Here is a 47,176-nt window from a genome sequence, read left to right as displayed (position 1 = left end):
TCCTCGCCCTCCTCGCGCAGATCGTCGAACACGGGCGTCGGATCGGACACGGTGCGCTCCCCTCGGGGCACGGCGGTGTGCGGGGTGGTGCGGCCAGGTGGTGCGGCGGATACGGCTGCCGGACGTGCGGGTCGTGAGGCGGCTGCCCACCCGGATTCCAGTTGCTCATCCGATGTCTCCCCCGATGTGTGATCGATCCATGCGCGTGATCGATCCATGTGTGTGATCGATGCGTTGCTGAAGCAACAGACGCGACGGACGAGTGTATTGAGCGCACGCCACAGGGACACCCTTCCCACCGTGAACACTTCCCAAGTGGTGTGCGCAGATATGGCGTGCTGGTCCCCCTCCTCGCCCAATTAATGCAAGCACGCTTGCTTGTTTTCGTTCCCGCTGCCATGCTCCTCACCACGCCGCACCACCTGGCCGCACCACCCCGCACACCGCCGTGCCCCGAGGGGAGCGCACCGTGTCCGATCCGACGCCCGTGTTCGACGATCTGCGCGAGGAGGGCGAGGAACTCGACCGGCTCGTGGCCGAGTCGAGTCCCGAGCAGTGGGCGCTCGCCACTCCGGCGCCCGGCTGGAGCGTCGCCCACCAGATCGCGCACCTCGCCTGGACGGACCACTCGGCACTGCTGGCGGTGACCGACGTGAAGGCGTTCCACGAGCTGGTGGAGGAGGCGCTGAAGTCGCCGGGTTCCTTCGTCGACGAGGGTGCCGAGGAGGGGGCCGCGCTGCCGCCCGCCGAACTGCTGGCGCGGTGGCGGGAGGGGAGGGCCGCCCTCGACACGGCGTTGCGCGAGTCCCCGCCCGGCGCCAGGTTCCCGTGGTACGGCCCGCCCATGTCCGCCGCTTCCATGGGGACGGCCCGGCTCATGGAGACCTGGGCCCACGGTCTGGACATCGCCGACGCGCTCGGTGTGGTGCGCACACCCACCGACCGGCTCAGGAATGTGGTGTGGATCGGGGTGCGCACCCGTGACTTCGCCTTCGGCGTGCACGGGCTCCCGGCACCGCTCGACGACTTCCGCATCGAACTCGTCGCACCCTCCGGCGAGTTGTGGACCTACGGCCCCGAGGACGCCCCGCAGCGCGTCACCGGCCCGGCGCTCGACTTCTGCCTCCTGGTCACCCAGCGCGCCCACCGCGCCGACCTCGCGCTGCGCGCCGAAGGCCCCGACGCCGACCGCTGGTTCGACATCGCCCAGGTCTTCGCGGGCCCACCCGGTGAGGGCCGCGGGCCGAAGGGGGCGGCGTGATGACGCCCGCTCCCCGCGCGCTGCGGATCGGCAACGCCTCCGGCTTCTACGGCGACCGCTTCGACGCCATGCGCGAGATGCTCACCGGCGGCGAACTGGACGTCCTCACCGGCGACTACCTCGCCGAGCTGACCATGCTGATCCTTGCCCGGGACCGGCTGAAGGACCCGGGTGCGGGATACGCCCGCACCTTTCTGCGGCAACTGGAGGAGTGCCTCGGGCTGGCCCACGAGCGAGGCGTCAGGATCGTCGCCAACGCGGGCGGGCTCAATCCGGCCGGACTCGCCGAAGCCGTACGGAAGTTGGCGGACCGGCTCGGCATCCCCGTACGCGTCGCCCATGTCGAGGGCGACGATCTCAAGGACCGGTATCCGGGCAGCCTCGCCACGCACGCCTACCTCGGCGGCTTCGGGATCGCCGCCTGTCTGTGGGAGGGCGCCGACGTCGTCGTCACCGGGCGGGTGACCGACGCGGCGCTGGTCACCGGCCCCGCCGCCGCCCACTTCGGCTGGGCGCCCGGCGACCACGACCGGCTCGCGGGCGCCGTGGTCGCCGGACATGTGCTGGAGTGCGGGGCGCAGGCGACCGGCGGCAACTACGCCTTCTTCCACGAGGCTTCCAAGGGCGGCCGCGACCTGCGCCGTCCCGGCTTCCCGCTCGCCGAGCTGCACGAGGACGGCAGCTGCGTCCTCACCAAGCACCCCGGCACCGGCGGCTTCGTCGACGTCGGCACGGTCACGGCACAGCTGCTGTACGAGACGGCGGGCGCGCGCTACGCCGGGCCGGACGTCACCGCCCGCCTGGACACCGTGCGGCTCACCCAGGACGGACCGGATCGCGTCCGTATCGAGGGCGTCCGGGGCGAGGCACCGCCCCCCACCCTCAAGGTCGGCGTCAACCGTCTCGGCGGCTTCCGGAACGAGGTCGCCTTCGTGCTCACCGGCCTCGACATCGAGGCCAAGGCCGCCCTGGTGCGCGAGCAGATGACCGACGCGCTCGCCAAGTCGCCGCCCGCCGAGGTCCGCTGGGACCTGGTGCGCACCGACCGGCCCGACGCCCCGAGCGAGGAGACGGCGAGCGCCCTGCTGCGGCTCGTCGTGCGCGACCCGTCCCAGGAGGCCGTCGGCCGGGCCCTGAGCGGGGCCGCGGTGGAGCTGGCGCTCGCCAGCTACCCCGGCTTCCATGTGCTCGCGCCACCCGGAAAGGGCTCGCCCTATGGGGTCTTCGAGGATGTGTACGTCCCCCATGGTGCCGTCGACCATGTGGCCGTCCTCCACGACGGACGCCGGGTTGCTGTGCCGCCGGCCCAGGACACCGTCGTACTCGACGACGTACCGGAGCCGCCGCTGCCGCAGCCGCTGTCGTCCGGGCCCACGAAGCGGGCCCCTCTCGGCCTCGTCGCGGGTGCCCGCAGCGGGGACAAGGGCGGCAATGCCAACGTCGGCGTCTGGGCGCGGTCGGACGACGCCTGGCGCTGGCTCGCGCACGAGCTCACGGCCGACCGGTTCCGGCAGCTGATCCCCGAGAGCCGCGAGCTGAAGGTCACCCGGCACGCCCTGCCCAGCCTCCGCGCCCTCAACTTCGTCGTCGAAGGCATCCTCGGCGAGGGCGTCGCCGCCCAGCACCGCTTCGACCCGCAGGCCAAGGCCCTCGGCGAATGGCTGCGCTCCCGCCACCTGGACATCCCGGAGATCCTGCTGTGACCGTCCTGCCGTCCGCCCTGGACACCACCGGCACCGACTACCGGGCCTGCCGCGACACCATGCTCGCCAAGCTCGCCGACCTCGACACCGAGCACGCCAAGGCCCTCGCGGGCGGCGGGGAGAAGTACGTCGCACGGCACCGGGGGCGCGGCAAGCTGCTCGCCCGCGAGCGCATCGAGCTGCTCCTCGACCCCGACACACCGTTCCTGGAACTGTCCCCGCTGGCCGCATGGGGCAGCGACTACACGGTCGGCGCGTCCCTCGTCACCGGCATCGGGGTCGTCGAGGGCGTGGAGTGCCTGATCACCGCCAACGACCCGACCGTGCGCGGCGGAGCGAGCAACCCCTGGTCGCTGAAGAAGGCCCTGCGCGCCAACGACATCGCGCTCGCCAACCGGCTGCCGGTCATCAACCTCGTCGAGTCGGGCGGCGCCGACCTGCCGTCCCAGAAGGAGATCTTCATCCCCGGCGGCGCGATCTTCCGGGACCTGACGCGGCTGTCGGCGGCCGGAATCCCCACCGTCGCGGTCGTCTTCGGCAACTCGACGGCCGGAGGCGCCTACGTCCCCGGCATGTCCGACCACGTGATCATGGTCAAGGAGCGCGCCAAGGTGTTCCTCGGCGGTCCGCCCCTGGTGAAGATGGCGACCGGCGAGGAGAGCGACGACGAGTCGCTGGGCGGCGCCGAGATGCACGCGCGCGTGTCGGGCCTCGCCGACTACTTCGCCGTCGACGAACCGGACGCGCTGCGGCAGGCGCGCCGTGTGGTGGCCCGCCTCAACCACCGCAAGGCGTACGGCGATCCGGGCCCGGCAGCGCCGCCCAAGTACGACGCGGACGAGCTGCTGGGGATCGTGCCGGGCGACCTGCGCACCCCCTTCGACCCGCGCGAGGTCATCGCCCGCATTGTCGACGCCTCCGACTTCGACGAGTTCAAGCCGATGTACGGCACCAGCCTGACCACCGGCTGGGCGGCCCTGCACGGCTATCCGATCGGCGTGCTGGCGAACGCCCAGGGGGTCCTGTTCAGCGAGGAGTCCCAGAAGGCGGCCCAGTTCATCCAGCTGGCCAACCAGCGCGACATCCCCCTGCTCTTCCTGCACAACACCACCGGCTACATGGTGGGCAGCCAGTACGAGCAGGGCGGCATCATCAAGCACGGCGCGATGATGATCAACGCGGTCAGCAACAGTCGCGTGCCCCATCTCTCCGTCCTCCTGGGCGCCTCCTACGGCGCCGGCCACTACGGCATGTGCGGCCGCGCCTACGACCCCCGCTTCCTGTTCGCCTGGCCCAGCGCCAAGTCGGCCGTCATGGGCCCCCAGCAACTCGCCGGCGTGCTCTCGATCGTGGCCCGGCAGTCGGCGGCGGCAAAGGGACAGCCCTACGACGAGGAGGGGGACGCCGCGCTGCGCGCCATGGTGGAGCAGCAGATCGAGTCGGAGTCGCTGCCCATGTTCCTGTCCGGGCGGCTGTACGACGACGGCGTCATAGATCCACGCGACACCCGAACCGTCCTCGGTATGTGTCTGTCCGCCATCCACACGGCGCCCTACGAGGGTGTGCGCGGTGGCTTCGGCGTCTTCCGGATGTGAGGCGAATGATTACTTCTGTTCTGGTGGCGAACCGGGGCGAGATCGCCTGCCGGATCTTCCGCACCTGTGGCGAGTTGGGAATCCGGACGGTCGCCGTGTACTCGGACGCCGACGCGAACGCCCTGCACACGCGCGTGGCCGACGCGGCGGTACGACTGCCCGGAGCGGCGCCCTCCGCCACGTATCTCGACGGCGACCTGATCGTGAAGGCCGCCATCGCCTCCGGCGCGGACGCCGTGCACCCCGGCTACGGCTTCCTCTCCGAGAACGCCGACTTCGCGCGCGCCGTCCTCGACGCGGGCCTGGTCTGGATCGGCCCGCCGCCGGAGGCCATCGAGGCGATGGCGTCCAAGACGCGCGCGAAGGAACTGATGGGGCTTGCGCCCCTGGGCGAGGTCACCGAGGCCGACCTTCCCGTCCTGGTGAAGGCGGCCGCGGGCGGCGGAGGGCGCGGCATGCGGATCGTGCGCCGTCTTCAGGACCTGAGCGCCGCCCTGGAGAGCGCCCGCTCCGAGGCCGCGAGCGCCTTCGGCGACGGCGAGGTCTTCGTCGAGCCGTACGTCGAGAACGGCCGCCATGTCGAGGTCCAGATCCTCGCCGACACCCACGGCACCGTCTGGCCCCTCGGCACCCGCGACTGCTCCCTGCAGCGCCGCCACCAGAAGGTGATCGAGGAGTCCCCCGCTCCCGGACTCTCCGAGCAGCTCACCGACGAACTGCTCACGCTGGCCGTACGGGCCGCCCGCGCCGTCGACTACGTCGGCGCCGGCACCGTCGAGTTCCTGGTGGCCGGCGACAAGGCGCACTTCCTGGAGATGAACACCCGCCTCCAGGTGGAACACCCGGTCACGGAGAAGGTCTTCGGTATCGACCTCGTCGCCGAACAACTCCGCGTCGCCGAGGGCCACGCCCTCCCCGACGACCCGCCACACGCGCGTGGCCACGCCGTCGAGGCCCGCCTCTACGCCGAGGACCCGGCGCACGACTGGGCCCCGCAGACCGGCACCCTGCACCGCTTCGCCGTACCCGACAGCGTCCGCCTGGACACCGGCTTCACCGACGGCGACGAGATCGGCGTCCACTACGACCCGATGCTCGCCAAGCTCGTCGCCCACGCGCCCACCCGCGCGGCGGCGATCCGCACACTCGCCGGCGCCCTGGAGCGCTCGACGATCCACGGCCCCCTCACCAACCGGGACCTCCTCGTCCGCTCCCTGCGCCACGAGGAGTTCACGACCGCCCGCATGGACACGGGCTTCTACGACCGTCACCTCACCGACCTCACCGAGCCCGCTCCGGACCCGTACGCCCCCCTGGCCGCGGCCCTCGCCGACGCACACGGCCGCTCCCGTTTCGGCGGCTTCCGCAACGTGCCGTCTCAGCCGCAGGTCAAGCGGTACGAGGTGGGGGACGAGGAGATCGAGGTCCGATACCGCCACACGCGCGCGGGCCTGGAGGCCGACGGCGTGCGGCTCGTGCACGCCGACGCGGGCGCCGTCGTACTCGAAGTGGACGGCGTACGCAGGAACTTCGCCGTCGCGAGGTACGACGACGAGATCCACGTGAACACCACCCGCATCACCGCGCTCCCGCGCTTCCCGGACCCGACGGCTCAGCATGTGCCGGGTTCCCTGCTCGCGCCCATGCCGGGGACGGTCGTCCGGGTGGCCGAAGGCCTGGCCGTAGGAGCCGCCGTGGAGGCCGGACAGCCCCTGCTGTGGCTGGAGGCGATGAAGATGGAACACAAGATCGCGGCGCCGGTCTCGGGGACGCTGAGCGCTTTGCATGCCGTACCTGGTCAGCAGGTGACGGTCGGCGCCTTGCTGGCGGTAGTGCAAGAGGCCTAGGGGCGCGAGGAACTGCGCGACCAGCCACGACGAAGGAGTCACATGGCCACGATCGAAACCGAGGAACACAAGGCCCTACGATCCGCGGTAGCCGCCCTCGGCAAACGCCACGGCCGCACCTACGACCGTGAGGCCCTCTGGTCCGAGGCCGCGAAACTCGGTTACCTGGGCGTCAATCTCCCCGAGGAGTACGGAGGCGGAGGCGGCGGTATCGCCGAACTCTCCATCGTCCTCGAAGAACTCGGCGCCGCAGGCTGCCCGTTGCTGATGATGGTCGTCTCCCCGGCGATCTGCGGCACGGTCATCGCCCGCTTCGGCACCGACGAACAGAAACGTGAGTGGCTCCCGGGCCTCGCCGACGGCTCCCGCACGATGGCCTTCGGCATCACCGAGCCGGACGCCGGCTCCAACAGCCACCGCATCACCACCACGGCCCGCCGCGACCCGGACACCGGAGACTGGCTCCTCACCGGCCGCAAGGTCTTCATCTCCGGCGTCGACATCGCGGACGCGACCCTCATCGTCGGCCGCGCCGAAGACGCCCGCACCGGCAACCTCAAACCCTGCCTGTTCATGGTCCCGCGCGATGCCGAAGGCTTCACGCGCCGCCAGATCGACATGGAACTGAGCGCCGCGGAGAAGCAGTTCGAGCTGACCCTCGACGACGTACGCCTCCCCGCCGACGCGCTCGTCGGCCACGAGGACGCAGGCCTGCTCCAGCTCTTCGCCGGCCTCAACCCCGAACGCATCATGACGGCCGCCTTCGCGATCGGCATGGGCCGCTACGCCCTCGCCCGGGCCGTCGAGTACGCCCGCGACCGCACCGTCTGGAAGGCCCCCATCGGCGCCCACCAGGCCATCGCGCACCCCCTCGCCCAGGCGCACATCGACCTCGAACTGGCCCGTCTGATGATGCAGAAGGCGGCCTGCCTGTACGACGCAGGGGACGACGTGGGCGCGGGCGAGGCCGCCAACATGGCCAAGTACGCGGCCGGGGAGGCCTGCGTGAAGGCGGTCGACCAGGCCGTGCACACCCTCGGCGGCAACGGCCTCACGCGCGAATTCGGGCTCGCCTCGTTGATAACCGCGGCACGCGTGTCTCGTATTGCTCCGGTGAGCCGGGAGATGATTCTCAACTACGTCTCCCACCAGACCCTGGGCCTGCCCAAGTCGTACTGACCGGCGGCCTGTCGGCACCGTGTCGCGAGGAGGAACCGTGTTCCGCAGCGAGTACGCAGACGTCCCGGCCGTAGAACTCCCCATCCACGAGGCAGTGCTGGGCCGGGCCGCCGAGTTCGGGGACGCACCCGCGCTCGTCGACGGCACGGACGGCACCACCCTCACCTACGAACAGCTCGACCGCTTCCACCGGCGCATAGCCGCCGGCCTCGCCGAGGCGGGCGTGCGCAAGGGCGACATCCTCGCCCTGCACAGCCCCAACACGGTCGCCTTCCCCACGGCGTTCTACGCCGCCACGCGCGCGGGTGCCTCCGTCACCACCGTGCACCCGCTCGCCACGCCCGAGGAGTTCGCCAAGCAGCTGAAGGACTCGGGGGCGCGCTGGATCGTCACCGTCTCGCCGCTGCTGCAGAGCGCACGCCGGGCCGCGGAACTCGCGGGCGGCGTGCGGGAGATCTTCGTGTGCGACAGCGCGCCGGGGCACCGCTCGCTCATCGACATGCTGGCCTCCGCGGCCCCCGAGCCACAGGTCGCCATCGACCCCGTGACGGACGTCGCGGCGCTGCCGTACTCCTCCGGCACCACCGGCATTCCCAAAGGCGTGATGCTCACCCACCGCCAGATCGCCACCAACCTCGCCCAGCTCGAACCCGCGGTGTCGGCGGGCCCCGGCGACCGCATCCTCGCCGTGCTGCCGTTCTTCCACATCTACGGCCTGACCGCCCTGATGAACGCGCCCCTGAGGGTGGGCGCCACGGTCGTCGTCCTGCCCCGCTTCGACCTGGAGACCTTCCTCGCCGCCATCCAGAACCACCGCATCACCGGCCTGTACGTGGCCCCGCCGATCGTGCTGGCCCTCGCCAAGCACCCGCTGGTCGCGCAGTACGACCTGTCGTCGCTGAAGTACATCATCAGCGCCGCGGCGCCCCTGGACGCACAGCTCGCGGCCGCCTGCTCGCAGCGCCTGGGCCTGCCGCCGGTCGGCCAGGCGTACGGCATGACGGAACTGTCCCCCGGCACCCATGTCGTCCCGCTCGCCGCGATGGACGACGCGCCCGCCGGAACCGTCGGCAGGCTCATAGCCGGCACCGAGATGCGCATCGTCTCCCTCGACGACCCCGACAAGGACCTCGGCGTCGGCGAGTCCGGCGAGATCCTCATCCGCGGCCCCCAGGTCATGAAGGGCTACCTCGGCCGCCCCGACGCCACCGCCGCGATGATCGACACCGAAGGCTGGCTGCACACCGGTGACGTGGGACATGTGGACGCCGCCGGCTGGCTGTTCGTCGTGGACCGCGTCAAGGAGCTCATCAAGTACAAGGGCTTCCAGGTGGCCCCCGCCGAACTGGAGGCACTCCTGCTCACCCACCCCGGAATCGCGGACGCGGCTGTGGTCGGCGCCTACAACGACGACGGAAACGAGGTGCCGCACGCCTATGTGGTCCGCCAACAGTCCGCGACCGACCTCTCCGAAGGAGAGGTCATGATGTACGTCGCCGAACGCGTCGCCCCCTACAAGCGGGTCCGCCAGGTCACTTTCATCGACGGCGTCCCCCGGGCCGCCTCCGGCAAGATCCTGCGCCGCGAACTGCGCGCGCCCAAGGAGAGCACATGACGCTGATCGGCCGCACGCGCACGCGTGCCGTCCAAACCCTCAGCCTCGACTCCCCGGACACCCGCAACGCGCTCTCCGCGTCGCTGGTGGGCGAGCTGGCCGACGCGCTGACGGACTGCGCCAAGGACGCCGACGTACGCGCCGTCGTCCTCACCCACACCGGCAACACCTTCTGCGCGGGCGCCGACCTGCGCGACCCGCCGCACCCGGACGGCCTGGTGGCGCTGCTCCGGCAGATCGTGGAGCTCCCCAAACCCGTCGTCGCCCGTGTCACCGGCCACGTACGCGCGGGCGGCCTCGGCCTGCTCACGGCCTGCGACATCGCGGCGGCCTCCCATGAGGCGACCTTCGCCTTCACGGAGGTCCGCATCGGGGTGGCCCCCGCGGTGATCTCCCTGCCGATCATCCCCCGCACCGACCCCCGCGCCCTCGCCCGCTACTACCTCACCGGCGAACGCTTCACCGCGCCCGAGGCGGCCCGCATCGGCCTGCTGACGGCGCAGGGCGAGGACGTGGACGCCGTACTGGAACCCGTCCTGGACGGCCTGCGCAGGGCGGCCCCCGCCGCCCTGGCCGAGACGAAGGCGCTGCTCACGGCTAAGGTGCTGGAAACCTTCGACCAGGACGCGGCCGACCTGACCGCGCTCTCGGCCCGGCTGTTCTCCTGCGCCGACGCTCGCGAGGGGATGACAGCCTTCCTCGAACGACGGGATGCGGAATGGGTGGTGTGAGCACAGTCGGCGACCGTGCGGACCGAGTGGACCGCGTGCCCAAGCAGGACCGCAGCCGCGCCACCCGCCAGCGCCTCCTGGAAGCCGCCGTGGCCTGCCTCGCCGAACACGGCTGGGCGGGCTCCACGGTCTCCGTCGTCGCCGAACGCGCCGGCGTCTCCCGAGGCGCGGCCCAGCACCACTTCCCGACCCGCGAGGATCTCTTCACCGCGGCGGTCGAGTACGTCGCCGAGGAACGCTCGACGGCCCTGCGCGCCCTGTTCCCCGAGGGCGCGGCGGGCGACCGCCGGGCCGTCGTGTCCGCCCTGGTCGACCTGTACACCGGCCCGCTGTTCCGCGCGGCCCTGCACCTGTGGGTGGCCGCCTCGAACGAGGACCAGCTCGGCCCCCGGGTCACGGAACTGGAGGCCCGGGTCGGCCGGGAGACGCACCGGATAGCCGTCGACCTGCTGGGCGTCGACGAGTCCCGCCCCGGCGCCCGCGAAACCGTCCAGGGTGTGCTGGACATGGCCCGTGGCCTGGGCCTCGCCAACCTCCTCACCGACGACGCGGGCCGCCGGGAACGCGTCGTGGCGCAGTGGGGGCGGCTGCTGGACGAGGCGCTGGGCTGACGGCTCCGTCAGTCGCTCTCGTCTCAGTCGTCATCGTCACTCCCGTCGTCGTCGCCGTCGTCCTGCCGCGTCTCGCGCTGCTGCTTCTGCCGCTCCCGCTGCGCCTGCTCGCGCCTCTCGCGTTCCCGCTCCCCGTCGTCCCGCGCCGTGCGATCGGCGGTCGTCTCCGTCGCCGGGCCCGGCGAGGTGATCGGCGACGGAGACGAGTCCAGGGAGGACACGGAGGCGGAGGCGGTCGGGCTGGGCGCGGTGTCGGACTTCGTCCTCTCCGCGGACGCGTTGTCGGGGGAGAACCACAGCATGCCGAGCAGCATCGCGGCCACGAAGAGCGCCGCCGCGGCGACCGTGACCAGCACCTGCCGTGTGCCGGCCCGGGGACGAGAGCGGGGCCGGGACCTGGAGCGGGACCCGGAGCTCGGCGAGCGGGTGTGGGACCGCGAGCCCGGCGAGTGAGTGCGGGACCGTGAGCCCGATGAGTGGGTGCGGGCCCGGGAGTGGGCGCGGCCCGGTCCGCCCAGGGGCGACGGGGAGCCCTGGGCCGACGGCAGCGCGTAGGTGGTCGGGTTGCTGGTCCCGCCCGTCCGGTCGGGGCCGGCGGCGGCCGTCGACGGGCGGGACGGCGTCGTCGCGTCGGGGAGCGGTTCTGCCCGGCCCTGCCAGGCGCCCTCGGCGAACCAGTCGGCGGCCTGCTGGGCGGCGGGCCGGTGCTCGGGCTCCTTAGCGAGCAGGCCGAGGAGGTAGTTCTCGAAGGCCGGCGGCAGGCCGGCCACGCCCAGGTCGCGGGGCGGTACGGGGGCGGCGTCCAGGTGCTGGTGGAGGATCGCGACGGCGGTGTCGGCGTGGAACGGCGGGCGCCCGGTGAGGAGCTGGTAGAGCACGCAGCCCAGTGCGTAGACGTCGGAGGGCGGGCCGGCCGGCTGACCCAGGGCCCGCTCGGGCGCGAGGTAGAGGCTCGTGCCGACGATCTGCCCGGTGGCCGTGAGCGCCGCGCCGGGGTCGTCCATGAAGCGGGCGATCCCGAAGTCACCGATCTTGAGGGTGCCGTCGGCGTCCAGCAGCAGGTTGCCGGGCTTGATGTCGCGGTGGACGATGCCCTGCCGGTGTGCGGCGGCGAGTCCCGCGGCTGCCTGGGCGGCCATCCGGGCCACGCGCTCGGCGGGCTGCGCGCCGGAGTGGGTCAGGAGCCGGGCGAGGCTGTCGCCCTCGACGAGCTCCATGACCAGGAAGAGCCGGTTCTCGTACGCGCCGAAGTCCCGTACCCCCACCACGTTCGGATGGTCGATCCGCGCGGCGGTCTGCGCCTCCAGACGGAACCGGGACGTGGCGGTGGGGTCGGAGTCCTGGGGCAGCAGGAGCTTGACGGCCACGTGCCGGGCGAGGCTCTCGTCGTAGGCCCGCCAGACCTCCCCCATCCCACCGCGCCCGATCGACTCGCCCAGCCGGTAGCGGCCCGCTATCAGCACCTGTTCCCCATCCCCATGCCGTAAGAGGTCTTGATCGCCGCAGGCCGTAACTCACCACGTAGGGACGGGTGATGGTGGGATGCCGCAGCCGCCCCAGCATACTGGCGGAGCGGATCAGTGACGGTCCGTATGCGATCTTGAGAGGCATGGTTCGCGCGGGCCCGTGGGCCGCCGGCGCGTGGCGCCGGGCGGCATCACGCGGGGCGGAATCGGCCCCGCGTGACGTCCGGCCCGCCGGAGGGGTGCGGGCGCCTGCGGGGGCTCAGCGCGCGATGTCGGCGTAGCCCTCGATCTCGCGCGGGTCGCGCGTGCCCGGGCCCACATAGCGTGCGGAGGGGCGCACGAGGCGGCCGGTGCGCTTCTGCTCCAGGATGTGCGCCGACCAGCCCGCCGTACGGGCACACGTGAACATCGACGTGAACATGTGCGCCGGGACCTCCGCGAAGTCCAGGACGATGGCGGCCCAGAACTCCACGTTCGTGGCCAGGACCCGGTCGGGACGGCGGGCGTGCAGCTCCGCCAGGGCCGCCTTCTCCAGAGCCTCGGCGACCTCGAAGCGGGGCGCGCCGAGCTCCCGGGCGGTGCGGCGCAGGACGCGGGCGCGCGGGTCCTCGGCGCGGTAGACGCGGTGGCCGAAGCCCATGAGGCGTTCGCCGTTGTCGAGGGTCTGCTTCACATACGCCTCGGCGTCGCCGGTGCGCTCGATCTCCTCGATCATGTGCAGCACGCGGGAGGGCGCGCCGCCGTGCAGCGGACCGGACATGGCCCCTACGGCGCCGGAGAGCGCCGCGGCCACATCGGCGCCGGTGGAGGCGATGACGCGGGCCGTGAAGGTGGACGCGTTCATGCCGTGCTCGGCGGCGGACGTCCAGTAGGCGTCCACGGCGGCCACGTGCTTGGGGTCGGGCTCGCCGCGCCAGCGGATCATGAAGCGCTCGACGACGGACTGGGCCTTGTCGATCTCGCCCTGCGGGACCATCGGCAGGCCCTGCCCGCGCGCGGACTGAGCGACGTAGGACAGGGCCATGACGGCGGCCCGGGCCAGGTCCTCGCGGGCCTGCTCCTCGTCGARGTCCAGGAGGGGTTTCAGGCCCCACACGGGGGCGAGCATGGCGAGCGCGGACTGGACGTCGACGCGGATGTCGCCGGAGTGCACGGGAATCGGGAAGGGCTCGGCGGCCGGCAGTCCGGGCCGGAAGGCACCGTCGACGAGCAGCCCCCAGACGTTGCCGAACGAGACGTGGCCGACCAGGTCCTCGATGTCGACGCCTCGGTATCGGAGGGCGCCGCCCTCCTTGTCCGGTTCGGCGATCTCCGTCTCGAACGCGACGACTCCTTCGAGCCCGGGTACGAAGTCGGACATCAGGCGGCTCCTCGTGATGTGTGCGACGGATGGGGTTGTGGGTGGAACGACCACATGACAGTCGGCGGAGACGGCGCACACCCGGGTGGATCCACGGTCACGGGCTCGGATTCCGGGCGTGCGGGACTCCGGGCCTCTGCGGACTCGCGGTCCGGGGCGTACCCCTGTGATGCCCCGTGCGGCTGGCGGTCATCCAACCGGAACGGCATCGAAACGATAACCCTGAGTGCCACCATTGGGGAGCCCTTGCGGCACTGAGTGCCATGTAGTGACGAAGGACACCGTGCCCGACAGTGCTCGTTCGGATACGGCAAGATGACCGCGTGACCGACCCAGACGCCGTCGCCTTCGATCCCGCCGAGCCCGTCCCCGATCCCGCCGCGATGCGCAAGCACTACCGGGCCGAGGGGCTCGCCGAGGCCGGTCTGGCCGCCACTCCGGTGGCCCAGTTCGCGCGCTGGTTCAAGCAGGCCGCGGCCGAGGCCCACCTCTTCGAGCCGAACGCGATGATCGTCTCCACCGCGGACGCCGAGGGGCGGCCCAGCTCACGCACGGTGCTGCTGAAGCAGTTCGACGAGCAGGGCTTCGTCTTCTTCACCAACTACGGCTCCCACAAGGGCCGCGACCTCGCCGGGAACCCGTACGTCTGCCTGCTCTTCCCCTGGCACCCGATGGCCCGCCAGGTCATCGTCACGGGGGTGGCGCGGCGCACCGGGCGCGACGAGACGGCCGCCTACTTCCGGACCCGCCCGCACGGCTCCCAGCTCGGCGCCTGGGCCAGCGCCCAGTCGTCGGTCATCGCCTCGCGCGCGGAGCTGGACGCCTCGTACGCCGAGCTGGCCGCGCGCTATCCCGAGGGGGAGCAGGTGCCGGTGCCGCCGGACTGGGGCGGCTTCCGGGTGGCCCCGCAGACGGTGGAGTTCTGGCAGGGGCGCGAGAACCGGCTGCACGACCGGCTGCGGTATGTGGTGGAGCAGGACGGGGGCTGGCGCGTGGAGCGGCTCAGTCCGTGAGCCGGGCCGCTGCGCGGGTCCGTATACGCAGACGACCCGCGAGTTCGGGTCCCTGCGCCAGTGGCGGGGGAGCCGGCCGGACGTGCCGGCGAACTCGCGGGTCGGGTGACTGCTGGGATTGGGCCGGCTGCATGCGTCTTTCACATGCTGGTCCGGCACCGCACTGGGTGGGGTGACGGGCCGCTAGCCCGCAGCCACCTCACGCGTCCGGTATTCATACATCTGCCGAACCACCTCCCTTCTCGTGTGCACCACACATTAGGAACCGGCTCGCCTCCGATCAACCGCTTTTTCCGTGGACCTGTCGGCGCCGCTCCTCTAGCGTTCCGTGCATGACAAACCAGCAGGTGGGGCGGCGGGCGATCCTCAGTGGCTCGACCTTCGAGGAACAGATCGGGTACGCGCGTGCCGTGGTCGACGGGGACTGGGTGCACGTGTCGGGCACGACCGGGTTCGACTACGCGACCATGACCATCTCCGAGGACGTGGTGGAGCAGGCCGAGCAGTGTCTGCGGAACGTGGGGGCCGCGCTCCAGGAGGCGGGGTGTTCGTTCGCCGACGTGGTCCGCGTGCGGTACCTGCTGCCCGAACGGGAGGACTTCGAGCCGTGCTGGCCCGTCCTGCGGCAGCACTTCGGGGACGTGCGACCGGCGGCGACGATGATGGTGTGCGGGCTGGCCGACCCTCGTATGAAGTTCGAGATCGAGGTCTACGCGCGCAAGGGAAGCGGATCTCATGCCTGATCTTTCGCATCGCGCCGGTGACCGCACAGCGGCTCGTACAACGATTCCTTCAATCTTGGGGAACTCGGTGTGTGCTGGGTCACGTTCCAGTTAGATGATTGCGAGTGAGCGAACCGACGCGTCGTACGTGCGGACGCAGCTTGGCAGGGGGTCCAGGTGAGTGCTTCCCGGCGTAGTGGGACCACCGACGAGCTGGGGCCGGACGAACCCGAGCGGGACGGTCCGGACGGTTTGTCGGGTGGTTCGGAGGGTTCGGCAGGCGGGTCCGATCTGCTGGCCGCGCTGCTGGACGGGATGGACGCTGCCCTGTGCGCCTTCGACGGGGACGGCGTCGTCACCCATTGGAACCGCGAGGCGGAGCGGATCCTCGGATGGACCGCGGCCGAGGCCGTGGGCCGGCACGGGTTCGCCGGGTGGGCGGTGCGCGAGGCCGACGCCGAGGAGGTCGAGGGGCGGCTGATGTCCGCCATGCACGCTCCCGGACGTCAGGTGAACGAGTTCGCCCTGCTGACGAAGGACGGCGGGCGGGTTCTCGTACGGACCCAGTCGGCGGCGGTGCGCGGACCGGACGGGAAGCCCGCCGGGGTGTACTGCGCGTTCAGCGAGGTGCACGCGCAGATCGATCTGGAGCGGTCGATAGCGCTCAGCGAGGCGCTGTTCGAGGACGCTTCGTGGGGTGTCGTGCTGGTCGACGCGGATCTGCGACCGGCCGTTGTGAACGCTCACGCGGCCCGGGCGCTGGGTATCGGGCGTACGTCGGTGCTGGGGCGGCCACTGGGCGAGCTGCTCGCACAGGGGGTCGAGGAGCTGGAGAGCGCGCTCACCCATGTGCTGGCCGAGGGCGCGCCGCCCGCGCCCGCCGAGATCTGGGTGAGTGTGCGCACGCCGGACGGCGAGCGGCGCCGCTGCTGGCGGTGCGGCTTCGTACGGCTGGCCTCGCCGCTCGCGGAGGAGCCCGTGCCGTTGGGCGTGGGCTGGCTCTTCCAGGATGTGACCGAGGCCAAGCAGGCCGAGCAGGAGGCGGCGCTGCTGCGGTTCCGGGCCAATCAGCTGCACCGCGCCGCGCGGGCCGCCGCCGAGTGCGAGGACCCCGCGGAGGCGGCGACGGTGCATCTGGACTTCGCGCTGGCCGGGTTCGCAGATCACGCGCTGATCGACCGGGTCGCGGGCGGGCCGGTGGCCGATCAGACGGCGGCGGGCGGGGAGGCCGCGGATCCTGTACGGCTCGTCCGGGCCGCCGTGACGCCCTCCGGGGCGCCGGGTCCGAGCCGGCTCGGTGGGGAGGCCGGCCTGCCCGTGCGGTACGCGGAGGGGCACCCGGCGTTGAGTTGCGTGGCGCGGGCCGGGTCGGTGCGCGCCGACGCGGGGAACCTGTCGGCGGAGCGGGCGCGCGAGTGGGCCGTGGCACGGCAGTGGCCGGCGGACGCGGTGCACGTGCTGTGCGCGGTGCTGCGCAGCCGGGGGCGGACACTGGGCGTCGTGACGTTCCTGCGCGGGTCCGGGCGGACCGCGTTCGGGCGCGGCGACGCGGTGTACGCGGAGGACGTGGCGGTACGGATCGCTTCCGCGCTGGATCTGGCGGGGGCCGTGGAGCGGGACTGAGGACGCGGGCCTAGTGCCGGTAGAAGATCCGGTCGCTGTACTGCTCGAACACCCTGCCGTTCCAGTCGAGGCCGCCGTCGACGTTGCCCGAGCGCAGGAGCGGGGGCTCGATGCCGCGGGCGGCCAGGGAGGCGGCCGCTGTGGCCATGACGGCCTGCAGGAGGGCCGTGGTCACGACCGTGGACGCCGGCGCGAAGGGGGCCGGGATCGTGTCGAGGGTGAGTTCCGCGTCGCCGATCGCGATCTTCGAGTCGAGGACGATGTCGCAGTGGTCCTTGAGGTAGCTGCCGGAGACATGGCGGGACTGCGTCTGCGAGGCGTACGCCACCGATGTCACGCCGATGACCCTGACGCCGAGGGAGCGGGCTTTCATGGCCATCTCGACGGGGAGGGCGTTGCGGCCGGAGAGGGAGATGATCACCAGGGCGTCGCCGGCGCGCAGGGGTGAGCTGTCCAGGACCGCGCTCGCGAGACCGTCGACGCGTTCGAGGGCGGAGCCGAGGGTGGCGGGCATGACGTCGACGCCCACGACACCGGGGACCACGAGCAGGTTCATCAGGGCGAGGCCGCCCGCGCGGTAGACGATGTCCTGGGCGGCCAGCGAGGAGTGACCGGCGCCGAAGGCGAAGAGCCGGCCGTCGGCGGCGACCGTGTCGGCGAGCAGGGTGCCGGCTGCCTCGATGTTCCCGGTCTCTTCGGCACGGACCCGCTGGAGCAGGCCGATCGCGGCGTCGAAGAACGTGTCGGCCGGCGTGCTGTCGCTCATGCGGGGCCCTCCGGGGTGGCGGGTGCGGGTGTGTTGCGGATCACCGTGCGGTCTGGACCAGTGCGGTGTCAATACGGTGTGTATGCCTTTGACGCCTGTGCGGGGTCGCCGTGCCGGACAACCCCTTGGTTTCAACGGCTCGGCACGGTTGTCAGTGGTATCCGGCAGAATTGACTGCAGGGCCAGCGCACGCGCCGTGGAGCTGTCTCGCTTCCGGCTGAGCTAATCGCAGAGCTAATCGAGGGGCACGTATGTCCGGACTGATCGACACCACGGAGATGTATCTCCGCACCATCCTCGAGCTGGAGGAGGAAGGTGTGGTCCCCATGCGCGCCCGGATCGCCGAGCGGCTGGACCAGAGCGGACCGACCGTGAGCCAGACGGTGGCGCGGATGGAGCGTGACGGGCTGGTGTCCGTGGCGTCCGACCGTCATCTGGAGCTCACGGACGAGGGGCGGCGGCTGGCCACCCGCGTCATGCGCAAGCACCGCCTCGCCGAATGCCTGCTCGTCGACGTGATCGGGCTGGAGTGGGAGCAGGTGCACGCCGAGGCGTGTCGCTGGGAGCACGTGATGAGCGAGGCCGTGGAGCGGCGGGTCCTGGAGCTGCTGCGCCACCCGACCGAGTCGCCGTACGGCAACCCGATCCCCGGCCTGGAGGAGCTCGGCGAGAAGGACGGCGCCGATCCCTTCCTGGACGAGGGCATGGTCTCGCTGGCGGACCTCGACCCGGGTGTCGAGGGCAAGACGGTCGTCGTGCGCCGGATCGGTGAGCCGATCCAGACCGACGCCCAGCTGATGTACACGCTGCGCCGTGCGGGCGTGCAGCCCGGCTCGGTGGTGAGCGTGACCGAGTCCGCGGGTGGTGTGCTGGTGGGCAGCGGTGGTGAGGCGGCCGAGCTGGAGGCGGATGTCGCCTCGCATGTGTTCGTCGCCAAGCGCTGAGCCGAGCCGGCTGTCCATCCCGAGTTTCTCTCCCGTGTAATTCCCGGTAAGGGAGCGGGAGTTGTGGCGACCCGTCGATCTTTTGCATTCCAAGATTCAGTGCGCGGAATCACAGCGCCCGGCGGATTCGCGTGCGAGGCTGTCGCGTGAGGCATATGACCTGAGGGCTCTTGGTCGTGACCGACAGTGATGCGTCCGGCCGGGGAGGGGGGCGCGAGGATGTGCCGGAAACGTGGAGAGGGCCCCGGCGCCGTGCGGCGCCGGGGCCTGTCCTCCCCTGTGCTGACCCGGAGCCCCGAGCTCCCAGGGTCATCCCCTTCGGACCGGGTTCCCCGATCGGTCCGCCTCCCGGTGAAGGTCTCCCCTCGACGGTGGCGATCAATCCTGGAAGGGGGTCACTCGAATGAGGGGTGTTGCCCGCACGGCCCGATTTTTCGAATAGGGGTTCGATAGTCTTGGGGTGACGGGTCACGCGGAACGTGCGCTTCAGGAGTGTGCGCATAAGATCACGTCAGACACACAGGACATGCACATCGCGGGCGAGGGCATCGACGACGCGTGCGGCGCAGATGGCGCGCGGTGCTCGCGTGGGCGACGGCGGATACGGCAGGCGCGGCAAGCAGGACGCTGATGACAGGACCGGCCGACTCGAGCGGTCCGAGCGGAGCTAGGGGGGTGCCAGACCAATGGCGCGACGCATCGACGTGACCGGGACCGGGGGCGTACGTCTCGCGGCCTGGGAGTTCGGCGACCCTCCCAAGACCGACGCTGCCACTGAACACGACGGCACGCTCGGCGTCCTGTTACTGCACGGCCTGATGGGCCGCGCCTCGCACTGGGCCTCCACCGCCCGCTGGCTCTCCGAGCGGCACCGCGCTGTCGCCCTGGACCAGCGTGGCCACGGCCGCAGCGAGAAGCCCGAGCAGGCCGCCTTCACCCGCGAGGCCTACGTCGACGACGCGGAGGCCGCCCTCGAACAGCTCGGCCTCGCCCCGGCCGTCCTCGTCGGTCACGCCATGGGCGCGCTGACCGCCTGGCAGCTGGCCGCCAAGCGACCCGATCTGGTGCACGGCGTGATCATTTGCGACATGCGGGCGTCGGCGCTGGGCGCGGCCTCGCAGCGGGAGTGGTCGGACTGGTTCAAGGCGTGGCCGGTGCCCTTCGCCACGCTCGCCGACGTACGCAAGTGGTTCGGGGAGGACGACCCATGGGTCGAGCGCCCCAATCGCGCGCGCGGCGAGTTCTACGCCGAGGTGATGCACGAGTGCGAGGACGGGTGGCGGCCGGTCTTCGAGCCCGACCAGATGCTGCGGTCCCGGGAGACGTGGGTGTTCGACGCGCACTGGGAGGAACTCGCGCAGGTTCAGTGTCCCGCGCTGGTCGTGCGCGGGCTGGACGGGGAGCTGGGGCGTGCCGAGGCTCAGGAGATGGTGCGGGTGCTTCCGCGCGGGGAGTACGCGGAGGTGGCCGACGCCGGGCATCTGGTGCACTACGACCAGCCGGAGGGCTGGCGCGCCGCTATCGAGCCGTTCCTGGACGGGGTGCGGACGGGATGACGCCGGGCGCCCGCTCGTCTGCCGGGTGGATCTGAGTCGGCGGCCGCGGGTTGTGCGGGGCCGCGCCCCGCAGGGAGATACACGGCCGCCCGCCGCACGAGGGGCCCGTCATCCCTTGCTCACCGCCATGAGGATCTCCGGAAGGCGGGCCGCCGTGCTCGGCGCCGCCAGCCGGAGGCCCAGCAGGGTGACCGCGGCCCCGTACGCCGCTCCGCCCGGCAGTAGCAGCCACGTCCAGGCGTCCCCGCCCTCGCTGACGTTCAGCCAGATCGTCAGCGCGATGACGGGGGCGCACAGCAGGGCGGCGGCGATCATGCCGCCGAAGATCGAGATCCAGGCCAGGCCCGACTGACCGGGGGCGACGTTCTTGTAGCCCTCCTGCGGGATGGAGTACGGGAAGCGGGCCGACGACCAGGCGCCGGTCGCCAGCATCGCGCCGAGGAGGGCGAGCGACAGACCCAGCACCTCGGGCAGCTTGTGCCAGGCACCGAGCAGCGCCGTCGTCAGGACGGTGACCAGGGCGGCGTACGGCAGGGTGATCAGCAGCAGCGCCAGAGCCCGGCCGCGCAGCTCGACGTAGGCGTCCCGGGGGGACGAGATCGTCATGGCGACCATCCAGAACGCGGACGTGTCCTGCCCGAACTGGTTGTACATCTGGATGCCGAGCATCCCGGCGGCGAAGCACGCGAAGTAGATCGAGCCGGTGCCCTGCAACGCGTTGAACAGCGGCACGATCAGGCCGATGGCGAGCGAGGTCACCCAGGCCGCCTTGGTCTTCGGGTCACGCCAGACGTAGCGCAGAGTGCGCTCCATGACGGTGCCGGTGCGGCCGGCCGGCAGGAGGCGGGCGAGGCCGGTCGGGGTGCGTTCCCGTACGGCCGACTCGGTGGCCGCCTGAAGCGTGGAGCCGTCCGGGGAGGTCATCAGCCGGGTCAGATGACGGGACCAGACGACGATCACGCCCAGCAACGCGCCCGCGCTCAGCGCGAGTTGGAGCAGCGCGATCCCGTACGCCCCGTCGCTGACCGACTTCACCGCCCCGATCGCGGACGCCGGTGGCACCCAGCGCAGCACGTCCCCTGCCGGATCGAGCTGGGCGAGGCCCGAGGAACCGAGCCTCTGCGCACCGAAGTTCACGACCTGCGCGCCGATCGCGATGACCAACCCGCTCAGCACCGCGAGGTCGCGGCCCTTGCGGCTGGTCAGCAGCCGGATGTTGGCGACGGCGACCGCCCGCGCGAGCGCCACGCACACCAACAGGGCCAGCACGACCGCGATGACGCCGACGACGTAGGCCGCACCGCCGTGCGCGAGCGCGATCACCGAACCGGTGAACAGGCACAGCGTGAACAGGGGGCCGATGCCGACCAGGGAGGCCGCGAGCAGTGCCCGGACCAGGGGGCGGGGGCGCAGCGGCAGCATCACCAGGCGCGTCGGGTCGAGGGTCTCGTCCCCGCCGGGGAAGAACAGCGGCATCACGGCCCAGCCGAGCGTGAGGACCGCGACCAGGATGACGACCACGGAGTCGGCGTGCGCGTTGCCGCGCAGCGTGATCAGGCCCAGGAGTTGCAGCGCGGCGAAGAGGAGGACCAGCACGGCCGAGGCGACGTAGGCGGCCCGGCGGCCGGCGGACTGCCGCAGTCCGTTCCTGAGCAGCGACAGCTTCAGCTGTACGAAGACCCCTGTCACGTCGGTGCTCATCGCGCCCCGCCGCCCAGCCAGTCGAGGTCGGAGGCGGTGTCGCGGCCGTTCGCGCCGACGAGTTCGAGGAACGCCTGCTGCAACGAGGGGGCCTCGCCGCGCACTTCGGTGAGGGGGCCGTGGGCCCGGATGCGCCCGGCGGCCATGACGGCGACCCAGTCGCACAGCGACTCGACGAGCTCCATGACGTGGGAGGAGAAGACGACGGTCGCGCCGGAGGCGGTGTAGCGCTCCAGGACGCCGCGGATGGTCTGCGCGGAGACGGGATCTACGCCCTCGAACGGCTCGTCCAGGAACAGCACTTCGGGATTGTGCAGGAGCGCGGCCGCGAGCCCGATCTTCTTGCGCATGCCGGTCGAGTAGTCGACGACCAGCTTGTGCTGGGCCCCCGCCAGATCGAGTATGTCGAGCAGCTGGGTGGCCCGCTTGTCGACCTCGGCCCCGGGGAGTCCGCGCAATCGCCCCGTGTACGCGAGCAGTTCCCGCCCGGAGAGCCGCTCGAAGAGCCGCAGCCCCTCGGGCAGCACCCCGATCCTGGCCTTGACCTCGACGGGGTCGCGCCAGACGTCGTGCCCGACGACCTCGACGGACCCGGCATCGGGCCGCAGCAGCCCGGTCACCATGGAGAGGGTGGTGGTCTTCCCGGCTCCGTTGGGCCCCACGAGTCCGATGAACTTCCCTGCGGGCAACTCCAGATCGATCCCAGCGACAGCAACCTGCTGCCCGAACCGCTTCCAGAGCCCACGTACACATACGGCCGACGTCATGGAGCCAACCTAAGAGGGACGCGGGGAACTGCGCGAGCAACCACACACAACCCGCAGACGCCGTCGATCAGCAACCAGGCAGTCGAGAAGGCGCTACCGGTCCCGCCCACACGCGTAGGCGAGCGGCGAGATCAACTCCTCCGCATCCGGCAGCCACCGATTCGCCGGCGTCGGCCGGCAGGCCCACTGCACGGCCCCACGGGACCCGAACCGGGTGGGCGGCCCGGCCACCCACGCGCCCTCACCCAGCGCCACCAGGTCCAGCGACCCGACCGACCACCCCAGCTTGCGCACCAGCTCGGGAACCTTCACCGACGCACCCGGCAGCACAAGGAAGTTCATCCGGCGATCCGGCGTCAACGTCACCGGCCCCAGCGACAGCTCCATCCGCTCCATACGGGCCAGCGCGAGGAACCCGGCCGTCTCCGGGACGGAGATCGCGTCGAAGGTGCGCCCCGTCGGCAGCAGGATCGACGCCGTGGGGTGCTTCTGCCACATCCGGCGGGCGACGGTCGCGCTTCCGGTCGCCTGCGTCGCCCAGTCGGGGCGCGCGGGGTGCGCGCCGGGCGCGGGGCAGGCGGCGTCGCCACAGGAGCAGTACTGCACGCCCTCGACGGCTTCCAACCAGGTCCCGGGGAACACGTCCCAGTGACGCTCCTCGGCATAGCGAACGGCGGTCTCCAGCAGCGTTTCGCCGCGCTGCTTCGGAATCTGTGCGGCTTCGGTGGCCGGGATCGTCTCTTCCACGCTGAACACAACTCCCGCACCCACCTCCGGTTACGGCCGTAGCGCGCGCGGGGGAGGAGCATTGATTCCTCATCTGGGGCGCATGGGTGCATGTGTGGGGGCGCGCGGGAGGATCCGTCGCCGGAGCTGGGTAGCCCACTGTGGGGTCGGCTTCCGCCTTTACCCCGGCAATCCTCGCAAGCCTCGCATTTTCGGTATGCCGACGGGGCATTGATCTTCACGGCCGGAACCTTGCGGTGCACAGCCAGTGCCCCCGAGCCGGATTCGGCGCTCGAAGAACGTCAACTCGGTGCGTGGGCAGGCACCGCAGCCACAGGGGGTACGCCATGGCCGCAAGGCCTCTCGTCGCGCGACAGCCGAACGAACGGCTGCAGGCGCTCATCCAGGAAGCGGGCTGCTCGAACGCCGGGCTGGCCCGCCGCGTCAACATGTGCGGTGCCGAGCACGGCCTCGATCTGCGCTACGACAAGACGTCCGTGGCCCGTTGGCTGCGCGGACAGCAGCCGCGGGGCCGGGCGCCCGCGATCATCGCCGAGGCGCTCGGCCGCAAACTGGGCCGTACCGTCACGATCGACGAGATCGGGATGGCCAACGGCAAGAATCTCGCGTCCGGTGTCGGTCTCCAGTTCTCGCCGACGGTACTGGGGGCCATCGAGCAGGTCTGCGAGCTGTGGCGCAGCGACGTCGGGCGGCGGGACTTCCTGTCCGGCTCGTCCGTCGCCGCGTCCGCGCTGGTCGAGCCCAGCCGCGACTGGCTGATCTCGTCCCCGGACTCGCAGGTGGCGCGCTCGGCGGGGCCGCGCGTGGGGCAGTCCGACGTGGCGGCCGTGCGCGCGATGACGCAGGCGCTCGTCGACCTTGACCACCAGTACGGCAGCGGGCATGTGCGCCCGGTCGTCGTGCACTACCTCAACAGCGTCGTCTCCGGGCTGCTGGCCGGCTCGTACCGGGAGGCGATCGGGCGGGAACTCTTCGCCGCCGTCGCGCGGTTGACCGAGCTCGCCGGGTACATGGCCGTCGACACCGGTCAGCCGGGGCTCGCCCAGCGTTACTACATCCAGGCGCTGCGGCTCGCGCAGGCCGCAGGGGACCGCGGGTACGGCGGGTATGTGCTGGCCGCCTCCATGAGCCACCTCGCCGCGCAGCTCGGCAACCCGCGGGAGATCGCGCAGCTGGCGCGGGCGGCGCAGGAAGGGGCGCGGGGGCGCGTGACTCCGCGCGCGGAGGCCATGTTCTACGCGGCCGAGGCGCGAGGGCATGCGCTGATGGGCGACGCGCGGGCCACCCAGCTGGCGTCCGGGCGGGCGGTGGGCGCGCTGGAGTCGGCGGACGCCGAGTCCGGGGACGACCCGGCGTGGATCAAGCACTTCGACGAGGCCTACCTCGCCGACGAGTTGGCGCACTGCCACCGTGATCTGGGTCAGGCCGAGGCGGCGGCGCGGTGCGCTGAGGAGTCGCTGGCCGGGCTTCCGGAGACGAAGGCGCGGCGCCGGGCCATCGGATATGTGTTGCTCGCCACAGCGCAGGTGCAGCAGCGCGAGGTCGAACAGGCCTGCCACACCGGACTGAAGGCCGTCGAGCTCCTGGAGACCCTGCGGTCCAACCGTGGCGCCGAGTATCTGGAGGACTTCCAGCAGCGACTGGAGCCGTTCCGGGACGAGCCCGTGGTCAGGGAGTTCGGGGCGCGATTGGACCTTCAGACGGCGGCGTGAAACCACGGGGTACCTGGGCGTGAACAGCAGGGAAATGAAGGCGTCGGCGGGGAAGGGGGGACGGATATAGGAGGAGGGGGACCGCAGTGTTAGCGCGGTCACAGGGGACCCGGTCAGGTCCCGGGCTGCGTGGCACCGCGCTCGGCGGAGCCGGTAGCGTGAGCCGACGATTCACAAGGTCCCCCATTAGTAGGAGTCCCGGTGACGCAGAGTGGACGGAGCGAGGAGCCCTCGGCGCGGCCCGCGCGCGAAGGCATCGTGCTGCCCTCCGACGGTGGTGAGCCGCTGCTGCCGGGCATGACGGGCGGGCAGGGCGGTCAGCCGACATCGGTCCCGGCCACGCCGCCGACCGCACCCCCGCCCTCGGCACCGCCGGGCGGCCAGGCCTGGGGCACCCCTTGGGGACCCGAGCAGAACGCGCCCGCGCAGCCCGCCGCACCGGGCCAGGCCTGGGGCGCGCAGCCCGGGCAGGCGTGGGGTGCGCAGGAGCAGCAGTACCAGCCGCCTCAGCAGGAGCAGCAGCACTACCAGCAGCCCCAGCAGGAGCAGTACCAGTCGCCGTCGCCGGCCCCGTGGGGCGCGGCGCCGGAGGGCGCCGGGGGCATCCCGTCCCAGCCGATGCCGCAGGACGGCGCGTTGTACGGCGGGGGCGCGCAGGGCTCGGCGGCCGGTGCGCCGTCGTACGGCCATGGCGCTCCGGCCGGCTCACCGATGCCGGCGCCGCAGCCGACGTACGGGCAGGGTGGTGCGCAGGCCGCGCCGCTGCCGCCCCAGGGGCAGCACGCGCAGGGCGGTGCCCTCCCGCCCGCCGGGGCCGACGCGTACGGCGCTCCCGGCCACGGTGTGGCCCTGCCACCCGCCGGTGGCTTCGGGGCCCCGTTGCCGCCCGCCGACGAAGGCGCCACTCAGTACATACCGCCGGTTCCCGCTGCCCCCATGGGCGCGGACGAACAGGCCACCCGTTACATACCGCCCGTCGCCGCGCCCGCGGCCGACGAGGGGGCGACGCAGTACATACCGCCGGTGGGACCGGGGGCGCTGCCGCCCGAGGTGTCCAGCGAGAGCACCCAGGTGCTGGGGCGGGCCCGACAGGCAGGCGGCGCCGGTCCGATGCCGCCCACCGCCGGGAGCGACGCCGACGCCACGCAGTACATCCCGCCCGTGACGGACCAGCCGGGCGGCGGACAGCGGCAGCCGCTCTCCGACTTCGACAACCTCTTCCGCAGCGAGCCCGCGGGCGCGGCTCCGGCCGGGGCGACCCAGCACCTGCCGCGCTTCCAGCAGCCCCAGCCGCAGCAGCAGAACCCGCACGAGCCTGCGTTCTTCCCGCCCGGCGGGCACGGCCGCAGCGATGACGACGACGGCCGGGGCGGCCGCGGCGGTCGTACGGGATCGCGGCTGCCGCTCATCGCCGCCGTCGGTGTCGGTATCGCCGTCCTCGGCATCGGCGCGGGCGCGCTGCTCGCCGGCGGGGGCGGGGACGACAAGAGCGACGACAACCGGCCCGTCGCCGCCACCGCCCCGGCGAACGAGGAGTCCTCCTCGCCCTCCGCCGACCCGGCCGAGCAGCAGGCGACCGCCCTGGACAAGCTGCTGGCCGACAGCGGTGACAGCCGTACCGCGGTGATCAACGCGGTCGGCGACGTGAAGTCCTGCGACAACCTCGGCAAGGCCGCCCAGGACCTGCGCGACGCCGCCCGGCAGCGCAACCAGCTGGTCACCGACCTGTCCAAGCTCACCGTCGACCAGCTCCCGAACCACGCCGAGCTGACCACCGCGCTGACCAAGGCATGGCAGGCGTCGGCGTACTGGAGGGTCGGCGTCAGGCCGCCCGTGGAGACCTTCAGGCCGCCGTTCAGGGCGCCCCGCACGGAGTCGGCGGTCACGTCGCCGTCGCCGAGCGACTCGACGACCCGCTTGAACACGGTGTACGCGATCCACGTGGTCTGCACTCCGGCGTCCGCGGGATCGATGCGGTTGTCGCCGAAGGCCTGCTCGCTGATGACCTTCTTCAACCCGTCCCAGCGCGGGTCGCTCGCGACGGGGTACCAGCCGGTGATGTACGACCCGTCGTACACCGTCCCCCCGCCGGTCGCGTTGATCACCGTCTGGTCGACGCTGCCGAGGACGGTGGCGGTGCGCACGCCGGGGTACTCGTCGCGGGCCCGCCGGAAGGAGTCCATGAAGGTGCTGGTGCGGTCGCCGAGGGCGGGCACCACGCAGCCCTGGTCGGAGGAGTCGGTGGTGGAGTAGTTCAGCGCCCGCTCCGACTGGCTGTCGTACGCGGTGGCGTCCTCGTCGGCCAGCTGGTCGTCGGAGGTCGAGTGTCCGCCCGCCCTGAGGCCGGAGTTGAGCAGCGGCGGCAGTTCGTCGCCCGCGATGGTGTCGGGCCGTACCAGCGCGACGGGTCCGCAGTCGCGGGCCAGCTCCTTGCCGAGGCCCGCCAGGAGGGTGGGCTGGCCGCCGTTGACGGGGTAGGAGAGCGGGCTGGTGAACTCGGCGTTGGTGACGCCGTAGCCGCCTATGTAGGGGATGCCCGCGCCCTCCAGGGAGGGCAGGAAGGTGTCGCCGTACTGGCTGTAGGAGCCGACGACCGCGACGACGTTCTCCTCGACCGCGCGGTCGGCGCACTTGGCCGCGGCCACGCTGTCGTTGTGGTCGTTGCAGGTGAGGACCTTCAGCTTGCGTCCGTCGATGCCGCCGTGGGCGTTGATCCAGCGGGCGTACGCCTGCGCGAAGGCCGGCATGCCGGGCTTGTTGGTCGCCTTGGTGCCGTCAGGGGCCCAGGTCATGACGGTGATGGTGTCGTCCCCGGAACCCCCCGTGGTACCGGGGATGACACCACATCCGACGGCGAGTGACGCACACGCCACCAGGGCTGCCGCCGAGCGAGCGGTGGCTCTGGCGGGCCGCTTGGTGATCACGGGGAGGAATGTGCTGCGCATGCGTGGCCTGCCGGTCATAGACCCGCACGATTCCGCCACACAACAAACCTGCGCGTGACCCTCGGTTATCGAGAGGTGACCAGAAGGTGAATTACGGGGGCGGGTGATGCGCGAATGAACAGGAACGTACGATCGGTGACCGTGCAAGGTTCGGATAGCTCTTCCCGTCGCGGCCGTCGCTCATCCACCATGGGCGGCATGCCACTCAACGACATGCCGTGGTGGCGCTGGCGCAGCAATGTGCGCTCCGCGCTGCACATGCTCTCCGACCCGGTGTTCCAGCGCGACGTCTGGCTCGCCGGTGTCGACGGATACGGGGACGTCACCGACGCCGTGTACCGCCTGGTCGAGGACACCTGGCTGGACAACTGGTCCGCCGAGAAGTACGTCGGCACGATATTCCGGGACTCGCAGGAGGCGGCGCTCGTCGACACCGCCGTGCTGCGGGTGCTGCGGATCATGCACCAGGTCGGCCCGGACGCGCCGGTCTCCGCGTACATGGAGAACCAGCAGTGGCCGGAGGCGGTGCGGGCGGCGCGGGACGCGCACGTCCGGATGGCCATGGCCGACGGCGACGAACCGGACGCTCCGCCGCGCACGCTCGAGGTGCTGCGGATCATGACGCGGTCCGCGTAGGGCGCCCTGCCGGGGCCGGGCGGCGGTCCGGGTTACGGGACGGCTGTCCGCCCGGGGCGCCGGATATGGGACCCTGTGCTGCATGAACGAGCAGTCCACCCGAGCCGCGGCCCCCGCCGAGCAGTACGTCCTCATCCTGTCGTGCCCGGACAAGCAGGGCATCGTGCACGCCGTGTCGAGCTACCTCTTCATGACCGGCTGCAACATCGAGGACAGCCAGCAGTTCGGCGACCACGACACGGGTCTGTTCTTCATGCGCGTCCACTTCTCGGCGGAGTCGCCGGTGACCCTGGACAAGCTGCGGGCGAGCTTCGCGGCGATCGGTGACTCCTTCCAGATGGAATGGCAGATCCACCGGGCCGAGGAGAAGATGCGCGTCCTGCTGATGGTCAGCAAGTTCGGGCACTGCCTGAACGACCTGTTGTTCCGCGCCAGGATCGGGGCGCTGCCGGTGGAGATCGCCGCCGTGGTGTCCAACCACACTGAATTCGCCGAGCTCGTGGGGTCGTACGACATCCCCTTCCACCACATCCCGGTGACCAGGGACAACAAGTCCGAGGCCGAGGCGCAGGTGCTGGAGATCGTGCGCGAGGAGGGCGTGGAGCTGGTCGTGCTGGCCCGCTACATGCAGGTCCTCTCGGACGACCTGTGCAAGCAGCTGAGCGGGCGGATCATCAACATCCACCACTCGTTCCTGCCGAGCTTCAAGGGTGCGAAGCCGTATCACCAGGCTCACGCCAGGGGCGTCAAGCTGATCGGGGCGACGGCGCACTACGTGACCGCCGACCTCGACGAAGGGCCGATCATCGAGCAGGAGGTCGAGCGGGTCGGGCACGACGTCACGCCGGACCAGCTGGTCGCGATCGGGCGGGACGTGGAGTGCCAGGCGCTGGCTCGGGCGGTCAAGTGGCATGCCGAGCGGCGGATTCTGCTGAACGGGCGGCGGACGGTTGTGTTCGCCTAGCAGCTCGGGTTCATCTGTTTGACGGCGGCTGCGGGGTGCGGTGGACGTACCTCGTTACATCCGGCTCAGGCTCGCCGCCGCGAACAGCACATCTCTGATCGCCTCCCGATCCCCCATCTGCCCCGCCGCGGCCTCCGCAGGAGACACATGGCCCGCGGCCAGCCGGCAGAACTCCGCACCGTCCAGCGCCACATGCGCCACCTCGTGCTCGGCGGAGCCAACGGCGGCCGGAGAGTCCAGCGGGATCAGCCACTCACCACCGCCCGACCCCTCGATCTCCAGGCGCAGGCTGCGGCCGGGCTCGCCGGCCGGCACCAGATGGCGGTGCGGGCTCGCCGACGGCGTCGCCAGCCCCGCGCGCCGCCGCGCGGCCAGCACCGTGGGGAGCATGCGGGCCGCCAGGTCGACCATGTGGTGCAGATCGCTGCCGGACGGCGCGTCGTACGGGTAGTCCACCGCGTCGGCGATGTCCTCGGCGTGCACCCAGCACTCGAAGGCGCGGTCCAGCATCGCGTCGTGCAGCGGCAGCTCGAAGTCGCCGTAGGGCACGGACAGTTTGCCGGTGGCGCCGCCCGTGAAGGACACGGTGCGGACCAGGTCGTGGGTCTGCTCCCGCCAGGGTGCGCGTACGGCGCGCGTCGGCGGGTAGTGCGAGGCCCGCCAGTAGGCCTCCGTGCGCGCGGACGGGGTCGGCCGGTCCACGGCCACGTCGCCCATCGGGTCCGCGAGGCCGAGCGCGACCGCCACCAGCCCGTCGACCGTCAGCAGATGTGCGATGACCCCGGCGACGGTCGTACGACGGCTCGTCGGCTCGTCTCCCCGGAACCACCGCAGCCGCACGGGCGCGTGCCATTCGGCGTCCCCGAAGTCCTGGAGCAGTGCGTCGAGCCGGGCCGTCTCGGCGTCGTACGGCGCCGCCCAGGCGGGCACCGGTATGCGCGGCGGGCGCCGCTCCAGCGCGCCCTGCAGGACGCGGGCGCGCAGGGACGGGTCGAGGTCGAGGGTCTCGGCGGGGTGCAGCAGGCCGACGGCCTCGCGCAGCCGCCGCGCCTCGTCCGCGCAGGAGCCGCAGTCGCCGAGGTGCTCCTCGACGGCCTCCGTCTCCTGCGGTGAGCAGGCGGCCAGCGCCCACGCCCCGAGGAGCGCTTTCAGGACGCGGTGGTCGAGGATCAGGGGAGCCGGGCGTGGGCTCTCTCCTGAGCGCTCGCCGCGGTCTGCGATCTCTGCCATGTCCGGCAGGTCGGGCAGCGGGCGCCCGGTGTCCTCGACGGAGGCGCGGGGGAGGGGTATGCGGGGCGGCTGGTCCGGGCCGGGCCTTGGGGCGGGATGCCGGTCGTCGCCGTTGCCGTTGCTCATGCCGTCGGCGCCGCGGGGTGTGTCCGCGGAGCCGTTCTCCCCCCGGTCGTGGCCGTGCCCCTCGCCGTGGGAGGAGTCGTCGTTCGGCTTGCCGTCCTGGTGTCCGGCGTGATCCCGGTCTCCCGGCCCCTCATGTTCGTCGTACGCCTCGAAGTGCCCGGCCTCGTTCACGCCGCACCTCCGTATCCCGGCGGTGCTCCCGGGGCGGCTGCGGCGTCATGGGCCGTGGACAGCAGCTGGAGGCCCAGGCGCAGCCGGCGGCGGGCCTCGTCCTCCGTGACGCCGAGGTCGGCGGCGGTCTGGCGGTAGTCGCGGCGCTGGAAGTAGGCCAGCTCCAGGGCGGCGCGCAGCGGTACGGGCATGGACTGGACGATGTAGTCGGCGCGGGCGGCGACCGAGGCGTGCCGCACCTTGCGCTCCAGCTCCTCCGTGGAGCCCTGGCCGGCCTGGGTGAGGGCGGCGGTCTCGGTGGCGCGCAGCCGCTGCACGGCGAGGCGGTGGGTCAGGGTGGCGACCCAGGAGCGCAGCGGGCCCTGCTTGGGGTCGTAGCTGTCCGGGTGCTCCCAGACATGGGCGAAGACGTCGCGGGTGATGCGGTCGGCGGCGCGCTCGTCGCCCAGCACGGTGTGGGCGAGGCCGTGCACGAGCGAGGCGAAGCGGTCGTAGAGCTCGCCGAGCGCGGCCGCCTCGCCGCGCGCCAGTCGCTGCTGCATCTTGCGGTCCCAGCGGGGCGGTGCGTCCTTTTTCGCCATAAGGCCCCCCTCACCGGTCCGTCCCGGTCCAGCGTGCGTGTGCCGTCACCCTGAATGTAGTCGGCACGGTCCGACGCGCACGCCCCTTTGTCGCAATGTGCGCCCCTTGCAGAGCCATGGCTGGTGACGCACCTCGCACTCGTGATAGAGGGCCTCCCGCACGCGTGACGGGAGGCTTCGCATCGCTCGGCTACCCGGTCGCCGCCTGATCAGACACGATCGAACAGGATCGAATGCGATGGAAACAAGCCTTTCCTGATCGGTGACCGTTTTCTGGAGGGTGTTTCAGGGAACAGCCGCTGGGCAGCCGCGCTGCAAGGAAGCGCAGGAGTCGCTTCCGTTTCAGCGAGCGAGGGGCATGGTGGTGACGTTCAAAGTGACCGGCGGCGAGCGCGGCGACTGGGCCGTGCTCCAGGTGTCGGGCGAGCTGGATCTGGTGACCTCGCCGGGGCTGCGCCAGCACATCCATGACGTGGTGGCCGAGGGGCGTCACAGTCTCGTCCTCGATCTGTCCGAGGTGTTCTTCTGCGACTCCAGCGGCGTCGGCGTCCTCATAGCCGCCCGCCGTCTGATCCGCTCCTGCCAGGGCAGCCTGCGGCTGATACTCCCGGCACAGGGCGCGGTGGAGGGCTCCCACGTCAACCGGGTCCTCGGCGCGCTGGGGGTACGCCGGCTCTTCGACGTCCATCCCGACCTGGCGTCGGCGGTCAAGGCCGAGGCCGGCCCGCTGTCGGCCTGAGCACGTGCCCGCGGTGCGGTCGGAGTGTGCCAGTCCGTACGGCTGTGCCACATCGTTGTCCCAAAATTCCCCCGGTCTTGGCACAACGGCCCCTTTCCCGCGCCGGGACGGCCTCCGGCGTCGTACGCTCCGTGGCAGATGCACCCCACGACGTAAGGCGGCCCGATAAGACATGGTCAGCAGCGAGTACGAGCGCAGGATCGCCGCCCGGTTCGCCACCTTCGACCAGGACGGCAACGGCTACATCGACCGGCTGGACTTCAGCTCGGCGGCCAAGGCGGTGCTCGCGGAGTTCGGCACCGCCGCCCGCTCCGACAAGGGACAGGCCCTGTACATCGGCGCCGAGGCGTTCTGGCAGGGCATGGCCGGGATAGCGGACCGGGACGGCGACCAGCGGATCACCCGCGAGGAGTTCGTCAACGGCGCGGTCAAGCGGCTGCGCGACAACCCGGACCGGTTCGGCGAGATCGCCCGTCCCTTCCTGCACGCCGCCCTCGCCGTGGCCGACCCCGACGGCGACGGAGCCGCCACCGTCACCGTCACCGCCCGCGTGCTGGTCTGCCTCGGTGTGCCGCAGGAGATCGCCCAGGCGGCCGCCGCCACCCTCGACGCGGACCGCGACGGCAAGGTGGCGGAGTCCGAGATCGTGACGGCGTTCGCGCGCTACTTCACCGTCCCCGAGTGATCAGCCGTCCCACCCCGGGCCCTACGCTCCCGAGAACCGCTCCCTGAGCTTGTACTTGAGCACCTTGCGCAGGGTCTCGTTGCGCGGAAGGGCGTCCACCACCTCCAGCTGCTCCGGCAGCTTGTGCGTCGACAGCCCTTCCCCGCGCAGATAGGACGTCAGCGCCTCAAGCGTCAGCTTCTGCGCTCCCGCCGGCTGTTCCACGACCGCGCAGACCCGCTCCCCGCGCTCCGGATCCGGCAGCCCGATGACCGCGACGTCCCCGACCGCCGGATGCCGGTGCAGCAGATCCTCGATCTCCTTCGCCGAGACGTTCTCGCCCTTGCGGATGATCACGTCCTTCAGGCGCCCGGTCAGCACCAGATGCCCGCTGCCCGTCAGATGCCCGAGGTCGCCGGTGCGCAGGAAGCCGTCCTCGTCGAAGGCCGCCGCGGTCTGCGCCGGATCCAGATAGCCCCGGCACACCGCCTCTCCGCGCAGCCGCACCTCGCCCTCCACGATCCGGATCTCCATCCCCTCCGGCGGCCTGCCCTCGGTCGTCGCGAGGTTCTCCGTCGTGTCGTCCGGCGCCCCCATCGTGATCATCGGCACCTCGGTCATGCCGTATCCATGGGTCAGCTGCACACCCATCTCCCGGACCACGGCGTGATAGACCTCCGGCGGTTTCGGCGCCCCGCCGCCCGCCAGCAGCCGCAGCGAGGGGACGGCCTTCGCGCCGTCCGGCTGCCTGCGCTGCTCCGCCAGGAACATCGAGTAGAACGCCGTCGACCCGCCCGCGATCGTCACGCCGTGCCTGCGGTAGCCCTCCAGTGCGTCCGGCAGCGCGAACTGCTCGAACAGCACCGCCGGGAAGCCGTACAGCAGGACCATCACCATGTAGTCGGGGCCGCCTATGTGGGCGTAGGGGAAGGCGATCGAGCCGACGTCGGCGGACGTGGGCCGCAGCGCGTGCCCCAGGCAGGAGCCGCCCGCGATCAGTGAGCGGTCGGTGTGCAGCACGCCCTTGGGGTCGGAGGTCGTCCCCGAGGTCCAGTAGATCCAGCGCACCGACGTGCCCTCGGAGGGCGGCGGGGGCAGGACCGCGGGATCGCCGTCGGGCAGGGTGTCGTACGCCTCGAAGATTCCCTTCGCGCCGAGGCGCCGCGCCATCTCGGTGTGGTCGAAGCCCCGCCACACCCCCGGTACCGCGAAGAACTCCGCCTTCGACTCCCGCAGCGCGAAGCCGACTTCACGGTCCCGGTAGAAAGGGATGACCGGCGACTGCACGGCGCCGACGCGGGCCAGCGCGAAGGACAGCAGGGCCGTCTCGACACGGGTGGGCAGCTGCCAGGCGACGACCGTGCCGGGGCGTACACCCAGGTCGTACAGGCCGGCCGCGACCCGCTCGGCACGCGCGCGCAGCTCGCCGAAGGACACGGAGCGTTCGTCCTGGAGGAGGACAGGACGGTCGGGCGTGAGGTCGGCGCGGCGGGCGAGCAGGTCCCAGAGGGTGCGGGAGGAACTCAGGGCGTACGCGGTGTCGTTCATGACGGCCCCCTGCCACCAAGCGGTCGGTCTACCGGTCTTAACTGACGGTCTGTCAGATTGTGGGCAGAGCGTAGGGCGGGATGCCTTGTCGGTCCAGGGGTGCGGGACTTAGCCTTCCCCCAGAGTGATATCTGACGGCTCATCAGATATGGGAGGGGCCGCATGGACCTCGCGTACACGCCGGAGGAGGAGGAGTTCCGGGCCCGGCTGCGGGAGTGGCTGGCCAAGGCGCTCCCCACGCTGCCGCCCAAGCCGTCCCCCGACGACTGGCCGGGGCGGCGCGTCTACGACCTCGGCTGGCAGCGCATGCTCCACGACGCCGGGTACGGCGACGTCCACTGGGGCGCGTCCCCGACCGTGCGGCTGATCTTCCTGGAGGAGACCGAGAAGGCGGGCGCACCCTATGTGGGCGCGAACTTCGTCGGCCTGCTGCACGCCGGGCCCACCATCGCGGCCGAGGGCACCGCCGGACAGCGGGAGCGGTGGCTGCCGCCGATCCTGCGCGGGGAGGAGGCCTGGTGCCAGGGGTTCAGCGAACCGGACGCCGGATCCGACCTCGCGGCGCTGCGCACACGCGCGCGTAGGGACGGCGACCACTACGTGGTGAGCGGGTCCAAGATCTGGACCTCGCACGCCGAAGTGGCCGACTGGTGCGAGCTGTTGGTGCGCACCGACCCGGACGCGCCCAAACACCGCGGCATCAGCTGGCTGGCGATGCCCATGGACGCGCCGGGCATCACCGTACGGCCGCTCAAGACGCTTGCCGGATCGGCCGAGTTCGCCGAGGTGTTCCTCGACGAGGTGCGGGTGCCGGTCGCCAACCGGGTCGGCGCCGAGAACGACGGCTGGCGCGTGACGATGGTGACCCTGTCCTTCGAGCGCGGCACCGCGTTCGTGGGCGAGGTGGTCGCCTGCCGGCGCGTGCTGCGCGAACTCGCCGCCGAGGCTCGCGCGAACGGCCGCTGGGACGACCCCGCACTGCGCCGCGGGCTCGGGCGGCTGAACGCCGAGTTCCGGGCGCTGTGGCGGCTGACGCAGTGGAACGTGAGCGAGGCGGAGGCCACGGGCGGCGTACCCGGCGTCGGGGGTTCGGTTTTCAAACTGAGGTATTCGCACGCCCGCCAGGAGCTCTACGACGCCGCCGCCGAGGTGCTGGGACCGGCCTCGCTGGACCTCGACCGCCCGTGGATGCTCGACCGGCTGTCCTCGCTGTCGTACACCATCGCGGCGGGGACCTCGCAGATCCAACGGAACATCGTGGGCGAGCGGATTCTCGGGCTGCCGAAGGGGCGGTGACGGATGCGTTTCCAACTGACCGAGGACCAGCGGGCGTTGCGCGCCGGTGTACGGGAGCTGCTGGCGCGGCGCTTCGGCCCGCAGGAGCTGAGGGCCGCCGCGCAGGAGCCCGGCCGCCTGGACCGGGTGCTGTGGCGCGAGCTCGGCACGGCCGGGTTCTTCGCGCTACGGCTGCCCGAGGCGCGCGGCGGCGTCGGACTCGGCCTGCCCGAAGCGGTGTTGGCCTTCGAGGAGGCGGGGCGTGCACTGCTGCCGGGGCCGCTCGTGGCCACCCACCTCGCGGCGGGAGAGGTGCCGGGCGCGGCCACCGGGGAGACGGTCGTGACGGACGCCGGCGGGTGCGGGCTGGCGGAGTGGCTGACGGAGGCGGACGTCGTACGGGGCGATGCGGCGGGTGCCGTACCGCTGCGGTCGGTCGATCCGCTGACCCCGCTGCACCGGGTTCCCGTGGCCTCGTACGTCGACCCCGCCGCCGTACTCCTCACCGCCGCCGAACAACTGGGCAGCGCCACACGCGCGTGCGAACTCGCCGCGCAACACGCCCGGACACGCGAGCAGTTCGGGCGGCCGATAGGGGCCTTCCAGGCGGTGAAGCATCTGTGCGCGGAGATGCTGGTGCGCACGGAGACCGCCCGCGCCGCCGTCTACGCGGCGGCCGTCACCGCCGACCCGGCCGACATCGACACCGCGCGCCTGCTCGCCGACGCCGCCGCCGTGCGCGGCGCCCGCGACTGCCTCCAGGTGCACGGCGGCATGGGATTCACCTGGGAGTTCGAGGTCCACCTGCATCTGAAGCGCGCATGGGTGCGAACGCACCGTACGAAGGACGCTACGGAGAGTGAGGAAAGGCTGGCGGCCGAACTTCTCGCCGATTCGGCCTGAAGGCCCCTGGTCTGCGATGTCGCCGACGGCCCCTGAACGGATGTCGCGGATTGTGGCATACCGGAATTACGGAGCGTTGATATCGGGTTGTGTCCTACGTGTGACTCGTCACGGCCTGGAGTCGGCGGTCTGCTCCGGTACCTTGTGTGAGATGCGAGTGGTTCCGAGCACGAGCCATGCCGGAGTTGCCCTTGAGGCGGCTCCGGATCCGGCGGTGCGCGCCGTTGCTCGCAAGGCGGGAGGGCGCTTCGTCCCCGCCTGTTCGACTCCCCGAAACAAGCGTCGCACAGTATGCCGCACGGGTACTCCTTCACGCTGGAATATGCCCGAAGCGCTTGTTGGGGTGACTGTACGTCAACCATGCTGTCAGCTAAGGGATTCACGTTCCGTGACCCTGGCTCCGGCCATTGATCTGGTCATGAAAACAATGGCTAGGATCGTGGCCCTCGTGAGGCGCGGGGCTTTGTGTCCGCCGGTTCGGATGGTGTGAGCGGTGCAGGTGCTTCAAGTGCAGCTGGAGATCCGGCCCGACCCCGCTGAGGTGGGGCGAGCTCGGCGGTGGGCCCGCTCGCGGCTCGCCGGGTCCGGTATAGGCGCCGACGAGCCGCTCGCGGAGACGCTGATCCTGCTCGTGTCCGAACTGGTCACCAACGCCGTGGTGCACACCGGCTGTCCGGCCGTGCTGCGGCTCTCCCTGCCGGGAGCGGCGCAGGACGCCGCCACCGTCCGTCTCGAAGTGGCCGACCGCAGCGGCCGTGCTCCCGTGCCCCGGTGTGCCGACGGCGACGCCACGGGCGGCCGGGGCCTCGCCCTCGTCGATGGCCTCGCCGACCGTTGGGGCTGGTGCTCCGAGGGGGGCGGCAAGCGGATCTGGTGCGAACTGGACCGTGACGCGGAGTCGGAGGGCGCCGCTTCGGCGTACGGGAGCGGGTCGTCGGCGTACGAAGGGCTCGCGTACGAGGCGGTGTGACCGGGCGCACGCTGCGGCAACTGCGCCGGATTCGGTGCACGGTTGCAGAAAGCGCTGTCTCCTTGGCTCGGGTGAGCATCGGTGCGCCCGGGCATGCTTCTGTGCGCGGCTTCGGGAAATAGGGCGTAAGTAACAAATCCCCGAGTGGGTGTTGACTCCTCGTGCACGCCTGATCACGCTGGTGGTCAGCGATTCGCCGTGAGGGGACGACGAGGACTTCGGTGACGGGAGCCCTTGCCGAGCGTGGGTCGTGGATCGGCGTCGGTCTCTCCCAGGGCCAGGAGAGACCGGGGCGGGTACGCCGGAGTCGGATGGCGGCGCGCGGTGTCGTGCCCGGGGCGGATGGGGCACCTGCCCTTCGGGCACCGCCGAGAGCTGGGGGAGCCGCGCCGCCAGCCGACCTCGTCGGAGGTCAGAGCACCGCCACGGGTGCGACGGGAGTCCCGGTGGCGCCGACGAACGGCTCGGGCATCGCCGACAGCAGGAAGGCGTAGCGGCCCTCTTGTCCACAGGCTGTGGACAACTCTTCGAGATTCCAGTTCTGCCCCTGGAGCATCCCCATCTCCACCAGGTCGAGCGCGTGCACGGGCAGCCACAAATCCTCTGTCTCGGGCGGAAATATCTCAAACGTCAGGGTGTCGTTCGCCACGGCCGCCACATCGCGCGCGTGGAACCACTCCGGCGTACGGATCGACAGGCCGGGCGAGGGATATCCGTACGCGTGCTTGTCGCCGGCGAGATACACCTGGATCTGCCCCGTCCGTACGAGCACGATGTCGCCGGCACGCACGTGCGTGCCCGCGAGTTCCTCGGCCGCCTCCAGATCCTCCGGGGTGACCGCATGCCCGCCGTCGAGCCGTGTGACGCCACGCGCGCGTGCCACGTCCAGCAGCACCCCGCGCGAGACGATGTGCCGCGCCTTGTCGATGCCGCTGAACTCGGCGCCGCCGTGCGGGGTGATGGTGTCGGCGGGGCGGCCGTTGTAGAGCCGGCCCGAGTGCGAGACGTGGGTGAGCGCGTCCCAGTGGGTGGCCGCCTGAAGGCCCATCGTCACGGCGTCGTCGCTGCACGCCACGGTGCCGGGGCCGAACAGCTCCTGGTTGATCTGCACCATCGCGTGCAGGGGGTTGACGCGGCCCGGGATCATCCCGGTCTGTACGCCGTCCTGTTGCAGGGGCAGCGCGAGCGGGACGCGACGGCCGGTGCGGACGCAGGCGGCCGCCTCGCGGACGACCTCGTCGGTGATCAGGTTCAGGGTGCCGATCTCGTCGTCGGCGCCCCAACGGCCCCAGTTGTTCACGCGCTTGGCGATCTCGTGGAACGCGGCCGGCAGTGACATCGGTCCTCCCCGGGGGCTTGTCTCCGTGTATCTGACGGGTCGTAGAATCTGAGGCGAATCTAACGGACCGTCAGAAACTGCGGGAAGGGGCCGGGACGTGGGGAACTTCTTGGCAGGCAAGGTCGTCGCCGTGACGGGCGCCGGACGGGGCATCGGACGGGCGGTGGCGCTGGCCGCCGCGGCCGAGGGGGCACGGGTCGTCGTCAATGACTACGGGGTGTCCGTGGACGGGGTCTCGCCCACGAGCGAGGTCGCCGAGGCCGTCGTCAAGGAGATCGAGGCGGCGGGCGGGGAAGCGGTCGCCGTGGCCGACGACGTGTCCACGATGGCGGGCGGACAGCGGATCGTGGACACGGCGGTGTCGGCCTACGGGCGGATCGACGGGGTCGTGTGCGTCGCCGGGATCCTGCGGGAGCGGATGCTGTTCAACATGACCGAGGAGGAGTGGGATCCGGTGGTCGCCACTCATCTGAAGGGGACGTTCACCGTGTTCCGGGCGGCTTCCGCTGTGATGCGGAAGCAGCGCGCCGGGACCTTGATCGGGTTCACCAGCGGCAATCACCAGGGGTCCGTCTCGCAGGCCAACTACAGCGCGGCGAAGGGCGGGATCATCTCGCTCGTACGGAGCGCCGCGCTGGGCTTGAACAAGTACGGGGTGAGCGCCAATGCCGTGGCGCCGGTCGCTCGTACGCGGATGTCGGCCAACGTGCCCATGGAGTTGGCGGAGATCGGGGAGCCGGAGGATGTGGCCGCGCTCGTCGTCTACCTGCTGTCGGACGCGGCTCGGGAGTACGGGGTGACAGGGCAGGTGTACACCGTCGCCGGCCCGAAGATCGCGGTGTGGGCGCAGCCGCGGGAGTTGCGTGCCGCGTATGCCTCCGGCGGGTGGACGCCGGAGTCGATCGCGCAGGCGTTGCCGGGGTCGGTGGGGGTGGATCCGATGCCGATGCTGGCCCGGGTGGAGGGGATGGAGAGGGCGGCTCGGGAGGGTGCTCGGCCGAACGCCCAATAGCTCGGAAGCTCGGAGGGTGTCGGGGGTTGGCGGCTGCGGATTGTTTGTGGCCCGCCGCGCCCACGCGGCGGAGCCGCAGATCGATGCAGGCCCGCGCCCCTGGGTTGGAGATCCGACCGTCGCTTGAGAGGTTGCCGTGGACTTTGGATTCACCGCTGAGGACGAGGCGTTTCGTGCGGAGGCCAGGGCGTGGCTCTCCGAGCATCGCGAGGGGGCGCAGGATCGCCGTACCTGGGAACGCGCGCTGGGCAAAGCCGGCTGGATAGGGCTGGGCTGGTCCGAGGCCGGGTACGGGAACCGGACCGCCACGCTCACTCAGCAGGTCGTGTGGGCCGAGGAGTACGCGCGGTCGGGGGCGCCGGCGCGGTCCGGGCACATCGGGGAGAAGCTGCTGGCCCCGACCCTGCTCGCGCACGGCAGCGAGGAGCAGAAGGCGCGCTTCCTGCCGCCGATCGCCGTCGGCGAAGAGCTGTGGTGCCAGGGGTACAGCGAGCCCGGGGCCGGATCGGACCTCGCGGGGGTGCGTACGAAGGCCGAGCGGGCCTCGGACGGAACGTACCGCGTCACCGGGCAGAAGATCTGGACCTCCCTCGCCCACGAGGCGGACTGGTGCTTCGTGCTGGCCCGCACCGAGCCGGAATCCCGGCGCCATCACGGACTGAGCTTTCTGCTGGTCCCGATGGACCAGCCGGGGCGCGTCGAGGTGCGGCCCATCCGTCAGATGACCGGCACCAGTGACTTCAACGAGGTCTTCTTCGACGGCGCGCACGCGGAGCACGTCGTCGGGGGTGCGGGCGCGGGGTGGCAGGTCGCCATGAGTCTGCTCGGGTTCGAGCGGGGAGTCTCCACACTCGCCCAGCAGATCGGGTTCGCGGCGGAGTTGGGGCGGGTCGTGGAGGCGGCCGTGCGGTCCGGCGCCGTGGCGGATCCCGTCGTACGGGAGCGGCTGGTGCGGCAGTGGGCCGAGTTGCGGGTGATGCGGTGGAACGCCCTGCGGACACTGGGGAGTTCGGGCGACGCGGGAGCGCCGAGCGTGGCCAAGCTGCTGTGGGGCGGCTGGCATCAGCGGCTCGGGGAGCTGGCGGTTCAGGTGCGCGGCGCGGTGGCGAGCGTGGGGCCGCGGGAGTGGGCGCCCTCGACGCCGTACGAACTCGATGCCGCGCAGCAGCTGTTCCTGTTCTCCCGCGCCGACACGATCTACGGGGGTTCGGACCAGGTTCAGCGCACGATCATCGCCGAGCGGGTGCTCGGTCTGCCGAGGGAGCCCAAGGGGGTCGTCTGATGCGCGCAGTGATGTTCGACGGCAAGCGGATCGAGGTCGTGGACGATCTGGAGGTGCGGGATCCGGGGCCGGGTGAGGTGCTGGTGTCCATCGCGGCGGCCGGGTTGTGTCACAGCGATCTGTCCGTGGTGGACGGGACCATACCCTTCCCGGTTCCTGTGGTGTTGGGCCATGAGGGGGCGGGAGTCGTGGAAGCGGTGGGTGTGGGTGTCACCCATGTGGAGCCCGGGGATCATGTGGCGCTGTCCACGCTTGCCAACTGCGGTACGTGCGCCGAGTGCGACCGGGGGCGGCCGACCATGTGCCGGCAGGCCATAGGGCGGCCGGGGCGGCCGTTCCGGCGCGGTGAGCAGGCAGTGTTCCAGTTCGCGTCCAACTCCGCCTTCGCGGAACGGACCGTGGTGAAGGCGGTCCAGGCGGTCCGGATCCCCAAGGACATTCCGCTGCCGTCCGCCGCGCTGATCGGGTGCGGGGTGCTCACGGGCGTGGGGGCCGCACTGAACCGGGCGCGCGTCGACCGGGGGGACCGGGTGGTCGTGATCGGCGCCGGTGGGATCGGGCTCAATGTCATCCAGGGGGCCCGGATCGCGGGCGCGCTGCGGATCGTGGCGGTGGACGCCAATCCGGCGAAGGAGGCGGTGGCGCGGCAGTTCGGGGCGACGGACTTCCTGACGTCGGTGGAGGGGGTGCGGGAACTGCTGCCGACGGGGGCCGACCATGCCTTCGAGTGCGTGGGGCGTGTCGAGCTGATCCGGGCGGCCGTCGACCTGCTGGACCGCCATGGGCAGGCGGTACTCCTCGGCGTGCCCGCGGCCACGGCCGAGGCGTCCTTCCTCGTCTCCTCCATGTACCTGGACAAGTCGATCCTGGGCTGCCGGTACGGGTCGTCCCGCCCGCAGCGGGACATCGCGCTGTACGCCGAGCTGTACCGGGCGGGGCGGCTCATGCTGGACGAGCTGGTGACGGAGACGTACCCGGTGGAGGACTTCGAGAGGGCGGCGGCTGACGCGGAGGCGGGGAAGGTGGCGCGCGGGGTGCTGACCTTCTGAGGTCTTCGGGACGTCTGCGGCGAGGTCTCGCGGCGGGGTTTTCCACAGGCCCGGAAAACGGCTGCCGTGTTGTCGGTGGTGACGCCTACCGTCATCTGCATGACCTATCGAGACGTCGCCTCCAAGCAGGTCCTGGTCTGGGCCTGCACCGCCGTCGCCGCTCGTATGCCGGTCGCCATGACGCCGTTGGCGCTGGTGTTCCTGGTGCGGGAGCGGCCCGGCGGCTACACCCTGGGCGCGACGCTCGCGGCCGTCTATGTGCTCGGCGAGATCATCGGTGCCCCGGTCCTCGGGATGCGGCTGGACCCGGCTCGCGGCAGGCGCCACCTGGTCGTCGGGCTCGCGGGCGGGACCGTGGGGTTCACCGGACTCGGGATCTTCGCCGACTCGCCCGCCGTCGTGCTGGGGGCGTTCGCGTTCCTGGCCGGGGCCGCCCCCGCCGCCGCCGCGGGAGGCCAGCGTGCGCTGCTGACCTCGCTGGTGCCGGAGCGCGCGGTGGCGCAGGCGCTGTCCGCCGAGTCGATGCTGATGTCCGGGGTGTGGGCGGTCTCCCCGGTCGCCGTCGCCGGGCTGGCCCTCGGGGTGGCGCCCCGGGTGCCGTTGCTCCTCGCGGCGGTCTGCATGGCGTCGTCGGTCGCGGGCCACTGGCTGCTGCCCGCGGGCTGGGCCAAGGACGGCGAGGGTGGGGAGGCGGGCCGGGTGAGGACCCGGGTGCTGATCCGCGCCTGGCCGGTCTACGTCACGGGCGCGGCCAGCATCACGCTGCTCGGCCTGGCCGAACTCACCCTGCCCGCACTGCTGGAGCAGCGCGGCATCGGCGTGGGCTGGTCCGGCCCGCTGCTGGCGGGCATGGCCGTGGGGGCGGGTCTCGGGGCGTTCCTGTACGGCCTGAGGTCGTGGCCGGGGCGGCTCCCCACGCGCAGTGCGGTGCTGATCAGTGGCATGGCGGCCTTCGTGGCCCTGGTCGCACTGATACCGGGCGCGGCCGGGATCGCGATCGTCCTGGTCCTCGCCGGCATGCTCCAGTCGGGCGCGCTGATCACCCGCAACCTGTCCCTGCGCGAGGCCCTGCCGCCGAGCGCCCTGGCCGCCGGCTACTCCGTGCTGTACGCGGCCGCGGGCGCGGGCTACGCGGCGACGGGTTCCCTCGCGGGCGGCCTGCTCCAGGTCGTCGCGCCGTCCACGGCCGTTCTGGCCGGTGTGGTGCTGACCCTGCTGCTGACCGCGCTCGGCTGGTGGGGAGAGGCCCGTCGGGACGCTTCACGGACGGCTGGGGACCTGCGGGTCGGGCTTGGCGCCGGTGCGGAAGGTGCGCCGATAGCTGGTGGGCGTGACCCCGAGTGCCGTTTGTAGGTGCTGTCGCATCGGCTGGGGTGGTGTCGAAGCCGGCGGCTCGGGGTGACCTGGTCGACCGGTCGGCTGGTGAGGGGGAGCCTCCTCGGGACGGTTCAGGGACGGCTGGGGACCTGCGGGTCGGGCTTGCTGCCGGTGCGGAAGGTGCGTCGATGGCTGGTGGGTGTGATCCCGAGTGCCGTTTGTAGGTGCTGTCGCATCGGCTGGGGTGGTGTCGAAGTCGGCGGCTCGGGGCGACTTGGTCGACCGGTCGGCTGGTGAGGGGGAGCCTCCTCGGGACGGTTCAGGGACGGCTGGGGACCTGCGGGTCGGGCTTGCTGCCGGTGCGGAAGGTGCGCCGATAGCTGGTGGGTGTGACCCGGAGTGCCGTTTGTAGGTGCTGTCGCATCGGCTGGGGTGGTGTCGAAGCCGGCGGCTCGGGGCGACTTGGTCGACCGGTCGGCTGGTGAGGGGGAGCCTCCTCGGGACGGTTCAGGGACGGCTGGGGACCTGCAGGGCGGGCTTGCCGCCGGTGCGGAAGGTGCGCCGATAGCTGGTGGGTGTGACCCCGAGTGCCGTCTGTAGGTGCTGCCGCATCGACTGGGCCGTGCCGAAGCCCGCGGCGGTGGCCACCTGGTCGACCGAGAGGTCGGTGGACTCCAGGAGATGGCGGGCGCGCTCGACGCGTTGCTGGGCGAGCCACTGGCCTGGGCTGATGCCGACCTCCTCGCGGAAGCGGCGGGTGAAGGTGCGCACCGACATGGACTCCTGGTCGGCCATGTCCCGCAGCTGGATGGGCTCGTGGAGCCGGCCCAGGGCCCAGGCGCGGGCCGTGGTCGTGGACGACTGCTGCGGGTCGGGGACCGGGCGGTGGATGTACTGCGCCTGGCCGCCGTCCCGGTGGGGCGGTACGACGGTGCGGCGGGCCACCTCGGTCGCGATCGCCGTGCCGTGGTCGCGGCGCACCATGTGCAGGCACAGGTCGATCCCGGCCGCGACCCCGGCTGAGGTCAGCAGGTCTCCGTCGTCGATGAAGAGCACGTCCGCGTCGACCTCGACCTGCGGGAACAGCTGCTGGAAGCGGTCGGCGTCGGCCCAGTGCGTGGTGGCCGGGCGCCCGTCGAGCAGGCCGGCCGCGGCGAGGACGTACACGCCGGTGCAGATGGAGGCGAGGCGGGTGCCGGGGCGGATGTGGGCGAGCGCGGCGGCCAGTTCGTCGGTGAGCACGCCCTCCTCGAAGACCGGGCCGAGTTCGTACGACGCCGGGATGATCACCGTGTCGGCGGTGGCCAGCGTCTGCGGGCCGTGCTCGACCTGGATGGCGAAGTCGGCGTCGGTGCGGACGGGGCCCGGCGGCCGGATCGAGCAGGTCACGACCTCGTACAGATGCCGCCCCAGCGCGTCCTTGGGGCGGCCGAAGATCCGGTGCGGGATGCCCAGCTCGAAGGGGAGGATTCCGTCCAGCGCCAGGACGACGACGCGGTGCGGGCGGAAGTCCGGCGGACCGTGGTGCCGGTGCTCCCGCCGGTCCGCCTCACCCTTGCGCTGACCCTCGCGGTGCTCCGGCTCACTGCTCATGGCCCGATCCTAACGAATGCTGTCCCTCGGGCCAATGGATCCGCGAGGGCGCAGGCCCGAAGCTCTTTGTCGTGACGCAGACAACCGAAGCCACCGCCGCCACCGCGGACCAGTCCCCGACGGGGCCGCGTCGTTCCCGCATCCACCGCGCCTGGTTCGTCGCCGCCGTCGCCTTCGTGACGATCCTCGGCGCGGCCGCCTTCCGCTCCCTGCCGGGGCTGCTCATCGACCCGCTGAACGACCAGTTCGGCTGGTCACGCGGCACGATCGGGGCCGCCGTCTCGATCAACCTGGCGCTGTACGGCCTGACCGCCCCCTTCGCCGCCGCCCTGATGGACCGCTTCGGCATACGCAGGGTCGTCGCGGCGGCCCTGACCCTGATCGCGGTCGGCTCCGGTCTGACGTACTGGATGACGGCGGCCTGGCAGCTGTTGCTGTGCTGGGGCCTGTTGGTGGGACTCGGCACCGGTTCGATGGCGCTGGCGTTCGCCGCCACGGTCACCAACCGCTGGTTCACCGAGCGGCGCGGCCTGGTCACCGGCATCCTCACCGCCGCCTCGGCCTCCGGCCAGCTGATCTTCCTGCCCCTGCTGTCCTGGATGGTCGAGAACCACAGCTGGCGCCCGGCCGTCGTCACGGTCGCCCTCGCGGCCCTCGCGGTGGTCCCCTTCGTCTGGCTGCTGCTGCGCGACCACCCGGCCGACGTGGGCCTTGCGCCGTACGGCTCGGAGGAGTTCGTGCCGAAGCCGCCGCCCGCGCAGGGCGCCGCCCGCCGGGCCGTGACGGTCCTCTTCTCGGCGGCCCGCACCGGCCCCTTCTGGCTGCTGGCCGGCACCTTCGCGATCTGCGGCGCCTCCACCAACGGCCTCATCCAGACCCACTTCGTGCCCGCCGCCCACGACCACGGCATGCCCATCACGGCCGCCGCCTCGCTGCTCGCGGTCATCGGCGTCTTCGACGTCGTCGGCACGATCTTCTCCGGCTGGCTCACCGACCGCTTCGAACCGCGCCGCCTGCTCGCGGTCTACTACGCCCTGCGCGGCATCTCGCTGCTCTTCCTGCCGATGCTGCTCGCGTCGAGCGTCCACCCGTCGATGCTCTTCTTCATCGTCTTCTACGGCCTCGACTGGGTCGCGACCGTCCCGCCCACCGTCGCCCTGTGCCGTGAGCACTACGGCGACGACAGCGCGATCGTCTTCGGCTGGGTCCTCGCTTCCCACCAGGTGGGCGCGGCGCTGGTCGCCTTCCTCGGCGGGGTCGCGCGGGACGTCTTCGGCACGTACGACATGGTCTGGTACGCGTCCGGGGCGCTGTGCGCCGCGGCGGCGCTGATGGCGCTGGTGATCCGGCGGCGTCCGGTGCCCGCCCTCGCCGCATCCTGACGGCATCCGCCGACCCGGCCGGCGGGTGCTCAGCCCTCCAGCCGGCCGAACCGCCCCCGATGGAAGAGCAGCGGCCCGTCGGGGGCGTCCTCGCCGCCCAGGGCGTCCACCCGGCCCACGACGATGAGATGGTCGCCGCCCGTGTGCACCGCGTGGATCGTGCAGTCGATCCACGCGAGCGTGCCCGCGAGGCGGGGGGAGCCGGACACCGGGGCCGCGTCGTACGCCACCCCCGCGAACTTGTCCGCCCCGCTCACCGCGAAAGCACGGCACAACTCGCCCTGGCCGGCGCTCAGGACGTTCACGCAGAAGACGTCCCGCGCGACCCCGCCGAGGAAGGCGACCAGCGCCGCGCCCACCTGGTGGGAAGCGAGGACCCAGCCGAAGACGATCGCGCTGTCGTCGCCGRAGTGCTCACGGCACAGGGCGACGGTGGGCGGGACGGTCGCGACCCAGTCGAGGCCGTAGAAGACGATGAAGAAGAGCATCGACGGGTGGACGCTCGACGCGAGCAGCATCGGCAGGAAGAGC

The 47,176-nt window shown here is 71.7% G+C and carries 40 protein-coding genes; 26 read left to right on the top strand and 14 right to left on the bottom strand.

What is annotated here, in order from left to right; all coding sequences use genetic code 11:
- Positions 1–469 precede the first annotated feature (469 nt).
- Genes EAO75_RS39905 through EAO75_RS39870 form a run of 8 tightly spaced genes read left to right on the top strand, consistent with a single transcriptional unit; the run spans position 470 to position 10,542 of the window.
- Complete coding sequence (locus EAO75_RS39905; protein WP_147999937.1) at positions 470–1,261, top strand: TIGR03084 family metal-binding protein; 792 nt, start codon at positions 470–472, stop codon at positions 1,259–1,261.
- Positions 1,261–2,964, top strand: coding sequence for an acyclic terpene utilization AtuA family protein (locus EAO75_RS39900; protein WP_147999936.1), 1,704 nt, complete (start codon positions 1,261–1,263; stop codon positions 2,962–2,964). The genes EAO75_RS39905 and EAO75_RS39900 overlap by 1 nt, the downstream gene beginning before the upstream one ends.
- On the top strand, positions 2,961–4,559 hold the full coding sequence (locus EAO75_RS39895; protein WP_147999935.1) for an acyl-CoA carboxylase subunit beta: 1,599 nt from the start codon (positions 2,961–2,963) through the stop codon (positions 4,557–4,559). Before EAO75_RS39900 ends, EAO75_RS39895 begins: the two co-directional genes overlap by 4 nt.
- 5 nt (positions 4,560–4,564) lie before the next feature.
- Complete coding sequence (locus EAO75_RS39890) at positions 4,565–6,406, top strand: acetyl/propionyl/methylcrotonyl-CoA carboxylase subunit alpha (protein ID WP_147999934.1); 1,842 nt, start codon at positions 4,565–4,567, stop codon at positions 6,404–6,406.
- Positions 6,407–6,448: 42 nt separating this feature from the next.
- Entirely contained in the window at positions 6,449–7,585 is a 1,137-nt protein-coding gene (locus EAO75_RS39885; protein WP_147999933.1) for an acyl-CoA dehydrogenase family protein, read from the top strand.
- A 37-nt stretch (positions 7,586–7,622) separates the two neighbouring features.
- Complete coding sequence (locus tag EAO75_RS39880) at positions 7,623–9,200, top strand: 4-coumarate--CoA ligase family protein (RefSeq protein ID WP_147999932.1); 1,578 nt, start codon at positions 7,623–7,625, stop codon at positions 9,198–9,200.
- Positions 9,197–9,931: an enoyl-CoA hydratase family protein gene (locus EAO75_RS39875; RefSeq protein ID WP_147999931.1), complete on the top strand. Its 735-nt coding sequence runs from the start codon at positions 9,197–9,199 to the stop codon at positions 9,929–9,931. Before EAO75_RS39880 ends, EAO75_RS39875 begins: the two co-directional genes overlap by 4 nt.
- The gene (locus EAO75_RS39870) at positions 9,919–10,542 is read left to right on the top strand and encodes a TetR/AcrR family transcriptional regulator (protein WP_147999930.1); all 624 of its coding nucleotides are present in this window, start codon (positions 9,919–9,921) and stop codon (positions 10,540–10,542) included. The genes EAO75_RS39875 and EAO75_RS39870 overlap by 13 nt, the downstream gene beginning before the upstream one ends.
- A gap of 23 nt (positions 10,543–10,565) precedes the next feature.
- Here the strand turns inward: EAO75_RS39870 and EAO75_RS39865 are convergent, their stop codons facing one another.
- Together EAO75_RS39865 and EAO75_RS39860 are read right to left on the bottom strand one after the other, a co-directional pair.
- Positions 10,566–12,005 (bottom strand): serine/threonine-protein kinase, encoded by a 1,440-nt coding sequence (locus tag EAO75_RS39865; protein WP_147999929.1) that lies wholly within the window; start codon positions 12,003–12,005, stop codon positions 10,566–10,568.
- 262 nt (positions 12,006–12,267) lie between these two features.
- Complete coding sequence (locus tag EAO75_RS39860) at positions 12,268–13,368, bottom strand: citrate synthase 2 (protein WP_147999928.1); 1,101 nt, start codon at positions 13,366–13,368, stop codon at positions 12,268–12,270.
- Positions 13,369–13,691: 323 nt separating this feature from the next.
- On the opposite strand from EAO75_RS39860, the gene pdxH reads away from it, so the two are divergent.
- The 3 genes from pdxH to EAO75_RS39845 all read left to right on the top strand — a co-directional run bounded on the left by pdxH (position 13,692) and on the right by EAO75_RS39845 (position 16,726).
- Positions 13,692–14,381: a pyridoxamine 5'-phosphate oxidase gene (pdxH, locus tag EAO75_RS39855; RefSeq protein WP_410092717.1), complete on the top strand. Its 690-nt coding sequence runs from the start codon at positions 13,692–13,694 to the stop codon at positions 14,379–14,381.
- A gap of 332 nt (positions 14,382–14,713) precedes the next feature.
- Positions 14,714–15,124 (top strand): RidA family protein, encoded by a 411-nt coding sequence (locus EAO75_RS39850; RefSeq protein ID WP_147999927.1) that lies wholly within the window; start codon positions 14,714–14,716, stop codon positions 15,122–15,124.
- Between the two features lie 156 nt (positions 15,125–15,280).
- Positions 15,281–16,726 (top strand): PAS domain-containing protein, encoded by a 1,446-nt coding sequence (locus EAO75_RS39845; protein WP_147999926.1) that lies wholly within the window; start codon positions 15,281–15,283, stop codon positions 16,724–16,726.
- 10 nt (positions 16,727–16,736) lie between these two features.
- Here the strand turns inward: EAO75_RS39845 and EAO75_RS39840 are convergent, their stop codons facing one another.
- Positions 16,737–17,492, bottom strand: coding sequence for an SIS domain-containing protein (locus tag EAO75_RS39840; protein WP_147999925.1), 756 nt, complete (start codon positions 17,490–17,492; stop codon positions 16,737–16,739).
- A 251-nt stretch (positions 17,493–17,743) separates the two neighbouring features.
- Between EAO75_RS39840 and EAO75_RS39835 the strand changes: the two genes are divergently transcribed.
- Together EAO75_RS39835 and EAO75_RS39830 are read left to right on the top strand one after the other, a co-directional pair.
- Positions 17,744–18,436: a metal-dependent transcriptional regulator gene (locus EAO75_RS39835; RefSeq protein ID WP_004000347.1), complete on the top strand. Its 693-nt coding sequence runs from the start codon at positions 17,744–17,746 to the stop codon at positions 18,434–18,436.
- A gap of 686 nt (positions 18,437–19,122) precedes the next feature.
- The gene (locus tag EAO75_RS39830) at positions 19,123–19,992 is read left to right on the top strand and encodes an alpha/beta fold hydrolase (RefSeq protein WP_147999924.1); all 870 of its coding nucleotides are present in this window, start codon (positions 19,123–19,125) and stop codon (positions 19,990–19,992) included.
- 108 nt (positions 19,993–20,100) lie between these two features.
- On the opposite strand, the gene EAO75_RS39825 is transcribed toward EAO75_RS39830, so the two are convergent.
- The 3 genes from EAO75_RS39825 to EAO75_RS39815 all read right to left on the bottom strand — a co-directional run bounded on the left by EAO75_RS39825 (position 20,101) and on the right by EAO75_RS39815 (position 23,216).
- Entirely contained in the window at positions 20,101–21,693 is a 1,593-nt protein-coding gene (locus EAO75_RS39825; protein ID WP_147999923.1) for a transporter, read from the bottom strand.
- Positions 21,690–22,460 carry an ABC transporter ATP-binding protein gene (locus tag EAO75_RS39820; RefSeq protein WP_147999922.1) on the bottom strand — a complete coding sequence of 257 codons (771 nt, stop codon included), beginning with the start codon at positions 22,458–22,460 and terminating at the stop codon, positions 21,690–21,692. The genes EAO75_RS39825 and EAO75_RS39820 overlap by 4 nt, the downstream gene beginning before the upstream one ends.
- A 93-nt stretch (positions 22,461–22,553) precedes the next feature.
- Entirely contained in the window at positions 22,554–23,216 is a 663-nt protein-coding gene (locus EAO75_RS39815) for a bifunctional DNA primase/polymerase (RefSeq protein WP_147999921.1), read from the bottom strand.
- Positions 23,217–23,533: 317 nt separating this feature from the next.
- Between EAO75_RS39815 and EAO75_RS39810 the strand changes: the two genes are divergently transcribed.
- Positions 23,534–24,919, top strand: coding sequence for a transcriptional regulator (locus EAO75_RS39810; RefSeq protein WP_147999920.1), 1,386 nt, complete (start codon positions 23,534–23,536; stop codon positions 24,917–24,919).
- A 705-nt stretch (positions 24,920–25,624) separates the two neighbouring features.
- Here the strand turns inward: EAO75_RS39810 and EAO75_RS48370 are convergent.
- Together EAO75_RS48370 and EAO75_RS48365 are read right to left on the bottom strand one after the other, a co-directional pair.
- Positions 25,625–25,759 (bottom strand): hypothetical protein, encoded by a 135-nt coding sequence (locus tag EAO75_RS48370; RefSeq protein WP_315987676.1) that lies wholly within the window; start codon positions 25,757–25,759, stop codon positions 25,625–25,627.
- Positions 25,760–25,881: 122 nt separating this feature from the next.
- A complete protein-coding gene (locus tag EAO75_RS48365) occupies positions 25,882–27,666 on the bottom strand; it encodes an ABC transporter substrate-binding protein (protein ID WP_315987685.1) in 1,785 nt (594 codons plus the stop codon).
- Between the two features lie 333 nt (positions 27,667–27,999).
- Between EAO75_RS48365 and EAO75_RS39800 the strand changes: the two genes are divergently transcribed.
- Positions 28,000–28,500 (top strand): SCO4402 family protein, encoded by a 501-nt coding sequence (locus EAO75_RS39800; RefSeq protein WP_147999918.1) that lies wholly within the window; start codon positions 28,000–28,002, stop codon positions 28,498–28,500.
- An 82-nt stretch (positions 28,501–28,582) separates the two neighbouring features.
- A complete protein-coding gene (gene purU, locus EAO75_RS39795) occupies positions 28,583–29,464 on the top strand; it encodes a formyltetrahydrofolate deformylase (RefSeq protein ID WP_147999917.1) in 882 nt (293 codons plus the stop codon).
- A gap of 54 nt (positions 29,465–29,518) precedes the next feature.
- Here purU and EAO75_RS39790 read toward each other — a convergent pair whose 3' ends face one another.
- Positions 29,519–30,991, bottom strand: a complete 1,473-nt coding sequence (locus EAO75_RS39790; protein WP_147999916.1) for a zf-HC2 domain-containing protein — start codon at positions 30,989–30,991, stop codon at positions 29,519–29,521.
- Positions 30,988–31,572, bottom strand: a complete 585-nt coding sequence (locus EAO75_RS39785; RefSeq protein WP_147999915.1) for a sigma-70 family RNA polymerase sigma factor — start codon at positions 31,570–31,572, stop codon at positions 30,988–30,990. Before EAO75_RS39785 ends, EAO75_RS39790 begins: the two co-directional genes overlap by 4 nt.
- A 358-nt stretch (positions 31,573–31,930) precedes the next feature.
- Here EAO75_RS39785 and EAO75_RS39780 point away from each other — a divergent pair, with 358 nt between their 5' ends.
- Together EAO75_RS39780 and EAO75_RS39775 are read left to right on the top strand one after the other, a co-directional pair.
- Complete coding sequence (locus EAO75_RS39780; protein ID WP_147999914.1) at positions 31,931–32,311, top strand: STAS domain-containing protein; 381 nt, start codon at positions 31,931–31,933, stop codon at positions 32,309–32,311.
- A 172-nt stretch (positions 32,312–32,483) separates the two neighbouring features.
- Complete coding sequence (locus EAO75_RS39775) at positions 32,484–32,996, top strand: EF-hand domain-containing protein (RefSeq protein ID WP_147999913.1); 513 nt, start codon at positions 32,484–32,486, stop codon at positions 32,994–32,996.
- Between the two features lie 21 nt (positions 32,997–33,017).
- Here EAO75_RS39775 and EAO75_RS39770 read toward each other — a convergent pair whose 3' ends face one another.
- Positions 33,018–34,523, bottom strand: a complete 1,506-nt coding sequence (locus tag EAO75_RS39770; RefSeq protein ID WP_147999912.1) for a class I adenylate-forming enzyme family protein — start codon at positions 34,521–34,523, stop codon at positions 33,018–33,020.
- 162 nt (positions 34,524–34,685) lie between these two features.
- On the opposite strand from EAO75_RS39770, the gene EAO75_RS39765 reads away from it, so the two are divergent.
- The 3 genes from EAO75_RS39765 to EAO75_RS39750 all read left to right on the top strand — a co-directional run bounded on the left by EAO75_RS39765 (position 34,686) and on the right by EAO75_RS39750 (position 37,671).
- A complete protein-coding gene (locus EAO75_RS39765; protein ID WP_147999911.1) occupies positions 34,686–35,819 on the top strand; it encodes an acyl-CoA dehydrogenase family protein in 1,134 nt (377 codons plus the stop codon).
- 3 nt (positions 35,820–35,822) lie between these two features.
- Positions 35,823–36,701 carry an acyl-CoA dehydrogenase family protein gene (locus EAO75_RS39760; protein WP_147999910.1) on the top strand — a complete coding sequence of 293 codons (879 nt, stop codon included), beginning with the start codon at positions 35,823–35,825 and terminating at the stop codon, positions 36,699–36,701.
- A 508-nt stretch (positions 36,702–37,209) separates the two neighbouring features.
- The gene (locus EAO75_RS39750; protein WP_148000561.1) at positions 37,210–37,671 is read left to right on the top strand and encodes an ATP-binding protein; all 462 of its coding nucleotides are present in this window, start codon (positions 37,210–37,212) and stop codon (positions 37,669–37,671) included.
- A 412-nt stretch (positions 37,672–38,083) separates the two neighbouring features.
- On the opposite strand, the gene EAO75_RS39745 is transcribed toward EAO75_RS39750, so the two are convergent.
- Entirely contained in the window at positions 38,084–39,010 is a 927-nt protein-coding gene (locus EAO75_RS39745; RefSeq protein WP_147999908.1) for a cyclase family protein, read from the bottom strand.
- A gap of 97 nt (positions 39,011–39,107) precedes the next feature.
- On the opposite strand from EAO75_RS39745, the gene EAO75_RS39740 reads away from it, so the two are divergent.
- The 4 genes from EAO75_RS39740 (at position 39,108) to EAO75_RS39725 (ending at position 43,706) form a co-directional block, all read left to right on the top strand.
- Positions 39,108–40,022 (top strand): SDR family NAD(P)-dependent oxidoreductase, encoded by a 915-nt coding sequence (locus EAO75_RS39740; protein ID WP_147999907.1) that lies wholly within the window; start codon positions 39,108–39,110, stop codon positions 40,020–40,022.
- A gap of 136 nt (positions 40,023–40,158) precedes the next feature.
- Positions 40,159–41,304, top strand: a complete 1,146-nt coding sequence (locus EAO75_RS39735; protein ID WP_147999906.1) for an acyl-CoA dehydrogenase family protein — start codon at positions 40,159–40,161, stop codon at positions 41,302–41,304.
- Positions 41,304–42,353: a Zn-dependent alcohol dehydrogenase gene (locus EAO75_RS39730; protein WP_147999905.1), complete on the top strand. Its 1,050-nt coding sequence runs from the start codon at positions 41,304–41,306 to the stop codon at positions 42,351–42,353. Before EAO75_RS39735 ends, EAO75_RS39730 begins: the two co-directional genes overlap by 1 nt.
- A 99-nt stretch (positions 42,354–42,452) precedes the next feature.
- Entirely contained in the window at positions 42,453–43,706 is a 1,254-nt protein-coding gene (locus EAO75_RS39725; RefSeq protein WP_147999904.1) for an MFS transporter, read from the top strand.
- Between the two features lie 471 nt (positions 43,707–44,177).
- Here EAO75_RS39725 and EAO75_RS39720 read toward each other — a convergent pair whose 3' ends face one another.
- Positions 44,178–45,263 carry a GlxA family transcriptional regulator gene (locus tag EAO75_RS39720; protein ID WP_261989611.1) on the bottom strand — a complete coding sequence of 362 codons (1,086 nt, stop codon included), beginning with the start codon at positions 45,261–45,263 and terminating at the stop codon, positions 44,178–44,180.
- Between the two features lie 71 nt (positions 45,264–45,334).
- Between EAO75_RS39720 and EAO75_RS39715 the strand changes: the two genes are divergently transcribed.
- Positions 45,335–46,645, top strand: coding sequence for an MFS transporter (locus EAO75_RS39715; RefSeq protein ID WP_147999903.1), 1,311 nt, complete (start codon positions 45,335–45,337; stop codon positions 46,643–46,645).
- 29 nt (positions 46,646–46,674) lie between these two features.
- On the opposite strand, the gene EAO75_RS47875 is transcribed toward EAO75_RS39715, so the two are convergent.
- On the bottom strand, positions 46,675–47,176 hold a 502-nt coding region (locus EAO75_RS47875; protein ID WP_261989610.1), incomplete at its 5' end, for a flavin reductase family protein.

The sequence above is a fragment of the Streptomyces sp. UW30 genome (assembly GCF_008042075.1).
Classification (GTDB): Bacteria; Actinomycetota; Actinomycetes; order Streptomycetales; family Streptomycetaceae; genus Streptomyces.
Note: the sequence above shows the minus strand (reverse complement) of the source record. Positions and strands in the feature narration are given on the sequence as shown.

Excerpts from the sequence above, each read along its gene's own strand:
- EAO75_RS39900 (WP_147999936.1), top strand. The coding sequence starts at position 1,261 with ATGACGCCCGCTCCCCGCGCGCTGCGGATCGGCAACGCCTCCGGCTTC.
- EAO75_RS39890 (WP_147999934.1), top strand. The coding sequence starts at position 4,565 with ATGATTACTTCTGTTCTGGTGGCGAACCGGGGCGAGATCGCCTGCCGG.
- EAO75_RS39885 (WP_147999933.1), top strand. The coding sequence starts at position 6,449 with ATGGCCACGATCGAAACCGAGGAACACAAGGCCCTACGATCCGCGGTA.
- EAO75_RS39875 (WP_147999931.1), top strand. The coding sequence starts at position 9,197 with ATGACGCTGATCGGCCGCACGCGCACGCGTGCCGTCCAAACCCTCAGC.
- EAO75_RS39870 (WP_147999930.1), top strand. The coding sequence starts at position 9,919 with ATGGGTGGTGTGAGCACAGTCGGCGACCGTGCGGACCGAGTGGACCGC.
- EAO75_RS39850 (WP_147999927.1), top strand. The coding sequence starts at position 14,714 with ATGACAAACCAGCAGGTGGGGCGGCGGGCGATCCTCAGTGGCTCGACC.
- EAO75_RS39840 (WP_147999925.1), bottom strand. The coding sequence starts at position 17,492 with ATGAGCGACAGCACGCCGGCCGACACGTTCTTCGACGCCGCGATCGGC.
- EAO75_RS39835 (WP_004000347.1), top strand. The coding sequence starts at position 17,744 with ATGTCCGGACTGATCGACACCACGGAGATGTATCTCCGCACCATCCTC.
- EAO75_RS39830 (WP_147999924.1), top strand. The coding sequence starts at position 19,123 with ATGGCGCGACGCATCGACGTGACCGGGACCGGGGGCGTACGTCTCGCG.
- EAO75_RS39825 (WP_147999923.1), bottom strand. The coding sequence starts at position 21,693 with ATGAGCACCGACGTGACAGGGGTCTTCGTACAGCTGAAGCTGTCGCTG.
- EAO75_RS39820 (WP_147999922.1), bottom strand. The coding sequence starts at position 22,460 with ATGACGTCGGCCGTATGTGTACGTGGGCTCTGGAAGCGGTTCGGGCAG.
- EAO75_RS39810 (WP_147999920.1), top strand. The coding sequence starts at position 23,534 with ATGGCCGCAAGGCCTCTCGTCGCGCGACAGCCGAACGAACGGCTGCAG.
- EAO75_RS48365 (WP_315987685.1), bottom strand. The coding sequence starts at position 27,666 with ATGCCGGCCTTCGCGCAGGCGTACGCCCGCTGGATCAACGCCCACGGC.
- purU (WP_147999917.1), top strand. The coding sequence starts at position 28,583 with ATGAACGAGCAGTCCACCCGAGCCGCGGCCCCCGCCGAGCAGTACGTC.
- EAO75_RS39785 (WP_147999915.1), bottom strand. The coding sequence starts at position 31,572 with ATGGCGAAAAAGGACGCACCGCCCCGCTGGGACCGCAAGATGCAGCAG.
- EAO75_RS39780 (WP_147999914.1), top strand. The coding sequence starts at position 31,931 with ATGGTGGTGACGTTCAAAGTGACCGGCGGCGAGCGCGGCGACTGGGCC.
- EAO75_RS39775 (WP_147999913.1), top strand. The coding sequence starts at position 32,484 with ATGGTCAGCAGCGAGTACGAGCGCAGGATCGCCGCCCGGTTCGCCACC.
- EAO75_RS39770 (WP_147999912.1), bottom strand. The coding sequence starts at position 34,523 with ATGAACGACACCGCGTACGCCCTGAGTTCCTCCCGCACCCTCTGGGAC.
- EAO75_RS39765 (WP_147999911.1), top strand. The coding sequence starts at position 34,686 with ATGGACCTCGCGTACACGCCGGAGGAGGAGGAGTTCCGGGCCCGGCTG.
- EAO75_RS39760 (WP_147999910.1), top strand. The coding sequence starts at position 35,823 with ATGCGTTTCCAACTGACCGAGGACCAGCGGGCGTTGCGCGCCGGTGTA.
- EAO75_RS39745 (WP_147999908.1), bottom strand. The coding sequence starts at position 39,010 with ATGTCACTGCCGGCCGCGTTCCACGAGATCGCCAAGCGCGTGAACAAC.
- EAO75_RS39730 (WP_147999905.1), top strand. The coding sequence starts at position 41,304 with ATGCGCGCAGTGATGTTCGACGGCAAGCGGATCGAGGTCGTGGACGAT.
- EAO75_RS39725 (WP_147999904.1), top strand. The coding sequence starts at position 42,453 with ATGACCTATCGAGACGTCGCCTCCAAGCAGGTCCTGGTCTGGGCCTGC.
- EAO75_RS39720 (WP_261989611.1), bottom strand. The coding sequence starts at position 45,263 with ATGAGCAGTGAGCCGGAGCACCGCGAGGGTCAGCGCAAGGGTGAGGCG.